Raw genomic sequence first — 42,824 nt, 5'->3', positions numbered from 1 at the left:
TTACAACTCACTGATTTTAAACAATAATATCTCAATTTTCCAACCCGCAACAAACCCCGCACCCCAAAACCAAACCAAAAATCTTGTCCAGGTGGTAAAATTTGACAGGAAGGGACCGTTTTGCGTGCAAGGGCGTGCCCGGAATGTGCCGAAAGCCTTCTCTCATGCATGGCGCCGAGCTATTCAGAGGCGAACAAGACCGGAGAAAAGCATGTCCAGCCTTCCAGAAAGCCCCTTTCCGATCGATCGGCGGACGGAATGACGGAGCGGCCTGCCTATACACTCCCGCGCCTGCCGGTCTTGGAGGCACTCCCTTCCCTGGGGGCTTCCTTACACGCGGGCGCGCGCGCGATACTTTCTGCACCGCCGGGCGCCGGCAAGACGACACTGGTGCCGCTCTTCCTGCTGGATCAGGCCTGGCGGGGCGACGGAAAGATCATCCTACTCGAACCGCGCCGGCTTGCGGCGCGCGCCGCCGCAGCCCGCATGGCCTCGCTGCTCGGGGAGAAGGTAGGCGAGACCGTCGGCTACCGGATGCGGCTCGACAACCGCGTTTCGGCGAGAACCCGTATCGAAGTGGTGACGGAGGGTGTCTTCGCCCGCATGATCCTCGACGATCCGGAGCTGGCCGGCATTGCCGCCGTGCTGTTCGACGAATTCCACGAGCGCTCGCTCGATGCCGACTTCGGCCTTGCGCTGGCGCTGGACGTGCAGGCGGCCCTGCGCGAGGACCTGCGCGTCCTCGTCATGTCGGCGACGCTCGACGTCGAGCGGATCTCGGCCCTGCTCGACAATCCGCCGGCAATCGTCAGCGAGGGGCGCAGCTTCCCGGTCGATCTTCGCTATCAGGACCGGCCGGCCGGCGAGCGCATCGAGGATGGTATGACGCGCGCCATTGTAGAGGCGCATCGCACTGAGGAGGGCTCGATCCTCGCCTTCCTGCCGGGGCAGGCCGAAATCATCCGCACCGCCGAGCGGCTCGAAGGCCGCTTCGGGCCGGAAACCATGGTGGTGCCGCTCTTCGGCAATCTTGGCCAGAAGGAGCAGGACGCGGCGATCAGCCCGGCGCCGGCCGGAACAAGGAAGATCGTGCTGGCGACGTCGATTGCCGAGACCTCCATCACCATCGACGGCGTGCGCATCGTCATCGACAGCGGTTTGCAGCGCCTGCCGGTTTTCGAGGCGGCGACCGGCATCACCCGGCTGGAAACGGTGCGCGTGTCGCGCGCCTCCGCCGACCAGCGCGCCGGGCGCGCCGGGCGCACGGAACCGGGCATCGCGATCCGGCTCTGGCATATCGGCCAGACGGCGGCGCTGCCCGCCTTCACGCCGCCACAGATTCTGTCCAGCGACCTTTCCTCCTTCATGCTCGACCTTGCCCATTGGGGCGTCACGGATCCTTCCGCGCTCCGGCTTGTCGACCAGCCGCCGGCAGCGGCGGTGGAGGAAGCGCGCAATCTGCTGCGGCTCCTCGGCGCGCTCGACGAAAACGGCGGGCTGACGGCGGCGGGAAAACGCATCCGTGCGCTCGCCCTGCCGCCACGGCTGGCGGCGATGATCCTGCATGCGGCCGAGGACGGCGAACAGACGGCGGCCGCGCGGCTGGCCGTGCTGCTCACCGAACAGGGGCTTGGCGGCACGTCCCTCGATATAGAGGAGCGGCTGCGGCGCTTTTCCGGTGAGCGCGGCGAGCGGGCGGAGGCGGCCCGGCGGCTGGCAAGCCGCATGGCGGAGGGTTTCGGCAAGGCGTCGACCGCACCCGCCAGCCCGCCGGGCGCCCTGCTGCTGCATGCCTTTCCCGATCGCGTCGCAATGCAACGGGGCGGCCGGGGCCGTTTCGTCATGGCGAACGGGCGCGGCGGCGAACTGCCGGAGACCGAGCGGCTGGCCGGCGCACAGATGATCGTCGTTGCCGATCTCACCGGGCAGGCCGGACGCCAGCGCATTCTCGCCGCCGCCGAAATCGACCGGGCAACCGTAGAGACGCAGCTTGCCGACCGGATCGTGCGCGAGGATCAGTCTTTCTTCGACCGCGCGAGCCGCCAGGTACGGGCGCGCCGGGTCATTCGCCTCGGCGCGATCATCCTCGAGGAAGCGCCGCTTGCGCGGCCGAGCGGGCCGAAGGCTGCGGCGGCGCTGGCCGATGGCGTGCGTCAGCTCGGCCTGCAGGTCCTTCCCTTCTCCCGCGAGACGGCACAGCTGCGCGACCGGATCGGCTTCCTCTATCGCTCGATCGGCGAGCCCTGGCCGGATACGGATGACGAGGCCCTGCTGGCGCGGCTCGACGACTGGTTCGTTCCCTTCCAGGAAACGACGCGCGGTATCGACGACATCAGGCCGGCAAGCCTTCAGGAGGGCCTGATGGCGCTGGTGCCCTATGCCGCGCAGCGCGAGCTTGCCCGCCTCGCCCCCACCCATTTCGAAGCCCCGACCGGCCAGCGCCATCCGATCCGCTATGACGGCGACGAACCGGTGCTGGAAATCCGCGTCCAGGAACTGTTCGGGCTGAAGCAGCATCCTGCCGTTGCCGGCGGGCGGCTGCCGCTGCTGCTCGAACTCAAATCGCCCGCACACCGCCTGATCCAGACGACACGGGACCTGCCCGGTTTCTGGGCAGGCTCGTGGCGGGACGTGCGGGCAGACATGCGCGGGCGCTACCCGAAACACCCCTGGCCGGAAGATCCGGCCGACGCCATGCCGACGACGCGCGCCAAGCCGCGCGGCACATGAGATAGATTGCGACACGATGCCCGGCGGGACCCGCTTCCCGCTTTTTGCCGGAATTACCGAAGGAAGGACGAAAGATGACAGGCTACCAGGATATCGACTTTGAGGGCTCCGGCCGGCGCCTTCGCCTCGAAACGCTCATTCGCCTGCGCTGGCTGGCGGTCGCCGGCCAGACGATCAGCGTCCTCGTCGTCGCGCTGTGGCTGGAGTTTCCGCTGCCCCTCCTGCCGGCCTCGGTGATGATCGCGCTGCTGGCCGCGGTGAACTTCTTCCTTGCCGTGCGTTTTGCACCGGCGCATCGGCTGACGCCCACCTCCGCCCTGCTGCTGCTCGCCTTCGACCTCTGCCAGCTGACGGCGCTGCTCTTCATCACCGGCGGCCTTGCCAATCCCTTCGCGCCGCTGGTCTGCGTGCCGGTGATCATCTCGTCCTCCCTGCAGCCGGTTCGCTTCAGCCTGATGCTGGGATTGCTGGCCGTCGCCGGCATCACGGCGCTTGCCTTCACGCCCTTCCCGCTTCCATGGTTTCCCGGCACGCTGCTCATTGTGCCGCCGATCCTGACGGCCGGCTTCTGGTTCGCCATCGTCTCGACCACCGCCTTTGCCGCCTTCTATTCCTACCGCGTGTCCCAGGAAGCGACGGAGCTTTCCGATGCGCTCGCGGCGACCGAACTCATCCTGCAGCGCGAAAAGCACCTTTCGCAGCTCGACGGGCTGGCCGCCGCGGCGGCGCATGAACTCGGCACGCCGCTCGCCACCATCAGCGTCGTCGCGCGAGAGATGGAGCGAGAACTCGGCACCGACGACCGCTTCCGGGAAGACGTGCAGCTTCTGCGCAGTCAGAGCGAGCGCTGCCGCGATATCCTGCGCCGGCTGACGACGCTGTCGACCGAGGACGAAGCGCATATGCGCGTGCTGCCGCTTTCCTCGCTCATGGAGGAAGTGCTGGCGCCGCACCGCGAATTCGGCATCACGCTCAATCTGGTGGAAAATGGCGAACGCGCGAGCGAACCGGTCGGAAACCGCAATCCGGGCATTCTCTACGGCCTCGGCAATCTCCTGGAAAATGCCGTCGACCACGCCCGCGAGGAGGTGGTCGTCACCGTCAGCCACACGCCGGAGCGCGTGACGATCGTCATCGAGGACGATGGCGACGGCTATGCGGCGGACATTCTCCAGCGCATCGGCGATCCCTACGTCACCAAGCGCCAGAAGGATGAACGCGCCGGGGGCCTCGGGCTCGGGCTCTTCATCGCGAAAACCCTGCTGGAGCGTTCCGGCGCCAGATTGACCTTCGGTAACCGCACCGGCGACCGACCGGGTGCACGGGTCTCGGTCGATTGGCCGCGGGCGCGCATGGAGGCGAAGACTGCGAAATGACTTTACCCGCATCGCCTTACGGGCGATAAGCTGATCCCCATCAAGAACAGACAAAACCGGCCTCGGAAGACGCGAAATGGCAGAAAACAACGAGATACCTGCAATTGCAGCAGACGATATCGGACCGGATCCCACATTGCTCCTGGTCGATGACGACGCGCCGTTCCTGCGCCGCCTTGCGCGCGCGATGGAAACGCGCGGCTTCAGCGTCGATACTGCCGAATCCGTGGCGGAAGGCATCGCAAAGGCCAAGACCAACCCGCCGAAATACGCGGTCGTCGATCTTCGCCTCGGCGACGGCAGCGGTCTCGACGTCATCGCCGCCATCCGCCAGCGCCGCGACGACACGCGCATCATCATGCTGACCGGCTACGGCAATATTGCAACGGCGGTGAACGCGGTGAAGCTCGGCGCTGTCGACTATCTCGCCAAGCCGGCCGACGCAGACGACATCTTCGCCGCGCTGACGCAGCGCCCGGGCGAGAAGGTGGAGCTGCCGGAAAACCCGATGTCGGCGGACCGCGTGCGCTGGGAACATATCCAGCGCGTCTACGAGATGTGCGACCGTAATGTCTCCGAGACGGCACGCCGCCTCAACATGCACCGCCGCACGCTCCAGCGCATCCTGGCAAAGCGCGCGCCGAAATAGGCAGAAACAGGCTCAGGCCGGCTCGTCGCGCCGGCCGGAGACGATGGCCGACATGTCCGGCCCGTCGCGCCTTGTATCCATGGCAAATTCCGCAAGCATCAGGCGGCCCGCAGCAACGCGGGCGAAGGCGAAGGTCACGGACTTCCGTGTCGGCGCCGGCATTTTGTGCTCGGGCGCTTCGCGCAGCACATACGCGCCGTAACCATCCGAGAGGATGAGGCCGCACTCCTCAGGAAAGATATCGAGCGGCACGTCCTTGTGCGTGGCGAAGAACAGCCGGTCGCAATGGCGGCGATAGTCCGGCCATTTGCGATCGACGCGAAAATCCTCGATCGAGGTCTTTATCTCGACGATCCAGATCTCGCCCTTGTCGGAAAGACTGATCAGGTCGGCGCGCCGGCCGCTTGCCAGCGTCAGCTCCGGCAGCACAGCGTGGCGCATTTCCATCAGCATGCGCTGCACGCCGCGGCGCACCAGCATGGCACGGTCCGACTGGCGGCCGTCGAGCAGCGGATTGTCATTGTGCAGGGAAACGATCGTCATGGGACCAACCTCGAAGAATCGCAGTCTATCGCGAAAACCCCTTTTCGGCCGCGAAAAAGTTAAGGGCACGCACCGGCGCACCGCGGCACAAAGACTTCATTAACCGCGCCGCGCGGTTCCTGTGCGGCTTCGGGTCAGTCAGCGGGAAGAGTATTGTACGGCCGGCCAGGGCGTGCTTGGCATGGATCGGGCGCGGCGAAAGCGGCGGGGAGCCGGGTGTTGTTGTTGCAAAAAAGCAATTGCCGGGCTTTTTGCTGAGGCGCAGGCCCACGTTGCGGCGCACACGCTTGCATTGACCGGGTTAATCGAAAATAAACCATGATCGATGAAAGTTCTGCGTCTCGGAACTTCTTAATCCCTATCAAGAGAATCTCATGCGCTTCCGCAATGCCCTCCTTCTGTGCGGCCTCGCAGCGGCCGTCACGCTCGCCGGTTGTTCTTCCTCCTCCACGTCTGTTCCGGGCGAAAAGGTAGCGACCAATGCTATCTTCACATCGGATTATGGCCCTGTTGAGGACAATGGCTATGCTCTGCCGGCGATCCCGATCAGCAAGGTGAACGAGAAGTTCCATCGCCAGATCGTCGAATACGCCACCAGCGAAAAGCCCGGCACGATCATCGTCAACACGCCGAACCGCTTCCTCTACTATGTACTGCCCGGCGGCAAGGCCGTGCGCTACGGCATCGGCGTCGGCAAGGCCGGATTTGCATGGAAGGGCGAGGCCTATATCGCCTGGAAGCAGGAATGGCCGAGCTGGCATCCACCGCAGGAAATGGCTGACCGCAAGCCGGAAGTCGCTCGCTACGTCAAGGACGGCATGGGTCCGGGTCTCAGGAACCCGCTCGGCGCGCGCGCGCTCTACCTCTTCAACGAGAAGGGCCAGGACACGCTGTTTCGCCTGCATGGCACGCCGGAATGGGCGACCATCGGCACGGCCGCATCCTCGGGCTGCATCCGCCTGATGAACCAGGACATCATCGATCTCTACAAGCGCGTCCGTCCCGGCAAGGGCGCACGCGTCGTCGTCCAGCAGTAAGCGGGACATATCGATCCAAAGAAGAAGCCGCCGGAGCGATTCGGCGGCTTCTTTCGTTTGCGATGAAATTCGCCAGGCCCCGACGTCATCCCCTGCCTTGAGCAGGGGATGACGAAAGTGAGGCGTTCGGCGTCTTGTCAGGCGTTGGCCGCCTTCAATTCGAGGCGGCGACGGTGCAGGACCGGCTCGGTATAGCCGTTCGGCTGCTCGCGGCCCTTGAGCACGAGGTCGAGCGCCGCCTGGAAGGCGATGGAACCGTCGAAATTGCCGGCCATCGGGCGGTAGAGCGGGTCATCCGCATTCTGCCCGTCGACGACGGCGGCCATGCGCTTCATCGTCTCGAGGACCTGCGCCTCCGTGACGATGCCGTGGTGCAGCCAGTTCGCCATGTGCTGGGCGGAGATGCGCAGCGTGGCGCGGTCTTCCATCAGGCCGACATTGTTGATGTCCGGAACCTTGGAGCAGCCGACGCCCTGATCGATCCAGCGCACGACATAGCCGAGAATGCCCTGGGCATTGTTGTCGAGCTCGTGCTGGATTTCCTCGGGAGCCCAGTTCGGCCGCACCGCGACCGGAACGGAGAGAATGTCGGAGAGCTTGGCGCGCGGACGCGAGCGCAGCGAGGCCTGCACCTCGGCGACGTTGACCTTGTGATAATGCGTGGCATGCAGCGTCGCGGCCGTCGGCGAGGGCACCCAGGCGGTATTCGCGCCGGCCTTCGGATGAGCGATCTTCTGCTCCAGCATGGCGGCCATCAGGTCCGGCATGGCCCACATGCCCTTGCCGATCTGCGCATGGCCGGACAGGCCGCATTCAAGGCCGATATCAACGTTCCAGTTCTCATAGGCGGCAATCCAGGCGGCCTGCTTCATGTCGCCCTTGCGGATCATCGGACCCGCTTCCATCGAGGTGTGGATCTCGTCGCCCGTGCGGTCGAGGAAGCCGGTATTGATGAAGACGACGCGTTCCCTCGCGGCGCGGATCGACTCCTTAAGGTTGACCGTCGTGCGGCGCTCCTCATCCATGATGCCCATCTTCATCGTGTTGGGCGCCATGCCGACGGCGGCCTCGACGCGGCCGAACAGCTTGTTGGCGAAGGCGACCTCTTCCGGCCCGTGCATCTTGGGCTTGACGACATACATCGAGCCTTCGCGCGAATTCATGCGCCGGCCGTTCGGGCCGACGTCGTGCAGCGCGATCAGCGCCGTCACCATGGCGTCCATGATGCCTTCCGGCACCTCGTTGCCCTCGCGGTCGCGGATGGCGGGATTGGTCATCAGGTGACCGACATTGCGCACCAGCATCAGCGAGCGGCACTTGACGAGAAGCGGCGAACCGTCCGGCGCGGTATAGGTGAAATCGCTGTAGAGCTTGCGCTCGACCGTCTTGCCGCCCTTCTGGAAGGTCTCCGTCAGATCGCCCTTCATCAGGCCGAGCCAGTTGCGGTAGGCAACGACCTTGTCCTCGGCATCGACGGCGGCGACCGAATCCTCGCAGTCCATGATCGTCGTCAACGCCGCCTCGAGGTTGACGCCGGCGATTCCGGCCGGATCGGTCTTGCCGATTTCCCAGTCGCGATTGATCAGTATCTCGATGCCGAGTCCGTTGTTCTTGATGAGCACATGCCGCCAGCCGCCGTCGCCTTCGGCGTGGCCGGCATATTGCTCCGGCCGCTTCAGCGCGACGACGCGGTCGCCGGCAGCAAGGCGCAGCTCCGCTCCGGCCTTGATATCCGTTATGTCGGCCCAGCTTGCGCCTTCCAGCGGCGCGGCCTCGTCGAGGAATGCCTTGGCCCAGGCGACGACCTTTGCGCCGCGCACCGGATTGAAGCCCTTGCCCTTCTGCGCGCCGTCCGTTTCCGGGATCACGTCCGTGCCGTAGAGCGCGTCATAGAGCGAGCCCCAGCGCGCATTGGCAGCGTTCAGCGAATAACGGGCGTTCATGACAGGCACGACGAGCTGCGGACCGGCAAGGCTGGCGATTTCCGGGTCGACATTGTCCGTCGTCACCTTGAAGTCGTCGCCCTCCGGCAGAAGGTAACCGATCTCGCGCAAGAAGGCTTCATAGGCGGCCATGTCCGACGGCGCGCCGTTTGCGCGATACCAGCCATCGATCTTTTCCTGCAGCGCATCGCGCTTGGCCAGGAGCGCGCGGTTCTCCGGCGCAAGGTCGTGCACGATGGCGGAAAAGTCGGCAAAGAATCGCTCGGCGTCCACGCCCGTACCGGGAAGCGCCTCCTTGATGATGAAATCATAAAGGGCGCCATCGATCGAAAGACCGTTTTTGTCGGTATAGGTCATCTGAAAAAACTCCGAATGACGGGACAAGGGGGAGTATCCCGAATAGTGCCAGTTTCCGGAGCTTTCCTTGATAGTCAATTCGGCAAAGGCATAAAGAATTTATTCCGTTACGGATATAATCATATTTATGCTTCTTCGGCGATGCGCGGCCGACCGCTGGCCGTTGCGGTGAAGCGCGCCTCGATAAGCTTGCGCCGGCCTTCCACTTCGGGGGCATCAATCTCTTCGGAAAGCGTGACGACCGGCTCATCGGCGCCATTGGCGCGGGCCGAGTGCAGGGCCGCCGTCATCGCCCGCTCCTTGGCCAGCGAGAAGGCTTCCGCCTCATCGATGAAGCGCACGCTTTCGCCCGCTCCGCCCACGATGAAGATCCCCTCGTCCGGCATGGTCACGAACACCGTGACGGCGGCGCGCACCTGGCCGACCACCGCGCCCACCGCATTGGCGACGCCGGCATCCGCGGGAATGGAGGACTGCGCGCCCAGCATTTCGGCGATGGCGGGATAGTAGACGGGGGCCGAAGCGCCGAGGCCGACGAGCGGCCGGTCGAGCGCGACGCGGAACTGCACGATGCCGGGGATCCGGTGCAGCGCGCGGTTGACGGAAAGGGAATTGGCCGGATCGATCGCCCCGACCCCGTCATCGGCAAGACAGGAGGAGAGGATCACGTCCGACGACTGGCGGGTGAGCCGGTCGACCAGAAGGTGCGCCAGCGCCTCCGGGCCATCGGCGATCGGCCGGCCGGTGCCGTCCTTGCTGCGCGCGACAAGTTCGAGGCCAAGCCGGGCCGCCACGGCGTCCCACTGGCCCTGCCCGCCGAGCACATGCATGGCGTCCGACGGCGTAATGCCGCAGATATGGACGAGGCCGCGCGCCACCAGCCGGTCGAGCGTCGCCTTCTGCAGCGTGGTGACGAGCAGGCCGTCGAGCGGCATCGGCACGGGACCGATCTTCTCGTAGAGCGCCTGTTCCTGCGGCTGGAGGCCGCTTGCAAGCCGCTCCGGCACGCCGGTGCGCACGGCAAAGCGCCCATCGTGCCGCCCGGCATGGGGCGAACGGATCTGCCGTTCCAGTACGGGAATGATCGCATCGGGATGCATCGCAGAGGCAAGGCTCAGCGGCATGAAACGCCGCGGCCCGAGATCGATCGTCGCCTTCAGGCCCCGGTCGTTGATGCGCACTTCCGAATCGCCGCCGAGACCGAAGGTCCGCATGGCGACGGCTTCGACCATCGTGCGGTAGCCGCCGACGACCGCGCCGTCCGCATCGAGCCGCGGCCGGCCGCCGTCGAGCACCGCGACGTCCGTCGTCGTGCCGCCGATATCGGAGACGACGGCATTGTCGAGCCCCGTCAGGTGCCGCGCGCCGACAAGGCTGGCCGCCGGCCCGGAAAGAATGGTCTCGATCGGGCGAAGCCGCGCCTCGGCCGCCGAGATCAGCGCGCCGTCGCCGCGCACCACCATCATCGGAACCTCGATGCCGCGGCGCTTGAGGTAATCCTCGCAGGCGCCGATCAGCCGGTCGATCATCGAGACGAGACGGGCATTGAGCAGGGTCGTCAGCGCGCGGCGCGGACCGCCGAGCTTCGAGGAAAGTTCGTGGCTACAGGTGACCGGCAGCTGCGAGACCGCGCGGATGCGCTCGCGCACCCGTTCCTCATGCGCCGGGTTGCGCACGGCGAAATAGCCCGCGACGGCGAAGGAGGAAACGCTCTGCGACAGCGCCGGCAGAGCCTCGTCCAGCGCCGTCATGTCGAGCACGGTCTCGGTGCCGTGCACATCGTGGCCGCCAGGCAGGAAGAGCACCGGATCGTTGCCGAGCGCGTCGGCGAGCCCGTCGCGCTTCAGGTCTTCCGGGCCGAAGCCGATCATCACCAGGCCGGCGCGGCCGCCCTGCCCTTCCACCAGCGCATTGGTGGCAAGCGTTGTCGACAGGGAGACAAGGCTGATGGCGGAGACAGGCACATCGGCCTCTTCCAGTACCGCCTCGACGGCGCCGGAAATGCCGACCGAAAGGTCATGGCGGGTGGTGAGTGCCTTGGCGCGGGCGACGACGCCGTCGATTTCGCTGTAGAGAACCGCGTCCGTATAGGTGCCGCCGGTATCGATGCCGAGTAACAAATGGTCTGCCACGAGAATTCTTCCGTACCGCCCGCCGTCTCTTTTCAAGACGGGCCTGCAATGGTGATATTGCATGTCCGAACCGATTGCCACCATTCCACCGGCGACATTCGATGAAAGAACAAGGAGCCTGTCCGTGACCGATCCTGCCAGCCGAAAGCCGCTTCCGGCCGCCCTGCTTTTCGCCGCCGCGCTTCTTGCCGGCACGGTGAATGCCCAGGAAGGCGACGAAGAGGAATACAGGGCGCAAATACCGGATGTCGGGATCTACAAGGCAATGCTGGACGCCAACAAGCAGTCCGGCTGGGTGCAGTTCCGCAATTTCGCCGACCAGCAGCTCATCTATTTCACGGCCCTGCAGACCATGCATTGTCGCTTGTCGGAAATCCGCTATTCGATCAACAACGACACGCTCGACCAGCGTTTTCCGCTCGCCGAATGCGACGCGGAACTGCCCTTCAACCTGCCATCCGACGACACGAAGAACTGGCTCTATCTCAACCTGAAGCCGGGCGAGGCCGAGACCATCGCCGTGCAGGCCGTCTGGGACGATGGCAGCGGCAGCGAGATCGTCGTCTACCAGCCCTGCAAGAACCCGGAAGCGACCTGCGCGTCCATCAAGACGATCAAGAAGCCGAAGAAGCGTCTGGACGAGCCGTCACCTTCAACATCAGCCCGTTAGCCGGCTGCGTCGTCAGGCGCTGCACCGGCCAGGCGCGGGTTTGCGCCGTCATGTCGAAGCGGAAGCGATGCAGCAGGACGGCGAGTCCGATCACCGCCTCCTGCATGGCGAAGGTTGCGCCGATGCACACGCGCGGCCCGACACCGAAGGGCAGATACTGGAAGCGGTGGATGGCTTCGCGGTTCTCCGGCAGGAAACGTTCCGGCATGAAGGCGCGCGGCTTGTTCCAGAGAAGCGCGTGGCGATGCAGCGTCCAGGGCATGACAAGCACCGTGACGTCCTTGGGGATATCGACCCGCTTGCCGTCCGGGCTCGTCCAGGCATCGTCCGCAATCGCCGCACGATTGATCGAAGGGGCCGGCGGATAAAGCCTTAGCGCCTCCTCGAAGGCTGCCCGCGTCCAGGGCATCAGGTCCAGCCAGTCGACCGGCTCGGCGCCGCTTGCCAGCACCCGGTCGATCTCCTCTTCCATCGCCTCGCGCACATGCGGCGAGTTGGCGACGCAATAGAGCGTCCAGGCCAGTGCCCGCGCCGTCGTCTCGTGACCCGCGCCGATGAAGGTGAGGATATTGTCCTCGACCTCCTCGATGGTCAGGCCCTCCGGCCCGGCCGCGCGCAGCAGCAAGGTCAAAAAGTCACTCGGCGCGGCATCGCCGTCGCGTTCCATGCGCTCGCGGCGAAGGTCCATCGTTTTGCGCACGATGCGGCGGAATTTTCCCATCACCTTCGTGCCGCCGATCCGCGTCACCCGCGGCACCCAGGCCGGCGCACGCAGGAGGTCCATCGGGTCGATGCGGCCCATCGTGTGCAGCAGGTTGTCCACGTCGTCGGCGAAATTGTCCGTTTCGGTAGCGATTTCGCCGGAGAACAGCGTCTCGGAGAGGATGGCGAAGGCAAGCTCCGTCATGTCGTTGGCGATGTCGAAGATCGCCCCGTCCGCGCCGGCATATTTTTCCGCATAGAGCTCGGACTGCGCAAGCATCTGGCTGGCAAAGCCCTTGGCATGGCGCGGCGTGAAGATTGGCGCCACGGCCTTGCGCGACCGGCGCCAGACCGCGCCTTCCGCCGTCAGCAGGCCGTCGCGCAGGATCGGCCGCAGCACGAGCTGGCGAACCACCGCCATCTTGTAGTTGGCGGCATTGTCGACGAGGAGGTATTTGATGAGGCCGGGATCGTTGACGATCAGCGTCTTCTCGCCGAAGAAACTCGTCATGATCCAGGGCAGCGTATAGGAGGGCTCACCCCACAGTTCCAGCGGATTGCGGAACACGGTGCGGATGATCTCAAGCTTCGACGGCGGCACCTTGCGGGGGACCGGCGCCGGCGGTTCGAACGGCTCGGGACGCATGTCCATCATCTGCCTCCTCGTTATCGGCCTGCCACCACGATGACGCGAGACTCGGCCGATTGAAAGGCAAGGCTGGAGCATTTCCAGCCGAAGCGGCATCGCTTCGGCGTCGGATAACGCGACAAAAAAATCCTAGAGCAGGCCCTGGAGTTCCGCCAGCTTGTCGTTGATCAGCCAGCCGTAGTAGTTTTCTTCCGGCCAGGTCACCTCGCCTGCCGCGCGGCGGGCGGCAAAGGCGCTGGCGCGCGCATCGGGATTGCCGATATTGTAAAGCGTTGCGGTCAGGCCCGGATTTTTCGAGATATCGACACCGGCGGACTTCTTGTAGGCGTCGATCGAGCGGCGGATCGCGGCGGCCATGTAGGCCAGCGAGATATCGGGATCCATGATCGCCTGGTAAACGCCGGCCGCGTCGCTCTCGTCGAGCCGGTCATAGCCCGAGATACGCGCCACGTCGTCGGTCAGCGTCAGCGCCGTCAAAGGGTTGATCTGGCCGAGACCAAAGGTCTGGCCTGCGTAGAAGGGCTGGAAGAACACCGCGCTGAAGCGGTTGTTCGGGAAGGACGTGCCGCCGACCGTCTTGCCCTTGAAGGTGCGGTTCCAGACGCTCTCGCGGCAGGTCCACAGGGCATAGGACCCCTTCTTGCCGGCGCACTGGGAAAATTCCGGCCGGTCGACGAAGTCCGCGATCGACTGCCCGTCATAGGCGAAGCGGAATTTGCCGGTATAGGACGCGGCCTTCACGTAGTAGCTCTGCAGCCGGTCGTAGGCATCGACATTATAGGTGTGCTCGCCGACGATCGCGCCGACCATGTGGATCGGATTGATGCCGTAGCGGCCCGCCACCGACTTGATCTTGCCGGTCAGCTGACCGTCATTGGCCAGAAGGTCGCGCACCTTCTCGTATTTCGCGTCGAAGGAGGTTTTTCCGGCCTTGGTGCGCCGCACGGAGGCGCCCGGAATGTTCGGCTGCTCGGCATTGCGGTTTCCGGCAGGCACCACGTCGATGGCGAGCGCCGTCGTCTGGCTCTGGACAAAAAGAGCGGCTGCAAGGGCAAGCACAGGCAAGAGCTGTCGCACGATTCCGGTTCCCGTCTGGTCAAGTCTGTCGGCGGATGGCGGCGACCGATGCACAACAATCATGTCGGAATGATGCCAAAGCGCGGGCAAAGGCCTAGGCCGCGCGGCCCTTTCTGTCGAGGGGCCACGCCATCAAAAATCCGGCACCGGTGGCTGCGAAACGGGCCACCGGTGCCGAAACGTCACAGGATATAGCGCGACAGGTCAGTGTTGGCCGCCAGCGCGCCGACATGCTTGCGCACATATTCGGCGTCGATCAGCAGCTTGTTGCCGGGCTTGTCGGGAGCCTCGAAGGAGATCTCGTCGAGCACGCGCTCCATCACCGTCTGGAGACGCCGCGCGCCGATATTCTCGACGCTGGCATTGAGCTGCACCGCCACGTCGGCCAGGGCATCGAGCGCGTCCTCGGTGAATTCCAGATCGACGCTTTCCGTCTGCATCAGCGCCTTGTACTGGCGGATGAGGCTGGCTTCCGTTTCCGTGAGGATGCGGCGGAAGTCTTCCTTGGTGAGCGCCTTCAGCTCGACACGGATCGGCAGGCGGCCCTGAAGCTCCGGCAGGAGGTCCGAGGGCTTGGAGACATGGAAGGCGCCCGAGGCGATGAAGAGGATGTGGTCCGTCTTCACCGGCCCGTATTTGGTGGCGACAGTCGTGCCTTCAACGAGCGGCAGCAGGTCGCGCTGCACGCCCTCGCGGGAGACGCCCGCCCCCATGCCGCCGTCGCGCGCGGCGATCTTGTCGATCTCGTCGATAAAGACGATGCCGTCGTTTTCGGCGGAGTGAATCGCTTCGCGCTGGATCTGCTCGTTGTCGAGCAGCTTGTCGGATTCGTCGTCGACCAGGACCTTGTAGCTGTCCTTGACCGTCGTCTTCACCTTCTTCGTGCGCCCGCCCAGCGCCTTGCCGAACATTTCGGAAAGGTTGAGAACGCCGATATTGGCGCCCGGCATGCCGGGGATCTCGAAGCCGCCAGGCATGCCGCCGCCGGTATCGGCGACGTCGACCTCGATTTCCTTGTCGTCCAGTTCGTTGTTGCGCAGCTTCTTACGGAAGCTGTCACGCGTCGCCGGCGAGGCGGTGGCGCCGACGAGCGCATCGAGCACCCGTTCCTCGGCGTTCATATGGGCTTTCGCCGTCACCTCGGCGCGCTTCTTCTCGCGCACCAGGCCGATACCGACCTCGACGAGGTCGCGCACGATCTGCTCGACGTCACGGCCGACATAGCCGACTTCGGTGAATTTGGTCGCCTCGACCTTGACGAAGGGCGCACCGGCAAGTTTGGCGAGGCGGCGCGAAATCTCGGTCTTGCCGACGCCGGTCGGCCCGATCATCAGGATATTCTTCGGCATCACCTCGTCGCGCAGGTCCGGCTCCAGCTGGTGACGGCGCCACCGGTTGCGCAGCGCGATGGCGACGGCGCGCTTGGCGTCGTGCTGGCCGATAATGTAGCGGTCGAGTTCGGAGACGATCTCGCGAGGGGAAAAATTGGTCATGGGGCTTCCCGTTTCTAGCAACGATCCCGGGCCATCATCAGCGCCGGGCCGTCCTTAGTCATGCATTGATCGAAAGCATGGAATCCGGCCTTTTCATAGGCCCGGATGGCATGCGCATTGTCCGGATGGGGATCGAGCACGATCCGTTCCATCCCATCGGCGAAAACCTTGTCTGCAAAGGCATCGATCATCGCCGGCCCGTGGCCGATGCCGACCATGTCGGAGGGGCCGATGAACTGGTCGATGCCGATCGTGCGATCCGGCCGGTCGCCGAAGGACAGGTCGTCCGCGTCGATCCGGTAGGATTGCAGGTAGGCGAAGGGCGTGCCGGCATGAAGGACGACAAAGGCCTCCATGCGCGGATCGTCGAAATCCTCCCTTATGCCGGCAACCTCCGTCGCCGGCTCGCCCCACCAGCGCCGGACGTGCGGCGCGTTCAGCCAGCGTTCCAGCATCGGCAGGTCGGCCTCCGTTACCGGCCGGAATGCGTAGGCCTCAGCGCTCGGCATCCAGCGTCTCCACCACGACATTGTGGTTGGTATAGACGCAGATGTCGCCGGCGATCTGCATGGCGCGGCGCGCGATCTCCTCGGCAGACTTGTCGGTGTCCATCAGCGCGCGGGCCGCGGCATAGGCGTAGTTGCCGCCCGAGCCGATCGCCATCGTGCCATGTTCCGGCTCCAGCACGTCGCCATTGCCGGTCAGCGCCAGCGTGACGGACTTGTCGGCGACCAGCATCATGGCTTCGAGCCGACGCAGATACCGGTCGGTGCGCCAGTCCTTGGCAAGCTCGACGGCCGCGCGCATCAACTGGTCGGGATATTGTTCGAGCTTGGCCTCGAGCCGCTCGAGAAGCGTGAAGGCGTCGGCGGTCGCGCCGGCGAAACCGGCAATCACGTCGCCCTTGGCAAGACGGCGAACCTTGCGCGCATTGCCCTTCATCACCGTCTGGCCAAGGCTCACCTGGCCATCACCCGCCATGACCACCTTGCCGTCCTTGCGGACGGTGATGATCGTCGTGGCGTGCATGGAAGCATAGGGGTTGTGTTCACTCATGGATAGACCTTCAAGGGCCCGGTTTCCCCGGACATGGCGCCGCCGGCGAGACGGCCTCGTTCTTTCCTATGTAAGCGGCGTTTCGCCAATTGCAAACGGGAGGCGGGCACGGTTTCGTTCAATGCCGGCATCCATCCCGCACCGGACGCGCAAGGACCGCCCGGCGCAAAATAAACCTTGCATTCTCCTGGCGATGGGCAGGTTATGGGCTGTCACCAACAGAGGGGTTACGGCAATGGCCAAGGGTCAAGTCCGAAGCAACAAGGAAGCGCGCAAACCCAAGAAGGAAAAGGGCGCTGACAAATCCGCCCCGCCCACGCTTGGCTCGCAGGTCAAGAACACCGAGAGCTCGCTCAAGAAGAAATAACGAGGATGCCGGCGAGAGCCGGCTTCCTTTTGCGCGCTTTTCCCGCTCCCTCACCCTTGTTTCGTCACGGCGACCGGCCGTGCGGCAAAGCCGTTCCAACCCGCTTTGAGGGACAGCGCTTTCGCGTGGTTTTCCGGACGGCTCCATCGCCCCGGCTGCAGGCCGTGCGGGCCGTTTCGCCATGCGCCGAAAGCGCCCGAAAGACTGGTCTTTTCATGACAGCCCTGTTAAGGAGCGGCGGTAAATTTCCCGGAGAAACCTCGAAGGAAAGCCAGAGGATAGAATGAGCCGCACAGCCAGCATTTCGCGCAAGACGAACGAGACCTCCGTTTCGGTCACCGTCGATATCGACGGCACCGGCACGTCGACCATTTCGACGGGCGTTGGTTTCTTCGATCATATGCTCGACCAGCTGTCGCGCCATTCGCTCATCGACATGGAGATCAAGACCGAGGGCGATCTTCACGTCGACGATCACCACACGGTCGAGGACACGGGCATCGCCATCGGCCAGGCCATCGCCAAGGCGCTCGGTGACCGGCGCGGCATCACGCGCTATGCCTCGCTCGACCTTGCCATGGACGAGACCATGACGCGCGCCGCCGTGGACGTTTCCGGCCGCCCCTTCCTCGTCTGGAACGTGGAGTTCTCCGCCCCGAAGATCGGCACCTTCGACACCGAGCTGGTGCGCGAATTCTTCCAGGCGCTCGCCCAGCACGCCGGCATCACGCTGCATATCCAGAACATCTACGGCGCGAACAACCATCATATCTCGGAGACGTGCTTCAAGGCTGTCGCACGCGTGCTGCGCACCGCGACCGAGATCGATCCCCGCCAGGCGGGCCGCGTTCCCTCGACGAAGGGTACGCTGGCCTGAGGGCACAGCTGGAGGCCTGTTGATGGCCACGTTCCTTGTTCTGATACCGCCGGGCGCCCGGAGCGGCGATGAAGCCGCCCGGATCGTCCGCGACCGCTTCTCCTGGATCGCACTTTTCCTGCCGGTCCTCTGGCTGCTCTGGCATCGCGCCTGGCTCGCCGCAGCGCTCGCCTTCGCCGTGCTGGCATTCGGCTCTGCCATCGCCGACCATCCGGTCTTCGGCCTTGCCGGTCTCGGCCTCGGCGTTGCGACCGGCCTGCTGGTCGCGCTCGAAGGACCGTCCATGGTCGTCGCCGGCCTTGAACGGCAAGGCTGGACGGTCGATGCGGCGATAGTGGCCGACGACCGTGCAACGGCCGAAGAGATTTACTACATGGAAAACCTGACCGGTGAGGCAACGGCGCACGAAAGCGCCCGGTCCCTCCTGCCGGCATCCGAGACCTCCGCCTGCCGGCACGCTCCCATGCTCGGCCTCGTGGGTTTCAAGGAAGGACGCTGAAATGCGCGTTGCAATCATTGACTACGGCTCGGGCAACCTGCGCTCGGCCACCAAAGCCTTCGAGCGCGCCGCCCGCGAGGCCGGTATCGACGCCGAAATCGACCTCACCGACAAGGCCGAACGCGTCGCCGGCGCCGACCGCATCGTGCTGCCGGGCGTCGGCGCCTATGCCGATTGCCGCCGCGGCCTGAATGCCGTGCCCGGCATGGTGGAAGCGCTGCGCGACGTGGTCGAGACGAAAGCCCGCCCCTTCCTCGGCATCTGCGTCGGCATGCAGCTCATGTCCTCGCGCGGCCTCGAAAAGACCACCACGGAAGGTCTCGGCTGGATCAAGGGCGACGTCGTGCTGATGACGCCGGACGACCCGGACCTCAAGATCCCGCAGATCGGCTGGAACACGCTGAACGCCAGGCGCCCGCACCCGCTGTTCGACGGCATTCCGCAAACGCTGCACGCCTATTTCGTGCATTCCTACCATCTTGCCGCGGAAGACCCGCAAGACGTGGTCGCAACCGTGGACTATGGCGGTCCGATGACCGCCTTCGTCGCCAATGGCAACAAGGCCGGCGCACAGTTCCACCCGGAAAAAAGCCAGACGCTCGGCCTCGCCCTCATCACCAATTTCCTGCGCTGGAAGCCATAACATGATCCTCTTTCCCGCCATCGACCTGAAGGACGGCCAGTGCGTTCGCCTCAAGCTCGGCGACATGAACCAGGCCACCGTCTACAATCCCGACCCGGCCGCCCAGGCGAAAGCCTTCGAGGACCAGGGCTTTGAATGGCTGCATGTCGTCGATCTCAACGGCGCCTTCGCCGGGACAAGCGTCAACGGCGCCGCCGTCGACGCGATCCTCAAGGCGACGAAGAACCCCGTGCAGCTCGGCGGTGGTATCCGCACGCTGGACCATATCGAAAACTGGCTGTCGCGCGGGCTCTCCCGCGTCATCCTCGGCACCGTCGCCGTGCGCGATCCGGCGCTGGTCATCGAGGCCTGCAGGCAGTTTCCCGGCAAGGTCGCCGTGGGCATCGACGCCAAGGGCGGCAAGGTCGCCGTCGAGGGCTGGGCGGAAGCCTCCGAACTCGGCGTGATCGAGCTTGCGAAGAAATTCGAGGGCGCGGGCGTCGCCGCGATCATCTACACGGATATCGACCGCGACGGCATTCTGACCGGCATCAACTGGGCTTCCACGCTGGAACTGGCCCATGCCGTCTCCATTCCCGTCATCGCGTCGGGCGGCCTTGCCTCCATGGACGACATCAGCCGCCTCGTCGCCCCCGACGCCCGCAAGCTCGAAGGCGCGATTTCCGGCCGGGCGCTCTATGACGGCCGGATCGACCCGGCCGAAGCACTCGCCATGATCCGTGAAGCGAAAGGACAGGCGGCATGACCCTCAAGGCTCGCGTCATCCCCTGCCTCGACGTCAAGGACGGTCGCGTCGTCAAGGGCGTCAGCTTCGTCAACCTCGTCGATGCCGGCGATCCGGTGGAATCGGCCAAGGCCTATGATGCGGCCGGTGCCGACGAACTCTGCTTCCTCGACATCACCGCTTCCTCCGACAACCGCGACACGATCTTCGACGTCGTGGCGCGCACGGCCGATCATTGTTTCATGCCGCTCACCGTCGGTGGCGGCGTGCGCGCGGTCGCCGATATCCGCAAGCTGCTGCTGGCCGGTGCCGACAAGGTCTCGATCAACTCGGCCGCCGTCGCCAATCCGGATTTCGTCGCGGAAGCTGCCGACAAGTTCGGCAACCAGTGCATCGTCGTCTCCATCGATTCCAAGAAGGTTTCGCAGGAAGGCGAAGAGGATCGCTGGGAGATCTTCACCCATGGCGGCCGCAAGCCGACCGGCATCGACGCCGTCGCCTTTGCCGAGAAGATGGTGGAACGGGGCGCCGGCGAATTGCTGCTGACCTCGATGGACCGCGACGGCCAGAAGGGCGGCTATGACATCGCGCTGACCCGCACCATCGCCGATCGCGTCTCCGTGCCGGTCATCGCGTCCGGCGGCGTCGGCACGCTCGACCATCTCGTCGAAGGTGTGCGTGACGGCCATGCGACGGCGGTGCTTGCCGCCTCGATCTTCCATTTCGGCACATATACGGTCGGTGAGGCCAAGCGCTACATGGCCGATCACGGCATCGCCATGCGTCTCGACTGAGGAGCGACCTATGAGCACCTTCACCCTTGCCGATCTCGAACGCATCGTCGCAACCCGCGCCGCGGCCGATCCGGCGGAAAGCTGGACGGCGAAGCTCGTTGCTGCCGGACAGCAGAAAGCGGCAAAAAAGCTCGGCGAAGAGGCTGTCGAAACCGTTATTGCGGCGATCGAGAACAAAAAAGCCGATCTTACAAGCGAAACGGCCGATCTGCTCTATCATTTGATGGTCGTATTGAAAATTGGCGGCGTCCCGCTACAAGATGTCATGGAGGAGCTGGAACGGCGCACGGGCCAGACCGGCCTAGCGGAGAAGGCCAGCCGGAAGAGCTGATGATCCAGGCATCGCGCGACAAGGACCGAGCGGATATTCCGGACGATTTCGGCAACCGCGACTATTCTCCCTACCGCTTCTTCACGGTGGACGAATGGGCCCAATTCCGGGCCGATACCCCCCTGACGCTGACGGCGGACGAAGTGCAGCGCCTGCGTTCGCTCAACGACCCGATCGACCTCGACGAGGTGCGGCGCATCTATCTGTCGCTCTCGCGCCTGCTTTCGGCCCATGTCGAATCCTCGCAGATGCTCTTCGAGCAGAGGAAGCATTTCCTCAGTCTCTCCGACGAGGCCAAGACGCCCTATGTCATCGGCATTGCGGGCTCGGTGGCGGTCGGCAAGTCGACCACCGCGCGTATCCTGATGGAACTGCTCTCACGCTGGCCGTCCAGCCCCAAGGTCGATCTCGTGACGACCGACGGCTTCCTCTATCCGAACGCCGTGCTCCAGCGCGAAGACATGATGGACCGCAAGGGTTTTCCGGAGAGCTACGACATGGGCGCGCTGCTGCGCTTCCTCTCGGCGATCAAGGCGGGCAAGCAGGCCGTCCAGGCGCCGATGTATTCGCATCTCACCTATGACGTGCTGCCCGATACCTTCCGCACCATCGACCGGCCGGACATCCTGATCTTCGAAGGCATCAACGTGCTGCAGTCGCGCAACCTGCCGGCGGACGGCAAGATCGTGCCGATGGTCTCGGATTTCTTCGATTTCTCGATCTATATCGATGCGGAAGAGGCGCTGATCCACAATTGGTATGTGGAGCGCTTCATGCGGTTGCGCGAAACCGCCTTCCAGAACCCGGATTCCTACTTCCACCGCTTCGCAACGATCAGCGAGACGGCGGCGCTCGCGATCGCCGAAGGCCTCTGGAAAAACATCAACCTGAAGAACCTGCACCGGAACATCCTGCCGACGCGTCCGCGCGCCGACCTGATTTTGCAGAAGGGCAAGGACCACCTCATCGAGACGGTCGCGCTGCGCAAATTATAAGCCGGCTTACGGCTGGGGTCAGGGATTGACGCGGCGAAGCGTCAGGTTGATGCGGCCCGCATTCTTCAGCAGCGTCGACGTGCCGGGATAGATACGGTCGACGCCGTGGAAGATCAGCCGGCTCTCTCCCCCGAAAACGAAGACGTCACCGCTCGACAGCCGGAAAGACCGGGTCGGATCACCACGGGAAACCCCGCCGACGCGGAACAGGCATTGATCCCCCAGCGACACGGAAACCACCGGCGCGGCGAACGCGTTTTCGTCGCGGTCCTGATGCAGTCCCATCTTTGCGTCGGGATCGTAGAAATTGACAAGACAGGCCTCCGGCGGCTTGTCGAAGCCGGAGACCTCCTCCCACAGGGCGAGAAGGGCGGCGGGAATGGCCGGCCAGGGCCGGCCCGTCTCGGGATGGACCGGCTGGTAGCGGTAGCCGTTGTCCTTGTCCGTCACCCAGCCGAGCGATCCGCAATTGGTCATGCGCACCGACATCGGCTTACCCGTCCTGGGCATGCGCGGCACGAAGAGCGGCGCCTCCACCACCACCTGCCGGATGGCGGCGACCAGCGCCTCCTGCGCCGCCCGGTCGAAATGATCGGGAAAATATCCAAGCCCCGATGCCAGTCCGCGCTCAGCCATTGCCGCCCCTCCCCGCTCAATCGCCGCCAGGCTTGGCGCGCATGCGTTTCACGTCGGCCCGGCCCGACTTTGCCTTGAGCCGGCGTTCTATCGAGCCTTTCGTCGGCTTCGTCTTTCTGCGTGGCGGCGGCGGCGGTTCTGCCGCCTTGAGGATCAGCTCCTTCAGCCGCTCACGCGCATCCTCGCGGTTGCGTTCCTGGCTGCGGAAGCGATTCGCCTCGATCATCAGCACGCCGTCCTTGGAAATCCTGCGGCCGGCAAGCTTTTCCGCATTCGCCTTGATGCGCTCGTTGAGGGACGGCGAGTTGCGCAGGTCAAAGAAAAGCTGGACCGCCGTCGAGACCTTGTTGACGTTCTGCCCGCCCGGGCCGCCGGCCAGCACGAACTGTTCGGTCAGTTCCCAACCGGCAATCGTTATGGAGCCGCTGATGTAAAGGGGGTCGCTGGCCATGGATGTTCCTTTCCAGGCCGTTGTAGCGGGCAGCCGCGAAAACGGGAAGCCCGTCCACTGAAACGAAAAACCCGGCCTTTCGGGCCGGGTTTCACGTGAATCATTACCAAAAGCTTACTCGGCGGCGACCTTCAGGCCGGGCGCTGCATCGCGCACGCCGCCGTCCACCTGGTTTTCGAACTTCTCGAAATTCACGATGAACATGTCGACGAGCTTCTTGGCCTGCTTGTCGTAGGCCGCGCCATTCGCCCAGGTCGAGCGCGGGTCGAGGATCTTCGTGTCGACGCCCGGCACCGAAACGGGCACCTGGAAGCCGAAATTGTCGTCGCGGCGGAACAGCGCGTCCTTCAGCGAACCGTCAAGAGCGGCGGCGAGCAGCGTCCGGGTCGCCTTGATCGGCATGCGGCGGCCTTCGCCGTAAGCCCCGCCCGTCCAGCCGGTGTTGACCAGCCAGCAATCGACGCCGTGCTCGGCGATCAGTTCCTTGAGCAGGTTGCCGTAGACAGTCGGATGGCGCGGCATGAAGGGGGCGCCGAAGCAGGTCGAGAATGTGGCTTCCGGCTCGGTCACGCCGCGTTCCGTGCCGGCGACCTTGGCAGTGTAGCCGGACAGGAAGTGGTACATGGCCTGGTCGGGCGTGAGCCTGGCGATCGGCGGCATCACGCCGAAGGCGTCGGCCGTCAGCATGATGATCGTTTTCGGATGCGGCGCGTTGCCGGTTTCGCTGGCATTTGGAATGAAGTGCAGCGGATAGGCGCAACGGGTGTTCTCCGTCAGCGAGCCGTCATTGAAGTCCGGAACGCCGTTCGCGTCGAGCACGACGTTTTCAAGCACCGTGCCGAAACGCTGGGTCGTCGCGTAGATTTCCGGCTCGGCTTCGGCCGACAGGCGGATCGTCTTGGCGTAGCAGCCGCCTTCGAAGTTGAAGATGCCGTTTTCGCCCCAGCCGTGCTCGTCGTCGCCGATCAGCGTGCGGCTCGGATCGGCCGACAGCGTCGTCTTGCCGGTGCCGGACAGGCCGAAGAACACGGCGGCATCGCCATCAGGGCCGACATTGGCCGAGCAGTGCATCGGCATGACCTTCTTCGACGGCAGCAGCCAGTTGAGGACGGTGAAGACCGACTTCTTCATCTCGCCGGCATAGTAGGTACCGGCAATGAGCACGATGCCGCGCGAAAGATCGCAGGCGATCATGGTTTCCGTGCGGGCGCCGTGGCGCGCCGGGTCAGCCTTGAAGGTCGGCAGGTCGATGATCGTCAGCTTTGGCACGAAGCCGGCAAGATCCTTCTCTTCCGGACGGATGAGCAGGTTGCGGATGAACAGCGAATGCCAGGCAAGTTCCGTGACGACGCGGGTCGGCAGGGCATATTCGGCATCGGCACCGCCGACGAGATCCTGCACGAAGAGGTCGCGGCCGGCGGCATGCGCCAGCATGTCGGCATGAAGCACGTCGAAATGCTCGCGCGACACGGCCTTGTTGTTGTCCCACCAAATGGCGCCGTCGGTGTTTTCGTCGCGTACGACGAACTTGTCCTTCGGCGAGCGGCCGGTGTGCTGGCCGGTCAGCGCGCGAAGGGCGCCGTGGGCGGTCTTGACAGCTTCGCCGCGGCCGAGCGCCTCTTCATAGAGGGCTTCTGCTGCAAAGTTGTACCGGACCGTGCCGTTGGTGTCGATGCCCATCGAGGCGAGCCCCTGAGCGGGGTTGCGAATGCCAAGTTCCTGCATGGTCCAGTTTCCCTCCATGGACGAAGACCCAGGTGAATTTTGCGGAACCTAATATTCGCCCGTCATAAAAACAAGAGGAGAATCGAAATTAGGCAATGATATCAATTAATTAATCGATTTAAATAATAGTCTTACTTTTTTAATCGTTTGAATAATCGATTTAAAAATGACTCGGAAACGCGGCCTCGAACGTCTCCCTTTATCTTTGCCACAATTTGTTCCACCTTTACCCCCAGACAAGCGTCTCACTCATCCAGGACAGGAACTCGAATCCGAGGTCGGGAAAGGCGCCCATGAATATGGAGACTAGCAGGATGCAGACGATCGCACTCGTCGACGACGACCGGAATATCCTCACATCCGTGTCGATCGCACTGGAGGCCGAGGGTTACAAGGTGGAGACCTATACGGACGGCGCCTCGGCGCTCGACGGCCTTCTCGCCCGCCCTCCGCACCTTGCAATCTTCGATATCAAGATGCCCCGCATGGACGGCATGGAGCTCTTGCGGCGGCTGCGCCAGAAGTCGGACATCCCCGTCATCTTCCTCACCTCGAAGGACGAGGAGATCGACGAACTGTTCGGCCTCAAGATGGGCGCCGACGACTTCATCACCAAGCCGTTCTCGCAGCGCCTGCTGGTCGAGCGCGTCAAGGCGATCCTGCGGCGCGCCTCGAGCCGCGAGGCGGCGGCCTCGGCCGGCAGCGGCAATGCCGCAAAGCCCGGCGAGGTCACGGCCCGCTCGCTCGAACGCGGCCAGCTCGTCATGGACCAGGAGCGCCATACCTGCACCTGGAAGGGCGAGCCGGTAACGCTGACCGTCACGGAGTTCCTCATCCTGCATTCGCTGGCCCAGCGCCCCGGTGTCGTGAAGAGCCGCGATTCGCTGATGGATGCGGCCTATGACGAGCAGGTCTATGTCGACGACCGCACGATCGACAGCCACATCAAGCGGCTTCGCAAGAAGTTCAAGATGGTCGACGACGACTTCGACATGATCGAAACCCTCTACGGCGTCGGCTACCGCTTCCGCGAATCGGCCTGAGGCGCACCGCGCCTTCGATGCGATTTCACTTGCATCGAAGGCGGCGGCGATGGCATGCCGCAGTCCGGGCGGCGTGCGACGCCGCTCGCATGCAAGGATAGGACCGCGTGTCGCAGAAGATGCTCGAAAGGGATGGAGGGGAAGCCGACAGCCGGCCCGCGCCGCGTTCGTTCCGGCGTCGCTGGACCCATCCCTTCACGCTGGCGCGCCGCATCTTCGGCAATGCGGTCTTTTCCAGCCTCACGCGCCGCATCATGTTCTTCAACCTCGTCGCGCTCGTCGTGCTCGTCGCAGGTATCCTCTACCTCAACCAGTTCCGCGAAGGCCTGATAGATGCGCGCGTCGAAAGCCTGCTGACGCAGGGCGAAATCATCGCCGGCGCGATTTCAGCCTCAGCTTCGGTCGACACCAATTCGATCACCATCGATCCGGAAAAGCTGCTCGAACTTCAGGCCGGCCAGAGCATCACGCCGCTGCCGAACGACGAGGACCTGGAATTCCCGATCAATCCCGAGCGCGTCGCCCCTGTCCTCAGGCGGCTGATCTCGCCCACCCGCACCCGCGCGCGCATCTACGATACGGATGCGAACCTGCTGCTCGATTCACGCCACCTCTATACCCAGGGCCAGGTGCTGCGCTTCGACCTGCCACCGGTGGAGCCGGAAAGCAGCAGCCTCATCGATCGCCTGAATGTGTGGTTCAACCGCATCCTCCAGCCGAGCAACCTGCCGCAATACAAGGAAGCGCCGGGCGGTGACGGCGCGATCTATCCGGAAGTGATGAATGCGCTGACCGGCGTGCGCGGCTATGTGGTGCGCGTCAACGACAAGGGCGAGCTGATCGTCTCGGTGGCCGTGCCGGTGCAGCGCTTCCGCGCCGTGCTCGGCGTGCTGCTTCTTTCAACGCAGGCCGGCGACATCGACAAGATCGTGCATGCCGAGCGCCTTGCCATCATGCGGGTCGCGGGCGTTGCCGGCCTCGTCAACATCGCGCTGTCGCTGCTGCTCTCCAGCACCATCGCCAACCCGCTGCGCCGGCTTTCGGCCGCGGCGGTGCGCGTGCGCCGCGGCGCCAAGGACCGTGAGGAAATCCCCGACTTCTCCGTGCGCCAGGACGAGATCGGCAACCTTTCCATTGCCCTGCGCCAGATGACGGCGGCGCTCTACGACCGCATCGACGCGATCGAGAGTTTCGCGGCCGACGTCAGTCACGAACTGAAAAACCCGCTGACCTCGCTGCGCAGCGCCGTGGAGACCCTGCCGCTCGCCCGCACGGAGGATTCCAAGAAGCGCCTGCTCGACATCATCCAGCACGACGTGCGCCGCCTCGACCGCCTGATCAGCGACATTTCCGACGCCTCGCGCCTCGATGCCGAACTTGCCCGCAGCGACGCGCGCACCGTCGATCTCGAAAAACTGCTCGGCGACCTCATCGACATTTCCCGCCAGGTCAATACGCGCAAGAAGCCGGTCGTCCTCGACTTCGTCGTCGACCGGAAGGACAATCCGAAGACCAGGTTCGAAATCAGCGGCTATGAGCTGCGTATCGGCCAGATCGTGACCAACCTCATCGAGAATGCCCGCTCCTTCGTGCCCGATCCGGGCGGACGCATCGTCGTTCGCCTGTCGCGCGGCCGCAACGACCGCTGCATCATCCAGATCGAGGACAACGGGCCCGGCATCCAGGCGGAAGATATCGACCGCATCTTCGAGCGCTTCTACACGGACCGCCCGGCCACCGAGGATTTTGGTCAGAATTCCGGCCTCGGCCTCTCCATCTCGCGGCAGATCGCCGAGGCACATGGCGGCACGCTGAAGGCGGAAAATATCACCGACAAGGAGACCGGCGAAATCACCGGCGCCCGCTTCACGCTCGCCCTGCCGGCGGGCGCACAGAAATGACCGCCCCCGCCAACGTGCACGGAACGGCTATCGTGATCGGCACGACGGGCCTGCTGTTCGTCGGGCCTTCCGGCGCGGGCAAGAGCGCCGTCGCGCTGCATTGCATCGGCGAGGCCCGCGCCCGCGGGCTGTTCGCCGCCCTCGTCAGCGATGACCAGGTTCTGGTGTCGCAGGCGGACGGCCGCCTTGTCGCCCGGGCGCCTGCCAGCATCGCGGGCCTGATGGAAGTGCGCGGGGCAGGCATCATCAAGATGGAGACGGTCGAGGAGGCCGTGCTGCACCGGGCCATCCGCCCGATCGAGCCGCCGTTTGCCGAGCGCCTGCCGCCGGCGGGCGAGACCCACGAGGTTCTTCCCGCGCTTTTTCTGCCGCTGACCCGCCTGCCGCTCTTTCCCGGCTGCACGGCTTTCTCGACATTGGTCGCAATCCACCCGGAAATCCTGAAAAGTTGACTGCGAAAGACCGCGGCTGAAGCAAAACCGGGCATTTTGGGCTTGCACTTGGCCTTTTCGCTGACATGATGGCCAGCCCAGCGGTGGACGGAGTTATTGCATTGCGATAAAAGGCCGTCCGTCTGTGTCGGGAAACTGGAGCGACTGCTAATGATCGGACTGGTGCTTGTCACCCATGGCAAGCTGGCGGATGAATTCCGGCACGCCCTCGAACACGTCGTCGGTCCGCAAAAGGCCATCGAGACGGTCTGTATCGGCCCCGAGGACGACATGGACCAGCGCCGCCAGGATATCCTGGAAGCGGTCATGACCGCCGATCAGGGCCATGGCGTCATCATCCTCACCGACATGTTCGGCGGCACGCCGTCGAACCTTGCCATTTCGGTGATGACGGGCGAGGGCATCGAGGTGATTGCCGGCGTCAACCTTCCCATGCTGATCAAGCTCGCCGGCATTCGCGGCGAGAACAACATGGAAAAGGCGCTGATCGACGCATCGGAGGCCGGCCGCAAATATATCAACGTGGCGAGCCGCGTGCTCAGCGGCAAATAAGGTCTCCTATCGTCCATGACCGCCTCGAAAGAGCTTCTCATCATCAACAAGCGGGGTCTGCACGCCCGCGCCTCGGCGAAATTCGTCCAGACGGTCGATGGCTACGATGCGGAGGTCACCGTCTCCAAGGACGGCATGACCGTGGGCGGCACCTCGATCATGGGCCTGATGATGCTGGCCGCCAGCCCCGGCTGCAGCGTGTTCGTCACCGCGACGGGCGCCCAGGCGCGCGAGGTGCTCGACGCGCTCGACACGCTTGTCGCCGACCGCTTCGGCGAGGAAATGTAAGCTTCCCGTTAATATAAGGATATAAAGACTTCTTTATATCCAGTTGCTCCAACCGCCGTTTCCTGATAGGAAGCGCCATCATCATTGCAACTGTTCGTTTTTTTTTGCAATTCCGGATGCAAACGGCGCTCGCTCTTGCTGGAATTGCCCAGAAGGCCGGAGACCTCATGACCACCACGCAGGACTACCACGTCGCCGACATCGCGCTTGCCGATTTCGGCCGCAAGGAAATTCAGATCGCCGAGACGGAAATGCCGGGCCTGATGGCCTGCCGCGAAGAGTTTGGCGCAGCCAAGCCCCTCAAGGGCGCGCGTATCACCGGCTCGCTGCACATGACCATCCAGACGGCCGTTCTCATCGAGACGCTGGTGGAACTCGGCGCGGACGTGCGCTGGGCCTCGTGCAACATCTTCTCCACGCAGGACCATGCCGCCGCCGCGATCGCCGCCGCCGGCATCCCGGTCTATGCCGTGAAGGGTGAGACCCTCACCGAATACTGGGATTATACCGACAAGATCTTCCAGTGGGCCGATGGCGGCCTGTCCAACATGATCCTCGACGATGGCGGCGACGCCACCATGTACATCCTGCTCGGCGCACGCGCCGAAGCCGGTGAAAACGTGCTGGTGAACCCCGGCTCGGAAGAAGAGGAAATCCTCTTCGCACAGATCAAGAAGCGCCTTGCCGCCTCCCCGGGCTGGTTCACCAAGCAGCGCGACGCCATCCAGGGTGTGACCGAGGAAACGACGACCGGCGTCAACCGTCTCTACCAGCTCCAGCAGAAGGGCCTGCTGCCCTTCCCTGCGATCAACGTCAACGATTCCGTCACCAAGTCGAAGTTCGACAACAAGTACGGCTGCAAGGAATCGCTGGTCGACGGCATCCGCCGCGGCACCGACGTGATGATGGCCGGCAAGGTCGCCGTCGTCTGCGGCTATGGCGACGTCGGCAAGGGCTCCGCCGCCTCCCTGCGTGGCGCTGGTGCCCGCGTGAAGGTCACGGAAATCGACCCGATCTGCGCCCTGCAGGCCGCCATGGACGGTTTTGAAGTCGTGCAGCTCGAAGATGTTGTCTCCAGCGCCGACATCTTCATCACCACGACCGGCAACAAGGACGTCATCCGCGTGGATCACATGCGCGAGATGAAGGACATGGCGATCGTCGGCAATATCGGCCACTTCGACAACGAGATCCAGGTCGCCGCGCTGAAGAACTTCAAGTGGACGAACATCAAGCCGCAGGTCGACATGATCGAATTCCCGAAGGGCAACCGCATGATCCTGCTGTCGGAAGGCCGCCTGCTGAACCTCGGCAACGCGACCGGCCACCCGTCCTTCGTCATGTCTGCCTCGTTCTCGAACCAGGTGCTCGCCCAGATCGAGCTCTACACGAAGGGCGACGCCTACAAGAACGAAGTCTACGTCCTGCCCAAGCAGCTCGACGAGAAGGTCGCCCGCCTTCACCTCGCCAAGCTCGGCGCAAGGCTCACGGAACTCTCCGAGGAGCAGGCCGGCTATATCGGCGTGACGACACAGGGCCCGTTCAAGGCCGAACACTACAGGTACTGATCCTTACCCGGATTATCCACAACATCTAGAGGCTGCGCGCTTGACAAGGCGCGCAGCTTCTTTTTTGGCCCCATCCCTTCCCGAAGATTCTGGAACCAAGTATCGTTAAGGCGTTGATTCGGCGTGCAGATGCGGACCTTTCGCGCTGGATCGGGATGTCTTGTCGATCAGGCGGCAAACGGACGGAGACATACCGGGGATGATGTCGGAATTGAAACGAAGCCGTTCCGGGCAGGCTTTTGCCATGCCGGAGCGGGATGAGGCGCATTCACCAGCGCTGCAAAATGACCTTATGGTTAACGGATGGTTTACGGATGGCAGGCGCCGTCTCGTATCGATCCTGACGGCCGGCTCTGCGCTGGCCTCGCTTGCCGGCCCGGCCCATGCCGCCGGCCCCTATCTTGCCACCACGGAAATCGTCACGGTCTCCATGCTGCTCGGCGTGATGTCGGCCGCCATGGTTTCCGCCATCTGGATGATCCGTCAGCGCGGCCGCATGGAAGCGGAAAACCGCGAGCTGAAGGCGCATCTTTCCGATGCGCGCCACAACGTTTCCCGCCTGCAGGCGCTGATCGGCGACAAGAACCGCCGCATCGTCGTGTGGGACGGCCTTTCCAACAAGCCGGAATTCCTCGGCCAGCTTCCGGCCGAAACCGGCGCGCCGCTGGCCGACCGCGATTTCCTCGCCTTCGGCCGCTGGCTGAAGCCCAATTCCGCCGCCGAGATCGAACGCGCCGTCGAAAAGCTGCGCTCGCAGGCGCAGAGCTTCGACCTTGTCGTCGAGACAACCCGCGACGAGGTGGTGGAAGCCCAGGGCCGCGTTTCCGGCGGACAGGCCTTCGTGCGCTTCGTGGCGCTGAACAACCTGCGCGCGGAAGCGGCGGAACTCAAGCTCGAGCGCGACCGGCTGGTCGCTGCGCTCAGCACCCTGCAGGGCCTGCTCGACCAGATCGACCTTCCCGTCTGGCAGCGTGGCGCCGATGGTGCGCTCGCCTGGGTGAACGAAGCCTATGCCGAGGCCGTCGAGGCCAAGGATGCAACCAGCGCCGTTCATGAGGGCCGCGAACTCCTGCCGACCATTGCCCGCGAGAAAATCCGCGCGACGAGCAGCTACGACGCCCCCTTCCGCGACAAGGTCTCGACCGTCGTGCACGGCAATCGCAGCTTCTTCGATGTCGTCGATTCGCGCAGCGCGACCGGTTCTGCCGGCATCGCCGTCAACATTTCCGATATCGAGGCCGTGCGCGAGGAACTCGTGCGCACGCTGCAGAGCCATGCCGAAACGCTCGACCACCTAGCGACGCCGGTGGCGATCTTCGACGGCGAACAGCGCCTGCAATTCTACAACCAGGCCTTCCAGCGCATGTGGGAGATCGAGACGGCCTTCCTCGAAAGCAAGCCGGGCAATGGCGAGCTGCTCGACCGCCTGCGCGCCGGGGGCAAGCTGCCGGAACAGCTCAACTGGAAACAGTGGAAGGACACCGCGCTTTCGGTCTACCGCGCAATCGAGACGCAGACCGACCTGTGGCACCTGCCGAACGGCCAGACCCTGCGCGTCTTCGCCACCGCCCGCCCGCAGGGCGGCGCGACCTGGGTGTTCGAGAACCTGACCGAGAAGGTCGATCTGGAAACGCGCTACAACACGCTGGTCCAGGTTCAGGACGAGACGATCGATCATCTCGCCGAAGGCATCGCCGTGTTCAGCCCGGACGGGCGTATCCGCCTTTCCAACCCGGCATTCCGCGCGCTGTGGGGCATCAGCGAGGCCGAGGCAAAATCCGGCACCCATATCCGCGCCATCGAACAGGCCTGCGCGCCCTCCTATGACAGGCCCGACGGCTGGAAGCGCTTTGCGCACATGATCACCAGCTTCGACGACGAGCGGCCTTCCTGCCAGGGCATGCTGGAACTGCGCACCGGGCTGGTGCTCGACTTCGCGGTCATCCCGCTGTCCAACGCCCAGACGATGCTGACCTTCGTCAACATCACCGACAGCGTGCGTGTCAGCCGCGCCCTCACGGAAAAGAATGAGGCGCTGCGCAAGGCCGATGCGCTGAAGAACGATTTCGTGCAGCACGTCTCCTACGAGCTGCGCTCGCCGCTCACCAACATCATCGGTTTCGCGGATCTCCTGAAGACGCCGACCATGGGCGAGCTCAACGATCGGCAATCGGAATATGTCGACCATATCGCGACGTCCTCGGCGGTGCTGCTGACCATCGTCAACGACATTCTCGACCTTGCGACCGTCGATGCCGGCATCATGGAACTCGACTATACGGAGATCAATCTGACGGACCTGCTCGACGACGTGTCGATGCAGTTCGCCGACCGCCTGCACGATGCGCAGGTGACGCTGGAAATCACGGCGCCGGACAATCTCGGCTCCATGGTCGCCGACCAGCAGCGCCTCAAGCAGATACTCATCAAGCTCCTGGGCAATGCCGCGAATTTCGCACCGCAGGGCACCTCCATCGGCCTTCGGTGCTGGCGCGAGGGCAGCGATCTCGTCTTCACGGTCTCCGATCGCGGGCCGGGCATTCCGCAAGACGTTCTGAAAACGGTCTTCAACCGCTTCGAGAGCCACGGACGCCACGGCGGAGCGGGCCTTGGCCTGTCCATCGTCGAAAGCTTCGTCAGCCTCCATCACGGCACCGTCAGCATCGACAGCCATGAGGGCCGCGGAACGCTGGTCACCTGCCGTATCCCCTCGGCGACGATGACCTCCTTCGCAGCGGCGGAATAGGCACCCATGTCGCTCGACATCTTCCTCGCCGACGAAGCCGCAACCCTCCGCTTCGGCGAGGACATGGCGCTGGCTTTCAAGCGCGGCGACTATGTCGCGCTGGAAGGCGATCTTGGCGCCGGCAAGTCGACCTTTTCGCGTGCGCTGATCCGCGCCATCGCCGACGACGCCTATCTGGAAGTCCCAAGCCCGACCTTCACGCTCGTCCAGCTCTACGACCTGCGCATCCCCGTCGCGCATTTCGACCTCTACCGCATCGCGGACGCTGCCGAAATCGACGAACTCGGCTTCGACGAGGCGCTTTCCGACGGCATCTGTCTCGTCGAATGGCCGGACAAGGGGGCCGGCGCGCTGCCTGCGGAGGGCATCACACTCACCTTCGTGCACGAGGGCGACGGCCGGCGCGTTGCAATCGACGCTCCGGCACCGGCGCTTGCCCGCATCCGGCGCGCACTGGCGATCCGTGCTTTCCTTGACGGGCGCGGCTACGGGAATGCGGCACGCCGACACCTGACCGGCGACGCTTCCGTGCGCGCCTATGAGCATATCGAGGCCGGCGGCAAGCGCTACGTGCTGATGGATTCGCCGCGCCAGCCGCCCGGACCGATCCTCGCGCATGGCAAATACTACCAGCAGATCGCCCATATCGCCGAGGACGTGAAGCCGTTCATCGCGATCGGCAAATATCTCGTGTCGCGCGGCCTTTGCGCGCCGGCGATATACGAGATGGATATCGAGCAGGGCATTCTGCTGATCGAGGACCTCGGCAACGACGGTGTGCTCGACGAGAACGGCGCGCCGATCGCGGAGCGCTACCGCGAAAGCGCAGCTTGCCTCGCGCAGATGCACGGGCAGGCCTTTTCGCGCGATCTTCCGGTTGCGGGCGATATCGTCCATCGCGTGCCGGATTTCGACCGTGACGCCATGCAGATCGAGGTCAGCCTGCTGACTGACTGGTATGTGCCCTGGAAGTGCGGCACGCCGGCAAGCGATGACGAGCGGCGCGACTATGTCGCCATCTGGGATGCGCTGATCGCAAGCCTTGCCAGCGCCGAGCACAACCTGTTGCTGCGCGACTTCCATTCGCCCAACATCATCTGGCGACCGGATGCGGATGGCACCGACCGGGTCGGCATCATCGACTTCCAGGACGCGATGATCGGCCCCTCGGCCTATGACCTCGCCTCGCTCGTGCAGGACGCCCGCGTCGACATCCCGGACGAACTCGCCGACAACCTGCTCGAGCACTATCTTTCCCTGCGCGGCAGGGATTCCGGCTTCGACCGGGAGCGTTTTTCCCGCGACTGGCATGTCATGGCGGCGCAGCGTAACTGCAAGCTCGTCGGCCTTTGGGTGCGCCTGATGCAGCGCGACGGCAAGCCTTCCTACATGCGCCACATGCCGCGCACCCTGCGCAATCTGCAGCGGGCGCTGTCCCATCCCGACCTCGCCCCCTTGCGCGCGTGGTGCGAAAAGGCTGGAATCCTCGCGACCGAATCATAAGCGCGAGTACCGCATGAAAATCGAAGACGCCATGGTGCTGGCCGCCGGCCTTGGAACGCGCCTGCGCCCCATCACCGACACGATGCCGAAGCCGCTGGTGCCGATCGCCGGAAAGCCGATGATCGACTACGGGCTCGACGCACTGGCGGATGCGGGCGTCACGCGCGCCGTCGTCAACGTGCATCATTTCGCCGACCAGATGACGGCGCATCTGGCAAACCGCACGGTGCCGGACATCATCCTCTCCGACGAGACGGAGCAGTTGATGAACTCCGGCGGGGGACTGGCCAGGGGCCTGAAGCTGCTCGGTGCCGACCCCGTTCTGGTGATGAATGCCGATCTCTTCTGGATCGGCGAGACGCCCGGTGAAAAGACCAATCTCCAGCGGCTGGCGGAAGGCTTCGACCCCGAGCGCATGGACATGATCATGCTCTGCGTGCGGCTGGAGGACACCACCGGCCACAACGGCAAGAAGGATTTCTCACTGGACGGCGAAGGCCGCCTCACCCGTTATCGGGAGGGTAGCGGCAGCCCGGTCGTCTATGCCGGCGCGCTCGCCCTGATGCCGTCCCTGCTCGACGACGCGCCGGACGACGCCTTCAACCTCAACATCTATTTCGACCGCGCCATCGAGAAGGGCCGCCTGTTCGGCATCATGCTGGAGGGCCACTGGATCACCGTCGGTACGCCGGAGGCAATCGGCGCGGCGGAAGCCGTGATCGGCAGCTTCCGCGAGGCGCTCGCATGACACAGGATCGGGGCGGCCGCATCTATTCGATCCCGGCCAGCCTGCCCTTCCTCAGGACGGTCGCGCAGAATCTTGTCGCCGGCCGGCTGGTTCCCGGCTTCACCTATGATCCGGCCGATCCGCTGGCGCTGGCCGACGTGACGATCTATGTGCCGACCCGGCGTTCGGCCCGCGTCATCCGGTCGGAATTCGTCGATCTGTTCGGCGGGCGCTCGGCCATCCTGCCCACCATCCGCGCGCTCGGCGAGACGGATGACGACAGCGGCTTCTTCGACGAGGTGGCGCCGGCGCTCATCGACATGGCAGAGCCGCTGTCCGGCCCGACGCGCCTGCTGGAACTGGCCCGCCTTGTGCTGGCCTGGCGCAACCGGCTGCCGGCCGCCGTCACGTCCATCCATGCCGAAAGCCCGCTGGTCGCGCCGGCAAGCCCGGCCGATGCCGTCTGGCTCGCCCGCAACCTCGCCGAGATCATCGATGCGATGGAAACGGAGGAGCTGGACTGGTCGGCGCTGGAAAACCTCGACATTTCCAACCATGCCCTATGGTGGCAGCTCACCGCCGAATTCCTGAAGATCGCCAGCGAATACTGGCCGGCGCGGCTTGCCGAGCTCGGCCGTTCCTCCCCCTCGCTCCGGCGCAATGCGACCTTGCATGCCGAGACGGAGCGCTACCGCCATTCGCTGCCCGGCGGCCCGGTGATCATCGCCGGTTCGACGGGCTCCATTCCCGCCACCGCCGACCTGATCGCCGCTGTCGCAACGCTGCCGAACGGCGTCGTCATCCTGCCGGGGCTCGACGGCTTCATGTCGGATGCCGAGTGGCTGCTGGTCGGCCATCAGGGCGGTGACGGCACGCAAAAACCCGATGCGGCCTCCCGCAGCCATCCGCAATACGGCCTGCACCGCCTGCTCACCCGCATGGGACGCACCCGGAGCGACGTCGAAACACTCGGCGCTCCCGACGCACATCTCGAATACCGGTCGCACATCCTCTCCAGCGCCTTCCTGCCGACGCAGGCGACGGCCGGCTGGGGTGAGATTCGCGGCACGCTCGACGCCGGGCAGATGGGCGAGGCCTTCCGCGACGTCTCGCTGGTGGAAGCGGCAAACGAGCGCGAGGAAGCGCTGGCCATCGCCATCGCGCTGCGTTTGGCGCTGGAAGACGGCGAGGACGCCCAGGCGGCGTTGATCACGCCGGACCGCAAGCTCGGAAGGCGCGTTGCTGCAGAACTTGCCCGCTTCGGCATCGAGGCGGACGATTCGGCCGGCACGCCGCTTCTCTCGACGCCGCAGGGCACATTGCTGCGGCTCGTCGTCGAGGCGGCGCTGCGCCCCGGCGATCCGGTGCCGCTGGTCGCCCTGCTCAAGCATCCGCTGGCGCGCTTCGGCCTGACGGACGACACGATGCGCGCGGCCGTGACCGCGCTGGAGCTGACGACGCTGCGCGGCGGCACTGCGGAAATCGACATTTCGGTGCTCGAACCGCTGCTGGACGCCGCCATCGCGCAGCAGGCGAAGGATCGCCATCCGCCCGTCTGGCGCACCGCGCTGCCGGAAGAGGCCGTTTCGCTGGCCCGCCACCTGACGCGCCGGATCGCCGAAGCCGTCGAACCGCTGGCGGGCATGCTCGTGCAGCACAGCCGCACCGGGCGGCGCTTCTCCTCCAAGCTGGCCTTGTCGGACTGGTCGGAACGGACCGGCCGCGCGCTGGAGGCCGTGGCGGTGGACGAGCGCGGCGACCTTGCAACGCTCTGGTCGGGAGAAGCCGGCGACAGCCTCGCCAATCTCCTGAAAAGCGTCATCGAGACGGACGGGCAGATCGAAGCCGACGGGCCGCAATGGTGCGACATCATCGAGGCGCTGGCGGCGAGCGAAAGCGTCAAGCCGCGCTCCATGCGCCACCCGCGCGTCTTCATCTTCGGCGCGCTCGAATCGCGCCTGCAGAGCGTCGACACAGTGGTGATCGGCGGGCTCAACGAGGGCACCTGGCCGGGACAGGCGGCGAACGACGCCTTCCTCTCCCGCATCATGAAGGTCGAGATCGGCCTGGAGCCACCCGAGCGGCGCATCGGCCAGCTCGGCCACGACCTGCAAATGGCCGCAGGCGCGCCCAAGGTCGTGCTGACGCGGGCGCTGCGCAGCGGCACCGCGCCGACGGTCGCCTCGCGCTGGCTGCAACGCCTGCTCGCCGTTGGCGGCCCGGCGCTGGCAAACGACCTGCGCATTCGCGGCCGGGATTTCATCGAATGGGCGAATGCCGTCGACAAGAGCGCGCCGGTGCCGAATGCCCCCCGCCCCGCCCCGCGCCCGCCGGCAGACTTGCAGCCGAAGAAATATTCCTTCAGCGAGGTGGGGCGGCTGCGCCGCGACCCCTACGCGATCTATGCCCGGCATATCCTGCGGCTCGACCCGATCGCGCCCTTCAACCTCGATCCGGGACCGGCCGAGCGCGGCTCGCTCTATCACCGGATCGTCGACCGCTTCGTGCGCGAGGAGAAGACCGCCGAGCCGCTGGCGCTGATCGACCGTATCCTCAACGAGGAATTCGACGCGGTCGCCCTGCCCCCGCATATCGATGCCGTCTGGCGGCCGCGTTTTGCCGCCGTCGGCCGCGCCTTCGTCAACTGGCATCTTGGACGGGCGCGGGACGTGCGCGAAAGCCTAACGGAGGTGCCGGCCTCGCTCGATCTTTCCGTTGCCGGCATACGCCTCACCGGCATTGCCGACCGCATCGACATCCTGCCGGATGGCAGCGCCGATCTTCTCGACTACAAGACGGGCAGCACACCGTCGCTGAAGGTCGCCCGCGCGCTGCTCGATCCGCAGCTTGCGCTGGAGGCGGCAGCGATCAGGCGCGGCGCCTTCCGCGGCCCCGGCATTCGCGAGCCGGCGAACCTTCTCTATGTGCGCCTCAAGCCCGGCGAACGGTTCAAGGCCGAGCAGGTCAACAATGAGCAGGCGAAATCCGCCAATGCGACGCCGAAATCCGCTTCAGAGCTTGCCGAGGAATCGCTCACGGAGCTGGAAAAGCTGCTGACGGGCCTGATCGAGGGGCGCTACGGGTTTGCATCCCGGCTCATACCCGAGCAGGAACGAAGCTATGGCGGGGAGTACGACCATCTGGCGCGCGTCGCCGAATGGTCTTCCGCAGAAAACAGCGAGGAGAGCGACGATGCTTGAGGAAGATCGGCCCGTCTCCGCAGATCCCGCCGCCTGGCTGAGCTGGACGTCGCAGAAACAGGCGACGGCCTCCGATCCCGGCCGCTCCGCCTGGGTTTCGGCCAATGCCGGCTCGGGCAAGACGCACGTCCTGACGCAGCGGGTCATCCGCCTGCTTCTGGCCGGCTGCCGGCCGTCCGCCATTCTCTGCCTGACCTATACCAAGGCCGCCGCCTCCGAAATGTCGAACCGCGTCTTCGAGCGGCTTGCCGAATGGGCGACCCTTTCCGACGAGGCGCTTTGCGACCGCGTGGCGGCCATCGAGGGCGAGCGGCCCGGCCTCTTCAAGCTCGCCGAGGCGCGGCGCCTCTTCGCCCGGGCGCTGGAAACGCCGGGCGGGTTGAAGATCCAGACCATCCACGCCTTCTGCGAGGCGCTGCTGCACCAGTTTCCGCTGGAAGCCAATGTCGCCGGGCATTTTTCCGTTCTCGACGACCGGGCCGCGACCGTGTTGCTGGCCGATGCCCGCCGCACGCTCCTGACCGCGACGACCAACGAGGACGACGGAGCGCTCGCAAGCGCCTTCGCCACCGTGCTCGACATTGCCGACGATACCGGGCTGGAGCGGCTGATTTCCGATATCGTCGCCAGCCGCGGTCCGATCCACGAATTCCTCGAAGCCGCCGACGAAGCGGGTGGCATGGATGCGGTGCTGCGGCGCGAAACCGGCCTTGCACCTAGCGAGACCGCGGAGGATATCCTCGCCGCCTTCTGGCCGCTCGACGGCCTGCAGGGCGCGGTGCTCGAATCCTATCTCGCCGCGGCGGAAAGCCTTGGCAGCGAGACGGTGAAGACGTCGGCCGCCGGCCTGCGCGGACTTGCACGCCTGACGGACGCCGAGGCGCGCCGGGCGGGGCTCGCCGATCTCTTCTTCACGGCAGCAGGCGCGCCGCGCAGCCTGGATCGTTCGTTCCTGTCGAAGAAGGTGAAGGACAGCGCACCGCAATTCGAAGCCGCGCTGCTTGCCGCACAAAGCCACGTCATCGCCTGCGACGACCGGCTGCGGCGCTTTCGCATGTACGAAGCGACGCAGGCGGCCCTCATCATCGCCGAGCGGCTGATCGGCGACTATGAGGACCTGAAGCGGGCGCGCAGCCTTCTCGATTTCAACGACCTGATCGACCGCACCGCGGCGCTTCTGACGCGCGACAAGGTCAGCGCCTGGGTGCACTACAAGCTCGACCAGGGCATCGACCATATCCTCGTCGACGAGGCGCAGGACACCAGCCCGCGGCAATGGCAGATCGTCAAGGCGCTGACCGACGACTTCTTCGCCGGCAAAACGGCGCGCGTGACGGGGCGCACGATCTTCGCCGTGGGCGACGAGAAACAGTCGATCTACTCCTTCCAGGGCGCGCGCCCGGAGCGCTTTGCCGAGGAAGGCCGGGAGGTATCGAGGCGAACGCGGGCGGCAGACACCGCCTTCAGCCCGATCCGCCTGCTGCTGTCCTTCCGCTCGACGCGCGACGTGCTTTCGGCCGTCGACCGGGTCTTTCTCGACCCCGCCAATGCGCGCGGCCTGTCGCCGGATGGCGACGAGATCGTGCATGCCTCGAACCGTGGCCGCGAGCCGGGCGCGGTCGACATCTGGGACGTGATCGCCGCGCCGCCGGGCCTCGATGAAGAGGACTGGACGGCGCCGTTCGATGCGGTTGCCGAGGAAGCACCGATCAATGTGCTGGCGCGCCGCATCGCCGATACGCTCGCCGGCTGGATCGGCCAGGAGACCGTGACGGAAAAGGGCAAGACACGGCGAATGGAGGCCGGCGACGTCATCGTTCTGGTGCGCAAGCGCGATGCCTTCGTCAACGCCCTGACCCGCACGCTGAAGCAGCGGCACAACCTGCCCGTGGCCGGTGCCGACCGGCTGGTGCTGACGAAGCATATCGCCGTGCAGGACCTGATGGCGCTCGGCCGTTTCGCGGTCTTGCCGCAGGACGACCTTTCGCTGGCTTCCCTGCTGAAAAGCCCGCTCTTCGGCCTCGACGAGGATGCGCTGTTCGCCCTTGCCGCCCAGCGCGCCGAAAGACAAAGCCTTTGGGCGCGGCTGCGCGAAATGGCGGAAACGGATGCGGCGCTTTCCCCCATCGTTCGCCGGCTCGAGGGCACGATCCGCGATGCGCGCGGCCAGTCCGTGCATGATTTCTATGCCCGCATTCTCGGTGCGGGCGGCGGGCGGCGGGCGTTCCTTGCCCGGCTCGGCGTGGAGGCCGGCGAGATCATCGACGAATTCCTGACCTTCGCGCTCGACCAGGAGGAAAACGGCCTGCCGGGATTGCAGGCATTCGTCTCGACGCTGGAGCTTGAGGCCCCGACGGTCAAGCGCGAGCAGGACAAGGCGCGCGGCGAGATCCGCATCATGACAGTGCATGCCGCCAAGGGACTGGAAGCGCCGGTCGTCTTCCTCGTCGATGGCGGTGCGAAGCCGTTCAGTTCAAGCCACATGCCGCAGCTGCGCTTCCTGTCCGCACCCGGCCTTGCCGGCGGCCTGCCGGCCTGGCTGCCGCTGAAGGATCTCGGCAACGAGCTGTCCGGGGCCGATGCCGAGCGCATCAAGGCCGGGGCCGAGGAAGAGTACCGCCGCCTGCTCTATGTGGCGATGACCCGCGCCGCCGACCGGCTCGTCGTGTGCGGCTATCGCGGAAAGCTGGAGAACAAGGACACCTGGCACCCGATGATCGCGGCGGCGCTTTCGGCCGATGGCGAGCGGTGCGTGGAAACGACCTTTGCGACGGCGGGCGAGAGCTGGCAGGGATTTTCCTGGCGCGAGGCCGGCGCGGCGGCTCCGGGCGACGTCGTCGTCGTGAGCATTGAGGAAAAGGTGAAGGTAGCCTTGCCGGATGCGCTCGGCCGGCCCCTGCCGCCGCAGAAGGCCCTGCCGCGGCCGCTCAGCCCTTCGGGCGCGGCCGCCGTGATCGAGACGGATACGGCCGATCTTCTGGTTCCCTCCGCGCTCTTTGGCCGGAAGGGCGGTGCGCACGGCACCGGCCTTGCGCTGGAGCGCGGGCGCATCCTGCACCGCTTCCTGCAGGTCCTGCCCTCCTTCAGTCCGGCAGAGCGGCCGGCCGCGGCACAGCGCTATCTCGCGCGGGCGGCCGCCCATTGGCCGGAAAGCGCACGCATGTCGCTCGTTGCAGCGGCGCTGGCCGTGATCGGCGACGCCAGCCTTGCCTCGATCTTCTCGCCCGCCGCACGGGCGGAAGTCTCGATCATGGGCACGCTGACGCTCGGCAGCCGGGACTTTGCCGTCTCGGGCCGGATCGACCGCATGACGGTCAGCGAGGATGCTGTCGAGATCGTCGATTTCAAGACGAACCGCGTGCCGCCGACCTCGACGGAGGAGATCCCGTTCGAGCATCGGGCGCAGCTTGCGATCTACCGCGCGATCCTTGCTCCGCTCTATCCGGGACGGGAAATCCGCTGCGGGCTGATCTACACGGAAGCGGCGAAAACCTACTGGCTGGAGGCCGGCCGCATGGATGCGAGCCTTGCCGAACTCGGTTCAAAGTGAGATACCGAAAGGGACGATCCGCTGCCGACCGGGCCTTGAAACCGGGCACCGGCTGCATACATCTTGTACAACATCACCATTCAAGGAGAGCCGCATGGCTACCGTAAAAGTCGACCAATCCAATTTCGAGGCCGAAGTGCTGAATTCCGCAGAGCCGGTCGTCGTCGATTTCTGGGCCGAATGGTGCGGCCCGTGCAAGATGATCGCGCCCGCGCTGGAAGAAATCTCTGCCGAACTCGCCGGCAAGGTGAAGGTCGCCAAGCTCAACATCGACGAAAATCCGGAACTTGCCGCCAAGTTCGGCGTGCGCTCCATCCCGACGCTCGCCATCTTCAAGGGCGGCGAAGTGGCCGACATCAAGGTCGGCGCAGCGCCGAAGACGGCCCTTTCCTCCTGGATTTCCGGCGCCGCCTGATCGGCCTCTAGACTGGACCAATCAAGCCCGGCCTTCGCGCCGGGCTTTTTCTTTTCAGGTGGGCGGCGTGCCGTTGTCGGCGAGCACATCGCCGACGAGATAGAGTGAGCCGCCGATCAGGATGCGCGGCGGGACCGCGTCTTCCTCCGTGATGCGGCCGATTTCGGCAAGCGCATCGGCAACCAGCGACAGCGGTTCGGCTTCAAGGCCGGCGCGGGCTGCGTCATCGGCCAGCGATACCGGGTCCAGCCCGGCGTCCGATCCACGGATCGGCACGGTGAAGACCCGCTCGGCCAGGCCGCGGAACGGTTCGAAATAGCCGACCGGATCCTTGGTGTTGATCATACCGGTGATGAGGAAGAGCGGACGCGGATCGCGCTCCTCGAAATTCGCCATGGTTTCGGCGATCACCTGCCCGGCGCC

The 42,824-nt window shown here is 65.0% G+C and carries 38 protein-coding genes (1 of these 38 running past the window's edge); 26 read left to right on the top strand and 12 right to left on the bottom strand.

Going from position 1 to position 42,824, the window contains the following annotated elements; translation table 11 throughout:
- The 4 genes from WA950_RS23105 to WA950_RS23090 form a co-directional block, all read left to right on the top strand.
- Positions 1 to 262, top strand: a 262-nt coding sequence (locus tag WA950_RS23105) for a hypothetical protein (protein WP_424554090.1), incomplete at its 5' end; no start/stop codon positions are given.
- The gene (gene hrpB, locus WA950_RS23100) at positions 259 to 2,730 is read left to right on the top strand and encodes an ATP-dependent helicase HrpB (protein ID WP_424554089.1); all 2,472 of its coding nucleotides are present in this window, start codon (positions 259 to 261) and stop codon (positions 2,728 to 2,730) included. The genes WA950_RS23105 and hrpB, both read left to right, overlap by 4 nt.
- Before the next feature lie 74 nt (positions 2,731 to 2,804).
- On the top strand, positions 2,805 to 4,106 hold the full coding sequence (locus tag WA950_RS23095; protein ID WP_424554088.1) for an ActS/PrrB/RegB family redox-sensitive histidine kinase: 1,302 nt from the start codon (positions 2,805 to 2,807) through the stop codon (positions 4,104 to 4,106).
- A gap of 76 nt (positions 4,107 to 4,182) precedes the next feature.
- Positions 4,183 to 4,755, top strand: a complete 573-nt coding sequence (locus tag WA950_RS23090) for an ActR/PrrA/RegA family redox response regulator transcription factor (RefSeq protein WP_424554087.1) — start codon at positions 4,183 to 4,185, stop codon at positions 4,753 to 4,755.
- A gap of 12 nt (positions 4,756 to 4,767) precedes the next feature.
- On the opposite strand, the gene WA950_RS23085 is transcribed toward WA950_RS23090, so the two are convergent.
- The gene (locus tag WA950_RS23085; protein WP_424554086.1) at positions 4,768 to 5,298 is read right to left on the bottom strand and encodes an MmcB family DNA repair protein; all 531 of its coding nucleotides are present in this window, start codon (positions 5,296 to 5,298) and stop codon (positions 4,768 to 4,770) included.
- A 374-nt stretch (positions 5,299 to 5,672) separates the two neighbouring features.
- Between WA950_RS23085 and WA950_RS23080 the strand changes: the two genes are divergently transcribed.
- Positions 5,673 to 6,335 carry a L,D-transpeptidase gene (locus WA950_RS23080; protein WP_424554085.1) on the top strand — a complete coding sequence of 221 codons (663 nt, stop codon included), beginning with the start codon at positions 5,673 to 5,675 and terminating at the stop codon, positions 6,333 to 6,335.
- A 137-nt stretch (positions 6,336 to 6,472) separates the two neighbouring features.
- Here the strand turns inward: WA950_RS23080 and WA950_RS23075 are convergent, their stop codons facing one another.
- Positions 6,473 to 8,635, bottom strand: a complete 2,163-nt coding sequence (locus WA950_RS23075; RefSeq protein WP_424554084.1) for a malate synthase G — start codon at positions 8,633 to 8,635, stop codon at positions 6,473 to 6,475.
- Between the two features lie 125 nt (positions 8,636 to 8,760).
- The gene (locus tag WA950_RS23070) at positions 8,761 to 10,767 is read right to left on the bottom strand and encodes a hydantoinase/oxoprolinase N-terminal domain-containing protein (protein WP_424554083.1); all 2,007 of its coding nucleotides are present in this window, start codon (positions 10,765 to 10,767) and stop codon (positions 8,761 to 8,763) included.
- A 124-nt stretch (positions 10,768 to 10,891) separates the two neighbouring features.
- Between WA950_RS23070 and WA950_RS23065 the strand changes: the two genes are divergently transcribed.
- The gene (locus WA950_RS23065; protein WP_424554082.1) at positions 10,892 to 11,437 is read left to right on the top strand and encodes a hypothetical protein; all 546 of its coding nucleotides are present in this window, start codon (positions 10,892 to 10,894) and stop codon (positions 11,435 to 11,437) included.
- On the opposite strand, the gene WA950_RS23060 is transcribed toward WA950_RS23065, so the two are convergent.
- From WA950_RS23060 to hslV, 5 genes are all read right to left on the bottom strand, one after another.
- Positions 11,382 to 12,791 carry a cytochrome P450 gene (locus WA950_RS23060; protein ID WP_424554081.1) on the bottom strand — a complete coding sequence of 470 codons (1,410 nt, stop codon included), beginning with the start codon at positions 12,789 to 12,791 and terminating at the stop codon, positions 11,382 to 11,384. The genes WA950_RS23065 and WA950_RS23060 overlap by 56 nt on opposite strands.
- 126 nt (positions 12,792 to 12,917) lie before the next feature.
- Complete coding sequence (locus WA950_RS23055; RefSeq protein ID WP_424554080.1) at positions 12,918 to 13,865, bottom strand: DUF1402 family protein; 948 nt, start codon at positions 13,863 to 13,865, stop codon at positions 12,918 to 12,920.
- Positions 13,866 to 14,047: 182 nt separating this feature from the next.
- Positions 14,048 to 15,358 (bottom strand): ATP-dependent protease ATPase subunit HslU, encoded by a 1,311-nt coding sequence (gene hslU / locus WA950_RS23050; RefSeq protein ID WP_424554079.1) that lies wholly within the window; start codon positions 15,356 to 15,358, stop codon positions 14,048 to 14,050.
- 14 nt (positions 15,359 to 15,372) lie between these two features.
- Positions 15,373 to 15,867, bottom strand: coding sequence for a GNAT family N-acetyltransferase (locus WA950_RS23045; RefSeq protein WP_424554078.1), 495 nt, complete (start codon positions 15,865 to 15,867; stop codon positions 15,373 to 15,375).
- Positions 15,854 to 16,414 (bottom strand): ATP-dependent protease subunit HslV, encoded by a 561-nt coding sequence (gene hslV / locus WA950_RS23040; RefSeq protein WP_424554077.1) that lies wholly within the window; start codon positions 16,412 to 16,414, stop codon positions 15,854 to 15,856. The genes WA950_RS23045 and hslV overlap by 14 nt, the downstream gene beginning before the upstream one ends.
- A 121-nt stretch (positions 16,415 to 16,535) precedes the next feature.
- Between hslV and WA950_RS23035 the strand changes: the two genes are divergently transcribed.
- The 8 genes from WA950_RS23035 (at position 16,536) to coaA (ending at position 21,644) form a co-directional block, all read left to right on the top strand.
- Positions 16,536 to 16,781 carry a hypothetical protein gene (locus WA950_RS23035; protein WP_424554095.1) on the top strand — a complete coding sequence of 82 codons (246 nt, stop codon included), beginning with the start codon at positions 16,536 to 16,538 and terminating at the stop codon, positions 16,779 to 16,781.
- Positions 16,782 to 17,064: 283 nt separating this feature from the next.
- Positions 17,065 to 17,658, top strand: a complete 594-nt coding sequence (hisB, locus tag WA950_RS23030; protein WP_424554076.1) for an imidazoleglycerol-phosphate dehydratase HisB — start codon at positions 17,065 to 17,067, stop codon at positions 17,656 to 17,658.
- Positions 17,659 to 17,680: 22 nt separating this feature from the next.
- Positions 17,681 to 18,157 (top strand): DUF2628 domain-containing protein, encoded by a 477-nt coding sequence (locus WA950_RS23025; RefSeq protein ID WP_424554075.1) that lies wholly within the window; start codon positions 17,681 to 17,683, stop codon positions 18,155 to 18,157.
- 1 nt (position 18,158) lies between these two features.
- Positions 18,159 to 18,800, top strand: coding sequence for an imidazole glycerol phosphate synthase subunit HisH (gene hisH / locus WA950_RS23020; protein WP_424554074.1), 642 nt, complete (start codon positions 18,159 to 18,161; stop codon positions 18,798 to 18,800).
- A gap of 1 nt (position 18,801) precedes the next feature.
- Positions 18,802 to 19,545 carry a 1-(5-phosphoribosyl)-5-[(5-phosphoribosylamino)methylideneamino]imidazole-4-carboxamide isomerase gene (hisA, locus tag WA950_RS23015; protein ID WP_424554073.1) on the top strand — a complete coding sequence of 248 codons (744 nt, stop codon included), beginning with the start codon at positions 18,802 to 18,804 and terminating at the stop codon, positions 19,543 to 19,545.
- Positions 19,542 to 20,318: an imidazole glycerol phosphate synthase subunit HisF gene (hisF, locus tag WA950_RS23010; RefSeq protein WP_424554072.1), complete on the top strand. Its 777-nt coding sequence runs from the start codon at positions 19,542 to 19,544 to the stop codon at positions 20,316 to 20,318. Before hisA ends, hisF begins: the two co-directional genes overlap by 4 nt.
- A gap of 10 nt (positions 20,319 to 20,328) precedes the next feature.
- Positions 20,329 to 20,649 carry a phosphoribosyl-ATP diphosphatase gene (locus tag WA950_RS23005; protein WP_424554071.1) on the top strand — a complete coding sequence of 107 codons (321 nt, stop codon included), beginning with the start codon at positions 20,329 to 20,331 and terminating at the stop codon, positions 20,647 to 20,649.
- Entirely contained in the window at positions 20,649 to 21,644 is a 996-nt protein-coding gene (gene coaA, locus WA950_RS23000) for a type I pantothenate kinase (protein WP_424554070.1), read from the top strand. The genes WA950_RS23005 and coaA overlap by 1 nt, the downstream gene beginning before the upstream one ends.
- An 18-nt stretch (positions 21,645 to 21,662) precedes the next feature.
- Here coaA and WA950_RS22995 read toward each other — a convergent pair whose 3' ends face one another.
- The 3 genes from WA950_RS22995 to WA950_RS22985 form a co-directional block, all read right to left on the bottom strand.
- Positions 21,663 to 22,280: an alpha-ketoglutarate-dependent dioxygenase AlkB family protein gene (locus WA950_RS22995; protein ID WP_424554069.1), complete on the bottom strand. Its 618-nt coding sequence runs from the start codon at positions 22,278 to 22,280 to the stop codon at positions 21,663 to 21,665.
- A 16-nt stretch (positions 22,281 to 22,296) separates the two neighbouring features.
- Complete coding sequence (arfB, locus tag WA950_RS22990; RefSeq protein ID WP_424554068.1) at positions 22,297 to 22,731, bottom strand: alternative ribosome rescue aminoacyl-tRNA hydrolase ArfB; 435 nt, start codon at positions 22,729 to 22,731, stop codon at positions 22,297 to 22,299.
- A 114-nt stretch (positions 22,732 to 22,845) separates the two neighbouring features.
- The gene (locus WA950_RS22985; RefSeq protein ID WP_424554067.1) at positions 22,846 to 24,456 is read right to left on the bottom strand and encodes a phosphoenolpyruvate carboxykinase; all 1,611 of its coding nucleotides are present in this window, start codon (positions 24,454 to 24,456) and stop codon (positions 22,846 to 22,848) included.
- Between the two features lie 314 nt (positions 24,457 to 24,770).
- Between WA950_RS22985 and WA950_RS22980 the strand changes: the two genes are divergently transcribed.
- From WA950_RS22980 to trxA, 12 genes are all read left to right on the top strand, one after another.
- Positions 24,771 to 25,499 carry a response regulator transcription factor gene (locus tag WA950_RS22980; RefSeq protein ID WP_424554066.1) on the top strand — a complete coding sequence of 243 codons (729 nt, stop codon included), beginning with the start codon at positions 24,771 to 24,773 and terminating at the stop codon, positions 25,497 to 25,499.
- Positions 25,500 to 25,618: 119 nt separating this feature from the next.
- Positions 25,619 to 27,400: a stimulus-sensing domain-containing protein gene (locus WA950_RS22975; protein WP_424554094.1), complete on the top strand. Its 1,782-nt coding sequence runs from the start codon at positions 25,619 to 25,621 to the stop codon at positions 27,398 to 27,400.
- On the top strand, positions 27,397 to 27,852 hold the full coding sequence (locus WA950_RS22970) for an HPr kinase/phosphorylase (protein ID WP_424554065.1): 456 nt from the start codon (positions 27,397 to 27,399) through the stop codon (positions 27,850 to 27,852). The genes WA950_RS22975 and WA950_RS22970 overlap by 4 nt, the downstream gene beginning before the upstream one ends.
- Before the next feature lie 150 nt (positions 27,853 to 28,002).
- Positions 28,003 to 28,404, top strand: coding sequence for a PTS sugar transporter subunit IIA (locus WA950_RS22965; protein ID WP_424554064.1), 402 nt, complete (start codon positions 28,003 to 28,005; stop codon positions 28,402 to 28,404).
- Positions 28,405 to 28,419: 15 nt separating this feature from the next.
- Entirely contained in the window at positions 28,420 to 28,692 is a 273-nt protein-coding gene (locus WA950_RS22960; protein ID WP_424554063.1) for an HPr family phosphocarrier protein, read from the top strand.
- 167 nt (positions 28,693 to 28,859) lie between these two features.
- Complete coding sequence (gene ahcY, locus WA950_RS22955) at positions 28,860 to 30,260, top strand: adenosylhomocysteinase (protein WP_424554062.1); 1,401 nt, start codon at positions 28,860 to 28,862, stop codon at positions 30,258 to 30,260.
- A gap of 202 nt (positions 30,261 to 30,462) precedes the next feature.
- Positions 30,463 to 33,006, top strand: coding sequence for an ATP-binding protein (locus tag WA950_RS22950; protein WP_424554061.1), 2,544 nt, complete (start codon positions 30,463 to 30,465; stop codon positions 33,004 to 33,006).
- Positions 33,007 to 33,012: 6 nt separating this feature from the next.
- A complete protein-coding gene (tsaE, locus tag WA950_RS22945) occupies positions 33,013 to 34,509 on the top strand; it encodes a tRNA (adenosine(37)-N6)-threonylcarbamoyltransferase complex ATPase subunit type 1 TsaE (RefSeq protein WP_424554060.1) in 1,497 nt (498 codons plus the stop codon).
- A 13-nt stretch (positions 34,510 to 34,522) separates the two neighbouring features.
- On the top strand, positions 34,523 to 35,257 hold the full coding sequence (locus WA950_RS22940; protein WP_424554059.1) for a nucleotidyltransferase family protein: 735 nt from the start codon (positions 34,523 to 34,525) through the stop codon (positions 35,255 to 35,257).
- Entirely contained in the window at positions 35,254 to 38,436 is a 3,183-nt protein-coding gene (gene addB / locus WA950_RS22935; protein ID WP_424554058.1) for a double-strand break repair protein AddB, read from the top strand. The genes WA950_RS22940 and addB overlap by 4 nt, the downstream gene beginning before the upstream one ends.
- Positions 38,429 to 41,986, top strand: a complete 3,558-nt coding sequence (gene addA, locus WA950_RS22930; protein WP_424554057.1) for a double-strand break repair helicase AddA — start codon at positions 38,429 to 38,431, stop codon at positions 41,984 to 41,986. The genes addB and addA overlap by 8 nt, the downstream gene beginning before the upstream one ends.
- Positions 41,987 to 42,080: 94 nt before the next feature.
- Entirely contained in the window at positions 42,081 to 42,401 is a 321-nt protein-coding gene (trxA, locus tag WA950_RS22925) for a thioredoxin (protein WP_424554056.1), read from the top strand.
- Positions 42,402 to 42,455: 54 nt separating this feature from the next.
- Here trxA and WA950_RS22920 read toward each other — a convergent pair whose 3' ends face one another.
- Positions 42,456 to 42,824: the 3' end of a bifunctional folylpolyglutamate synthase/dihydrofolate synthase gene (locus WA950_RS22920; protein ID WP_424554055.1), read on the bottom strand. The gene runs 975 nt beyond the window's last position; the window shows 369 of its 1,344 coding nt (coding positions 976-1,344); its start codon lies beyond the right edge, outside the window — the gene reads right to left on this strand; its stop codon occupies positions 42,456 to 42,458.

It is taken from the genome of Shinella sp., from assembly GCF_049651085.1.
Taxonomy (GTDB): Bacteria; Pseudomonadota; Alphaproteobacteria; order Rhizobiales; family Rhizobiaceae; genus Shinella.
Note: the sequence above shows the minus strand (reverse complement) of the source record. Positions and strands in the feature narration are given on the sequence as shown.

Excerpts from the sequence above, each read along its gene's own strand:
- hrpB (WP_424554089.1), top strand. The coding sequence starts at position 259 with ATGACGGAGCGGCCTGCCTATACACTCCCGCGCCTGCCGGTCTTGGAG.
- WA950_RS23095 (WP_424554088.1), top strand. The coding sequence starts at position 2,805 with ATGACAGGCTACCAGGATATCGACTTTGAGGGCTCCGGCCGGCGCCTT.
- WA950_RS23090 (WP_424554087.1), top strand. The coding sequence starts at position 4,183 with ATGGCAGAAAACAACGAGATACCTGCAATTGCAGCAGACGATATCGGA.
- WA950_RS23085 (WP_424554086.1), bottom strand. The coding sequence starts at position 5,298 with ATGACGATCGTTTCCCTGCACAATGACAATCCGCTGCTCGACGGCCGC.
- WA950_RS23080 (WP_424554085.1), top strand. The coding sequence starts at position 5,673 with ATGCGCTTCCGCAATGCCCTCCTTCTGTGCGGCCTCGCAGCGGCCGTC.
- WA950_RS23075 (WP_424554084.1), bottom strand. The coding sequence starts at position 8,635 with ATGACCTATACCGACAAAAACGGTCTTTCGATCGATGGCGCCCTTTAT.
- WA950_RS23060 (WP_424554081.1), bottom strand. The coding sequence starts at position 12,791 with ATGGACATGCGTCCCGAGCCGTTCGAACCGCCGGCGCCGGTCCCCCGC.
- hslU (WP_424554079.1), bottom strand. The coding sequence starts at position 15,358 with ATGACCAATTTTTCCCCTCGCGAGATCGTCTCCGAACTCGACCGCTAC.
- WA950_RS23045 (WP_424554078.1), bottom strand. The coding sequence starts at position 15,867 with ATGCCGAGCGCTGAGGCCTACGCATTCCGGCCGGTAACGGAGGCCGAC.
- hslV (WP_424554077.1), bottom strand. The coding sequence starts at position 16,414 with ATGAGTGAACACAACCCCTATGCTTCCATGCACGCCACGACGATCATC.
- WA950_RS23035 (WP_424554095.1), top strand. The coding sequence starts at position 16,536 with ATGCCGGCATCCATCCCGCACCGGACGCGCAAGGACCGCCCGGCGCAA.
- hisB (WP_424554076.1), top strand. The coding sequence starts at position 17,065 with ATGAGCCGCACAGCCAGCATTTCGCGCAAGACGAACGAGACCTCCGTT.
- WA950_RS23025 (WP_424554075.1), top strand. The coding sequence starts at position 17,681 with ATGGCCACGTTCCTTGTTCTGATACCGCCGGGCGCCCGGAGCGGCGAT.
- hisH (WP_424554074.1), top strand. The coding sequence starts at position 18,159 with ATGCGCGTTGCAATCATTGACTACGGCTCGGGCAACCTGCGCTCGGCC.
- hisA (WP_424554073.1), top strand. The coding sequence starts at position 18,802 with ATGATCCTCTTTCCCGCCATCGACCTGAAGGACGGCCAGTGCGTTCGC.
- hisF (WP_424554072.1), top strand. The coding sequence starts at position 19,542 with ATGACCCTCAAGGCTCGCGTCATCCCCTGCCTCGACGTCAAGGACGGT.
- WA950_RS23005 (WP_424554071.1), top strand. The coding sequence starts at position 20,329 with ATGAGCACCTTCACCCTTGCCGATCTCGAACGCATCGTCGCAACCCGC.
- coaA (WP_424554070.1), top strand. The coding sequence starts at position 20,649 with ATGATCCAGGCATCGCGCGACAAGGACCGAGCGGATATTCCGGACGAT.
- WA950_RS22995 (WP_424554069.1), bottom strand. The coding sequence starts at position 22,280 with ATGGCTGAGCGCGGACTGGCATCGGGGCTTGGATATTTTCCCGATCAT.
- arfB (WP_424554068.1), bottom strand. The coding sequence starts at position 22,731 with ATGGCCAGCGACCCCCTTTACATCAGCGGCTCCATAACGATTGCCGGT.
- WA950_RS22985 (WP_424554067.1), bottom strand. The coding sequence starts at position 24,456 with ATGCAGGAACTTGGCATTCGCAACCCCGCTCAGGGGCTCGCCTCGATG.
- WA950_RS22980 (WP_424554066.1), top strand. The coding sequence starts at position 24,771 with ATGCAGACGATCGCACTCGTCGACGACGACCGGAATATCCTCACATCC.
- WA950_RS22975 (WP_424554094.1), top strand. The coding sequence starts at position 25,619 with ATGCTCGAAAGGGATGGAGGGGAAGCCGACAGCCGGCCCGCGCCGCGT.
- WA950_RS22970 (WP_424554065.1), top strand. The coding sequence starts at position 27,397 with ATGACCGCCCCCGCCAACGTGCACGGAACGGCTATCGTGATCGGCACG.
- WA950_RS22965 (WP_424554064.1), top strand. The coding sequence starts at position 28,003 with ATGATCGGACTGGTGCTTGTCACCCATGGCAAGCTGGCGGATGAATTC.
- WA950_RS22960 (WP_424554063.1), top strand. The coding sequence starts at position 28,420 with ATGACCGCCTCGAAAGAGCTTCTCATCATCAACAAGCGGGGTCTGCAC.
- ahcY (WP_424554062.1), top strand. The coding sequence starts at position 28,860 with ATGACCACCACGCAGGACTACCACGTCGCCGACATCGCGCTTGCCGAT.
- WA950_RS22950 (WP_424554061.1), top strand. The coding sequence starts at position 30,463 with ATGTCGGAATTGAAACGAAGCCGTTCCGGGCAGGCTTTTGCCATGCCG.
- tsaE (WP_424554060.1), top strand. The coding sequence starts at position 33,013 with ATGTCGCTCGACATCTTCCTCGCCGACGAAGCCGCAACCCTCCGCTTC.
- WA950_RS22940 (WP_424554059.1), top strand. The coding sequence starts at position 34,523 with ATGAAAATCGAAGACGCCATGGTGCTGGCCGCCGGCCTTGGAACGCGC.
- addB (WP_424554058.1), top strand. The coding sequence starts at position 35,254 with ATGACACAGGATCGGGGCGGCCGCATCTATTCGATCCCGGCCAGCCTG.
- addA (WP_424554057.1), top strand. The coding sequence starts at position 38,429 with ATGCTTGAGGAAGATCGGCCCGTCTCCGCAGATCCCGCCGCCTGGCTG.
- trxA (WP_424554056.1), top strand. The coding sequence starts at position 42,081 with ATGGCTACCGTAAAAGTCGACCAATCCAATTTCGAGGCCGAAGTGCTG.